The 57,192-nt window shown below is 65.1% G+C and carries 50 protein-coding genes (2 of these 50 cut by a window edge); 17 read left to right on the top strand and 33 right to left on the bottom strand.

The genetic code is table 11. The features are described from left to right. The 7 genes from AC6RV7_RS01395 to AC6RV7_RS01365 form a co-directional block, all read right to left on the bottom strand. Positions 1–383, bottom strand: partial view of an ABC transporter ATP-binding protein gene (locus AC6RV7_RS01395; protein WP_500092105.1) — the 5' portion only. The gene continues 325 nt to the left of window position 1, outside the view; 383 of the gene's 708 nt are visible here — the first part of the coding sequence; its start codon is at positions 381–383; the stop codon falls past the left edge of the window. Between the two features lie 82 nt (positions 384–465). Beyond that, a complete protein-coding gene (locus tag AC6RV7_RS01390) occupies positions 466–1,269 on the bottom strand; it encodes an ABC transporter ATP-binding protein (protein WP_500092104.1) in 804 nt (267 codons plus the stop codon). Next, on the bottom strand, positions 1,266–2,216 hold the full coding sequence (locus tag AC6RV7_RS01385) for a branched-chain amino acid ABC transporter permease (protein ID WP_500092103.1): 951 nt from the start codon (positions 2,214–2,216) through the stop codon (positions 1,266–1,268). Before AC6RV7_RS01385 ends, AC6RV7_RS01390 begins: the two co-directional genes overlap by 4 nt. 120 nt (positions 2,217–2,336) lie before the next feature. Then, positions 2,337–3,227, bottom strand: coding sequence for a branched-chain amino acid ABC transporter permease (locus tag AC6RV7_RS01380; RefSeq protein WP_500092102.1), 891 nt, complete (start codon positions 3,225–3,227; stop codon positions 2,337–2,339). 50 nt (positions 3,228–3,277) lie between these two features. Next, positions 3,278–3,628 (bottom strand): four helix bundle protein, encoded by a 351-nt coding sequence (locus AC6RV7_RS01375; RefSeq protein WP_500092101.1) that lies wholly within the window; start codon positions 3,626–3,628, stop codon positions 3,278–3,280. Positions 3,629–3,692: 64 nt separating this feature from the next. After that, on the bottom strand, positions 3,693–4,823 hold the full coding sequence (locus AC6RV7_RS01370) for an ABC transporter substrate-binding protein (protein WP_500092100.1): 1,131 nt from the start codon (positions 4,821–4,823) through the stop codon (positions 3,693–3,695). Positions 4,824–4,854: 31 nt separating this feature from the next. Beyond that, positions 4,855–5,994 (bottom strand): ABC transporter substrate-binding protein, encoded by a 1,140-nt coding sequence (locus AC6RV7_RS01365; RefSeq protein WP_500092099.1) that lies wholly within the window; start codon positions 5,992–5,994, stop codon positions 4,855–4,857. Positions 5,995–6,162: 168 nt separating this feature from the next. Between AC6RV7_RS01365 and AC6RV7_RS01360 the strand changes: the two genes are divergently transcribed. Next, positions 6,163–7,272, top strand: a complete 1,110-nt coding sequence (locus AC6RV7_RS01360; RefSeq protein ID WP_500092098.1) for an LptF/LptG family permease — start codon at positions 6,163–6,165, stop codon at positions 7,270–7,272. Between the two features lie 7 nt (positions 7,273–7,279). On the opposite strand, the gene AC6RV7_RS01355 is transcribed toward AC6RV7_RS01360, so the two are convergent. Then, positions 7,280–7,780, bottom strand: coding sequence for a hypothetical protein (locus tag AC6RV7_RS01355; protein ID WP_500092097.1), 501 nt, complete (start codon positions 7,778–7,780; stop codon positions 7,280–7,282). Positions 7,781–7,913: 133 nt separating this feature from the next. On the opposite strand from AC6RV7_RS01355, the gene AC6RV7_RS01350 reads away from it, so the two are divergent. After that, the gene (locus AC6RV7_RS01350; RefSeq protein WP_500092096.1) at positions 7,914–8,363 is read left to right on the top strand and encodes a YMGG-like glycine zipper-containing protein; all 450 of its coding nucleotides are present in this window, start codon (positions 7,914–7,916) and stop codon (positions 8,361–8,363) included. Between the two features lie 73 nt (positions 8,364–8,436). Here AC6RV7_RS01350 and thpR read toward each other — a convergent pair whose 3' ends face one another. From thpR to AC6RV7_RS01320, 6 genes are all read right to left on the bottom strand, one after another. Beyond that, positions 8,437–8,991: an RNA 2',3'-cyclic phosphodiesterase gene (thpR, locus tag AC6RV7_RS01345; protein WP_500092095.1), complete on the bottom strand. Its 555-nt coding sequence runs from the start codon at positions 8,989–8,991 to the stop codon at positions 8,437–8,439. A 49-nt stretch (positions 8,992–9,040) separates the two neighbouring features. Continuing rightward, entirely contained in the window at positions 9,041–9,658 is a 618-nt protein-coding gene (locus AC6RV7_RS01340) for a TIGR02466 family protein (RefSeq protein ID WP_500092094.1), read from the bottom strand. Between the two features lie 54 nt (positions 9,659–9,712). Continuing rightward, complete coding sequence (locus AC6RV7_RS01335; RefSeq protein WP_500092093.1) at positions 9,713–10,135, bottom strand: hypothetical protein; 423 nt, start codon at positions 10,133–10,135, stop codon at positions 9,713–9,715. Between the two features lie 74 nt (positions 10,136–10,209). Continuing rightward, a complete protein-coding gene (locus AC6RV7_RS01330; protein WP_500092092.1) occupies positions 10,210–10,635 on the bottom strand; it encodes a hypothetical protein in 426 nt (141 codons plus the stop codon). A 71-nt stretch (positions 10,636–10,706) separates the two neighbouring features. After that, the gene (locus tag AC6RV7_RS01325; protein ID WP_500092091.1) at positions 10,707–14,189 is read right to left on the bottom strand and encodes a 1,3-beta-D-glucan phosphorylase, GH149 family; all 3,483 of its coding nucleotides are present in this window, start codon (positions 14,187–14,189) and stop codon (positions 10,707–10,709) included. Between the two features lie 84 nt (positions 14,190–14,273). After that, positions 14,274–15,341, bottom strand: a complete 1,068-nt coding sequence (locus AC6RV7_RS01320; protein WP_500092090.1) for a LacI family DNA-binding transcriptional regulator — start codon at positions 15,339–15,341, stop codon at positions 14,274–14,276. A 444-nt stretch (positions 15,342–15,785) separates the two neighbouring features. On the opposite strand from AC6RV7_RS01320, the gene AC6RV7_RS01315 reads away from it, so the two are divergent. The 4 genes from AC6RV7_RS01315 (at position 15,786) to AC6RV7_RS01300 (ending at position 24,236) form a co-directional block, all read left to right on the top strand. Further along, positions 15,786–18,830 (top strand): TonB-dependent siderophore receptor, encoded by a 3,045-nt coding sequence (locus AC6RV7_RS01315; protein ID WP_500092089.1) that lies wholly within the window; start codon positions 15,786–15,788, stop codon positions 18,828–18,830. Between the two features lie 180 nt (positions 18,831–19,010). After that, positions 19,011–20,390 carry an MFS transporter gene (locus AC6RV7_RS01310; RefSeq protein ID WP_500092088.1) on the top strand — a complete coding sequence of 460 codons (1,380 nt, stop codon included), beginning with the start codon at positions 19,011–19,013 and terminating at the stop codon, positions 20,388–20,390. Positions 20,391–20,403: 13 nt separating this feature from the next. Beyond that, positions 20,404–21,249: a glycoside hydrolase family 16 protein gene (locus tag AC6RV7_RS01305; protein ID WP_500092087.1), complete on the top strand. Its 846-nt coding sequence runs from the start codon at positions 20,404–20,406 to the stop codon at positions 21,247–21,249. Between the two features lie 65 nt (positions 21,250–21,314). Then, positions 21,315–24,236 (top strand): glycosyl hydrolase family 28-related protein, encoded by a 2,922-nt coding sequence (locus AC6RV7_RS01300; protein WP_500092086.1) that lies wholly within the window; start codon positions 21,315–21,317, stop codon positions 24,234–24,236. On the opposite strand, the gene AC6RV7_RS01295 is transcribed toward AC6RV7_RS01300, so the two are convergent. From AC6RV7_RS01295 to AC6RV7_RS01255, 9 genes are all read right to left on the bottom strand, one after another. Next, on the bottom strand, positions 24,223–25,302 hold the full coding sequence (locus AC6RV7_RS01295) for a hypothetical protein (protein ID WP_500092085.1): 1,080 nt from the start codon (positions 25,300–25,302) through the stop codon (positions 24,223–24,225). The two genes, AC6RV7_RS01300 and AC6RV7_RS01295, sit on opposite strands and share 14 nt — an antisense overlap. A 58-nt stretch (positions 25,303–25,360) precedes the next feature. After that, entirely contained in the window at positions 25,361–26,509 is a 1,149-nt protein-coding gene (locus AC6RV7_RS01290) for a PepSY-associated TM helix domain-containing protein (RefSeq protein WP_500092084.1), read from the bottom strand. A 5-nt stretch (positions 26,510–26,514) separates the two neighbouring features. Continuing rightward, complete coding sequence (locus AC6RV7_RS01285; RefSeq protein WP_500092083.1) at positions 26,515–28,659, bottom strand: TonB-dependent receptor; 2,145 nt, start codon at positions 28,657–28,659, stop codon at positions 26,515–26,517. A 100-nt stretch (positions 28,660–28,759) separates the two neighbouring features. Beyond that, positions 28,760–30,001: a PepSY-associated TM helix domain-containing protein gene (locus AC6RV7_RS01280; protein WP_500092082.1), complete on the bottom strand. Its 1,242-nt coding sequence runs from the start codon at positions 29,999–30,001 to the stop codon at positions 28,760–28,762. A gap of 35 nt (positions 30,002–30,036) precedes the next feature. After that, entirely contained in the window at positions 30,037–30,486 is a 450-nt protein-coding gene (locus AC6RV7_RS01275; protein WP_500092081.1) for a hypothetical protein, read from the bottom strand. Positions 30,487–30,579: 93 nt separating this feature from the next. Further along, a complete protein-coding gene (locus AC6RV7_RS01270; RefSeq protein ID WP_500092080.1) occupies positions 30,580–31,059 on the bottom strand; it encodes a Dps family protein in 480 nt (159 codons plus the stop codon). Between the two features lie 164 nt (positions 31,060–31,223). After that, positions 31,224–31,547, bottom strand: coding sequence for a hypothetical protein (locus AC6RV7_RS01265; RefSeq protein WP_500092079.1), 324 nt, complete (start codon positions 31,545–31,547; stop codon positions 31,224–31,226). Positions 31,548–31,694: 147 nt separating this feature from the next. Beyond that, the gene (locus AC6RV7_RS01260) at positions 31,695–32,375 is read right to left on the bottom strand and encodes a Fe2+-dependent dioxygenase (protein ID WP_500092078.1); all 681 of its coding nucleotides are present in this window, start codon (positions 32,373–32,375) and stop codon (positions 31,695–31,697) included. Positions 32,376–32,516: 141 nt separating this feature from the next. Next, a complete protein-coding gene (locus tag AC6RV7_RS01255; protein ID WP_500092077.1) occupies positions 32,517–34,829 on the bottom strand; it encodes a TonB-dependent receptor in 2,313 nt (770 codons plus the stop codon). A gap of 127 nt (positions 34,830–34,956) precedes the next feature. On the opposite strand from AC6RV7_RS01255, the gene aroB reads away from it, so the two are divergent. From aroB to AC6RV7_RS01210, 9 genes are all read left to right on the top strand, one after another. Beyond that, positions 34,957–36,048 carry a 3-dehydroquinate synthase gene (aroB, locus tag AC6RV7_RS01250; protein ID WP_500092076.1) on the top strand — a complete coding sequence of 364 codons (1,092 nt, stop codon included), beginning with the start codon at positions 34,957–34,959 and terminating at the stop codon, positions 36,046–36,048. A gap of 92 nt (positions 36,049–36,140) precedes the next feature. Continuing rightward, positions 36,141–36,773 carry a hypothetical protein gene (locus tag AC6RV7_RS01245; RefSeq protein ID WP_500092075.1) on the top strand — a complete coding sequence of 211 codons (633 nt, stop codon included), beginning with the start codon at positions 36,141–36,143 and terminating at the stop codon, positions 36,771–36,773. A 2-nt stretch (positions 36,774–36,775) separates the two neighbouring features. After that, complete coding sequence (gene lpxA / locus AC6RV7_RS01240; RefSeq protein ID WP_500092074.1) at positions 36,776–37,534, top strand: acyl-ACP--UDP-N-acetylglucosamine O-acyltransferase; 759 nt, start codon at positions 36,776–36,778, stop codon at positions 37,532–37,534. A 27-nt stretch (positions 37,535–37,561) separates the two neighbouring features. Then, entirely contained in the window at positions 37,562–38,503 is a 942-nt protein-coding gene (locus tag AC6RV7_RS01235) for a PdxA family dehydrogenase (RefSeq protein WP_500092073.1), read from the top strand. 12 nt (positions 38,504–38,515) lie between these two features. Beyond that, positions 38,516–38,941: a HesB/IscA family protein gene (locus AC6RV7_RS01230; protein ID WP_500092072.1), complete on the top strand. Its 426-nt coding sequence runs from the start codon at positions 38,516–38,518 to the stop codon at positions 38,939–38,941. 112 nt (positions 38,942–39,053) lie between these two features. Then, complete coding sequence (gene infC, locus AC6RV7_RS01225; protein WP_500092071.1) at positions 39,054–39,713, top strand: translation initiation factor IF-3; 660 nt, start codon at positions 39,054–39,056, stop codon at positions 39,711–39,713. Positions 39,714–39,962: 249 nt separating this feature from the next. Next, the gene (locus AC6RV7_RS01220) at positions 39,963–40,871 is read left to right on the top strand and encodes an N-acetylmuramoyl-L-alanine amidase family protein (protein WP_500092070.1); all 909 of its coding nucleotides are present in this window, start codon (positions 39,963–39,965) and stop codon (positions 40,869–40,871) included. Positions 40,872–40,952: 81 nt separating this feature from the next. Continuing rightward, a complete protein-coding gene (locus AC6RV7_RS01215; protein ID WP_500092069.1) occupies positions 40,953–41,987 on the top strand; it encodes a phospholipase C/P1 nuclease family protein in 1,035 nt (344 codons plus the stop codon). A 103-nt stretch (positions 41,988–42,090) separates the two neighbouring features. Next, positions 42,091–43,728: a TIGR03790 family protein gene (locus tag AC6RV7_RS01210; protein WP_500092068.1), complete on the top strand. Its 1,638-nt coding sequence runs from the start codon at positions 42,091–42,093 to the stop codon at positions 43,726–43,728. A gap of 65 nt (positions 43,729–43,793) precedes the next feature. Here the strand turns inward: AC6RV7_RS01210 and AC6RV7_RS01205 are convergent, their stop codons facing one another. Then, entirely contained in the window at positions 43,794–44,450 is a 657-nt protein-coding gene (locus AC6RV7_RS01205) for a ClpP family protease (protein ID WP_500092067.1), read from the bottom strand. 65 nt (positions 44,451–44,515) lie between these two features. Then, positions 44,516–44,986: a nucleoside deaminase gene (locus AC6RV7_RS01200; protein WP_500092066.1), complete on the bottom strand. Its 471-nt coding sequence runs from the start codon at positions 44,984–44,986 to the stop codon at positions 44,516–44,518. A gap of 204 nt (positions 44,987–45,190) precedes the next feature. Between AC6RV7_RS01200 and AC6RV7_RS01195 the strand changes: the two genes are divergently transcribed. Both AC6RV7_RS01195 and AC6RV7_RS01190 read left to right on the top strand, forming a co-directional pair. Then, a complete protein-coding gene (locus tag AC6RV7_RS01195; RefSeq protein ID WP_500092065.1) occupies positions 45,191–46,555 on the top strand; it encodes a glucoamylase family protein in 1,365 nt (454 codons plus the stop codon). 74 nt (positions 46,556–46,629) lie between these two features. After that, positions 46,630–47,196 carry a hypothetical protein gene (locus tag AC6RV7_RS01190; protein WP_500092064.1) on the top strand — a complete coding sequence of 189 codons (567 nt, stop codon included), beginning with the start codon at positions 46,630–46,632 and terminating at the stop codon, positions 47,194–47,196. A gap of 70 nt (positions 47,197–47,266) precedes the next feature. On the opposite strand, the gene AC6RV7_RS01185 is transcribed toward AC6RV7_RS01190, so the two are convergent. The 8 genes from AC6RV7_RS01185 to AC6RV7_RS01150 all read right to left on the bottom strand — a co-directional run. Then, positions 47,267–47,641 carry a Dabb family protein gene (locus tag AC6RV7_RS01185; protein WP_500092063.1) on the bottom strand — a complete coding sequence of 125 codons (375 nt, stop codon included), beginning with the start codon at positions 47,639–47,641 and terminating at the stop codon, positions 47,267–47,269. 165 nt (positions 47,642–47,806) lie between these two features. Next, complete coding sequence (locus tag AC6RV7_RS01180) at positions 47,807–48,055, bottom strand: hypothetical protein (protein ID WP_500092062.1); 249 nt, start codon at positions 48,053–48,055, stop codon at positions 47,807–47,809. A 70-nt stretch (positions 48,056–48,125) separates the two neighbouring features. Beyond that, on the bottom strand, positions 48,126–48,869 hold the full coding sequence (locus AC6RV7_RS01175) for an alpha/beta hydrolase (RefSeq protein ID WP_500092061.1): 744 nt from the start codon (positions 48,867–48,869) through the stop codon (positions 48,126–48,128). Positions 48,870–49,005: 136 nt separating this feature from the next. Beyond that, positions 49,006–49,566: an iron-sulfur cluster assembly protein gene (locus AC6RV7_RS01170; RefSeq protein ID WP_500092060.1), complete on the bottom strand. Its 561-nt coding sequence runs from the start codon at positions 49,564–49,566 to the stop codon at positions 49,006–49,008. 49 nt (positions 49,567–49,615) lie between these two features. After that, on the bottom strand, positions 49,616–51,247 hold the full coding sequence (locus tag AC6RV7_RS01165) for a PEP-CTERM sorting domain-containing protein (RefSeq protein ID WP_500092059.1): 1,632 nt from the start codon (positions 51,245–51,247) through the stop codon (positions 49,616–49,618). A 308-nt stretch (positions 51,248–51,555) separates the two neighbouring features. After that, positions 51,556–52,326, bottom strand: a complete 771-nt coding sequence (locus AC6RV7_RS01160; RefSeq protein WP_500092058.1) for a LytR/AlgR family response regulator transcription factor — start codon at positions 52,324–52,326, stop codon at positions 51,556–51,558. A 36-nt stretch (positions 52,327–52,362) separates the two neighbouring features. Then, positions 52,363–53,427 (bottom strand): sensor histidine kinase, encoded by a 1,065-nt coding sequence (locus tag AC6RV7_RS01155; protein ID WP_500092057.1) that lies wholly within the window; start codon positions 53,425–53,427, stop codon positions 52,363–52,365. A gap of 92 nt (positions 53,428–53,519) precedes the next feature. Further along, a protein-coding gene (locus tag AC6RV7_RS01150) for a beta strand repeat-containing protein (protein ID WP_500092056.1) crosses the window boundary here: on the bottom strand, positions 53,520–57,192 show its 3' portion. Its footprint extends 1,715 nt past the window's final position; 3,673 of the gene's 5,388 nt are visible here — the last part of the coding sequence; the start codon falls outside the window, past its right edge; it ends in the stop codon at positions 53,520–53,522.

Raw genomic sequence — 57,192 nt, 5'->3', positions numbered from 1 at the left:
TGGCGCTCCTGCAGGCGCGGGAACACGTCGAAGACATACGCGCGATTTTTCGCGATGAGCGAGGAGTCGTGCAGCAGATACGCGCCCATCGAAAGGTTCTCGTCGACGGTGAGATTGGAAAAAATCATCCGGCCCTCGGGCACCTGGCAGAGTCCGCGGGCGACGATCTGATGCGACGGCAGCGAGGAAATCTCCTCGCCGAGAAACGAGATCCGGCCGGCGCGCGCCCGCAGGAGTCCGGAGATGGTGCGCAGCGTGGTGGTTTTGCCCGCGCCGTTGCCGCCGATGAGCGTCGCGATGGTGCCTTGCGGAATTTTAAACGAGATGCCGGCGAGCGCGACGATCGCGCCGTAGGAGACCTGAAGATCGGAAACTTGGAGCATTTCGATTTTCGATTCTCGATCTCCGATTCCGGCCGGCGCAGCGCGCGAGCGAAGAAGCGAGGAGCGGGAAAACAAAGTGACGTCAGTGATGCGCGATGGATTTGTGGTGGTCCTCGCCGAGATAGGCTTCGATCACCTTGGGGTTTGACTGAATTTCGGCCGGGGTGCCCTCGGCGATTTTTACGCCGTAATCGAGCACGGCGATGCGCTGGCAAACGCCCATGACGACTTTCATCGAGTGCTCGACCAGGAGCACCGAGAGCTTGAATTCCTTCTGGATGCGCTGGATCAGCCGCACGAGATCGGCCTTTTCGGTGGGATTCATGCCGGCGGCGGGTTCGTCCAGGAGCAGCAGCTTCGGCTGGGTGGCGAGGCAGCGGACGATCTCGAGCCGGCGCTGCTCGCCGTAAGGCAGGCTTTGCGCGGGCGCGTCGCGGAGACGACGGAGATTGAAAATCTCGAGCAGTTCCTCGGCGCGTCGCGCGATGGCTGCTTCGTCGTGGCGAAAGCGGCCGAGCCGGACGAGCGACTGCAGCGGGCTGGTGGCGCGGTGCAGGTTGCAGGCGACGCGAACGTTGTCGAAAACCGAGAGACTGCCGAAGAGCCGGATGTTTTGAAACGTGCGCGCGATGCCGCAGGCCACGATCTGGTCGACGCGCAGGCCGGCGAGATTGCGGCCGCAAAACCGCACTGCGCCGTCCGTCGGCTGATAGACGCCGGTGATCAGGTTGAAAACCGTCGTTTTGCCGGCGCCGTTGGGGCCGATGAGACCGACGAGCTCGTCCTCGCCGATGGAGAAGTCGAAACCGTTGACCGCCGTCAGACCGCCGAAGCGGATGGTGGCGCGGTCGAGCTGGAGCAACGGTGCGGCGGGGGCGGAACTCATGGCGCGGGCGATCGTTTTCCGAACGACAGCCGGAAGTTAAACAGCCCCTGCGGTCGCGCGAGCATGAGGACGATCAAAAGGAAAGAGTAGAGGACCATGCGATACTCCGCGACGGGACGCAGCACCTCGGGCAGCAGCGTCAACAGGACCGCGGCGAGCACGACGCCGAGGGTGTTGCCCATGCCGCCGAGGATTACCATTACGACGATCTCGATGCTCTTGGTAAAATCGAAACCGGTGGGCGTGATGGTCATCTTGAAGTGCCCGTAGAGCCCGCCCGCGACGCCGGCGAAAAACGCGCCGATGACAAAGGCGACGATCTTGTAACGCGTGGTGTTGAGCCCGACCGCCTCGGACGCGATCTCGTCGTCGCGGGTCGCGATGAAGCCCCGGCCGTAGGTGGAGTGCACGAGGCTCGTCACGACGAAGATCGTGACGGCCACGAACGCGAGCACCCAGAAGATCGTCGTGTAGGGAGGGATGCCATTGAGGCCGAGTGCGCCGCCGAGGCTTTCGACATTCTGAAACGCGACGCGGATGATCTCGCCGAAGCCGAGCGTGACGAGCGCGAGATAGTCGCCCTTGAGTCGCAGGGACGGCACGCCGACGAGCAGTCCCGCCAGTCCGGCGCTGAGCCCGCCGGCGAGCAGCGCGCCGAGGAACAGCAGGCCTTCGTGAAACACGGTCGGTTCGTCGCCGAGCAGCTGCGGTCCAAGAAACATGGATACTGCCGCCGCCAGATAGGCGCCGACGGACATGAAGCCGGCGTGGCCGAGCGAGAACTGGCCGGTGTAGCCGTTGACCAGGTTGAGCGAGACCGCGAGGATGACGTTGATGCCGATACCCGTCAGCACATCGAGGTGGTAAGGGTCGATGTGGTCGGAGAAATGCGAGACGCCGATGGCGACGAGCAGTCCGGCGAGAAGCGCGAGGTGGGGTTTGGGCATCGGATGAGCTGAGAGCCTAGAGCCGAGTGCCCAGAGCGACGGAAGTGGAAGGTAAGGGAAGTGGCATGGCTGCGGATGACTCGACTCTGGGCTCTGGGCTCCAGGTTCTGGGCTTGAAGATCATACCTTCTCCACCGTGAAACGCCCCAGCAGACCGGCGGGGCGGAAAAGGAGGATGATGATGAGAACGGCAAACGCGATGGCGTCCTTGTAAGTGGACCACTGGCTCCCGCCGACGTAGGTCTCGACGGTGCCGAGCAGCAGTCCGCCGAGCGCGGCGCCGGGGATGTTGCCGATGCCGCCGAGGATGGCGGCGACGAAAGCCTTGAGCCCGGGCACCACCCCCATCAGCGGATCGATCGACGGATAATTGAGCGCGTAGAGGACGCCGCCGGCGCCGGCGAGCGCGGAGCCGAGGGCGAAGGTGAACGCGATCACGACGTTGTTGTTCACGCCGACGAGTTGGGCGGCCTTCGGATTCAGTGCCACGGCGCGCATCGCGGTGCCGATCTTCGTCCGAAACACGATCAGCTGCAGTCCGATCATGAGCACGAAGGCGACGACCATCACGAGCAGCTGGTTGCTGGAGACGATCAGGGCGCCGAAACGCACATTCGTCGAGGGGAACACCTGGGGAAACGTGCGCGGCGCCGCGCCGAACAGAAGCTGGCCGGTGTATTCAAGCAGCAATGACATACCGATCGCGGTGATGAGGACGTTGAGCGTCGGTCCGCCGCGGAGCGGACGGTAGACGAGCCGTTCGATCAGCATGCCCAGGAGCGCGCAGCCGAGCATCGCGCCGAGCAGGACGAGCAGCCCGGCCCAGATCGTGTTCTCCGGCAGCCGGTGGCCGAGGAAGTAGCCGATGAACGCGCCCACCATGAACACGTCGGCATGGGCGAAATTGATGAACCGCAGGACTCCGTAGACCATCGTGTAGCCGAGCGCGATGAGAGCATAAATCGCTCCCAGCGATAGGCCGTTGATGAGCTGTTGGAGGAATTCGGTCATTGAAGAAGTCGAGAGCTGAGAGGTGAGGGTTGAGAGTTGAGAGTCGGGCATCAGCCGCTGAGTGAGCTGCGCAGCCCGCTCAGCATTCGCGAGATTTCTTCGGCGGCACGGTAGAGGGTTTGATGGCTGGTTTGATCGAGAAAGCCCAAATTGCGAGCGATGGTCGCCTGCGTGACGGTTTCGTAGAGTGAGCCCGATGCATAGCCTAGAAACTTTGCGAAGTCCGATGGAGATCTGGCCGATCCTTCTGCGATATTGGACGAAATAGAAGTGGCCGCGCGGCGGATCTGATTTGTGAGAGCGAAACGTTCCTCGGGCGGGAACGCGCGGGTGCACTCATAAACGGCGGCCGCATAGGCGACGGCTTTGTGCCAGACTTCGAGACGCTCGAAGTTAAACATCGCTCGGTTTCCGGCTCATGACTCTCAACTCTCAACCCTCAGCTCTCAACTCCTCGCCAGCCCCTCACGGTGCCACCGTTTTCAAAAACGTGAGCTTGCCGTTCTGGATCTTCAGGATGGCGGCGGGTTTTGAGGCGTCGCGGTTCTTGTCGATCGTCGTCACGCCGGTCACGCCGCTGAAATTGCGCGTCGCCGCGAGGGCGTCGCGCAGCTTGGCCGCCTTCGTGGTGCCCGCGCGCTTGAGCGCGTCGGCGAGCACATACGCGGCGTCGTAGCCGAGCGCGGCGAAGGCGTCGGGCGTCTGGCCCTCCCAGCGTTCGCGGAAGCGGCCGACGAATTTTTGCACGGCCGGATCTTCGTTCTGCGGCGAGAAGTGAGTGGAATAATAGCAGCCGTCGAGCGCGTCGCCGCCGATCTCGAGGAGCTGCGGAGCCTCCCAGCCGTCGCCGCCGAAAAACGGCACCGCGAGGCCCAGATCGCGCGCCTGCCGCACGATCAGCGCGGCCTCGGTGTAGTAGCTCGGGACGAAAACCGCCTCCGCGCCGGCGGCTTTCACGGCGGTGAGTTGCGCGCGGAAATCCTTGTCGCCTTCGGAAAAGCTTTTGTCGGCGACGATCTCGCCGCCGCCTGCGGTGAACGTTTCCCGGAAAAACTTCGCCAGGCCGACGCTGTAGGCGTTGGACACGCTCGAAAGGATCGCGACCTTCGAAACCTTCAGATCCTCGCGGGCAAACTTCGCCATGACGGTGCCTTGAAATGGATCGATGAAACAGACGCGGAAAACGTAGTTGCCGGTTTGGGTGACCTTCGGATTGGTCGCGGCCGGCGCGATCATGGGAATCTTGTAGGCCTGCGCGACCGGACCGGCCTCGAGCGAGCGGCCGGAGGCGACTTCGCCCAGGAGCGCGATGACCTTGTCGCGCGCCACGAGTTTTTTCACCGCGGTCGCGGATTCGCCCGGTTTCGTCTGGTTGTCCTCGGTGAGGAGTTGCAGCGGCCGGCCGAGCACGCCGCCCGCGGCATTGATTTCTTCGAACGCGAGCACGATGCCCTTGTGCGACGACTGGCCGAAACTCGCTTCCTTGCCGGTGAGCGACGCGTATTCGCCGACTTTGATGGGCTCGGCGGCGCGCGCGGCGGCGAGCGCGGGGCCGAGGACAACCGCGAGCGTGAGGAGGAGGCGTGGAACAATCATGGGACGGGGGATCGGGTGTGGGAGCGACGGGTCAGGGCGTGATCGTTTCGACGTAGTGGAAACGACCGTCCTTCACCGTGAGGATGACGGCGCTTTTGGAGGCGTCGCGTTTTTCATCGATGGTGATGTTGCCGGTGACGGCGGGAAACTGGCGGGTCGCCGCGAGCGCGTCGCGGATCCGCGCGCGATCGGTCGAGCCTGCGCGCCGGATGGCATCGGCGAGGACGAGGGCCGAATCGTAGCCGAGCGAAGCGTTGGAATCGGGCGAGGCGTCCTCGCCCCAGCGCTGTTTGTAGGCGGCCACGAATTCGCGGACGCGCGGCGAGGGATCGTTGGGCGAGTAGTGGGAGCACAGATACGCGCCCTCGATGGCGCGGCCGCCGAGGTCGATCAACGCCTGCGCCTCCCAGCTGTCGGCGCCGAACATCGGCACCGTGATGCCCAGATCGCGCGCCTGTTTCACCATCAGTGCGCCCTCGTTATAATAGCCGGGATTGAAGATCGCGTCGACGCCGGCGGCGCGGAGCGCGGTGAGTTGCGCTTTGAAATCGCGGTCGCCCTCCTGGTATTTCTGCTCGAGCACGATCGTGCCGCCGCCGGCGACGTAGGCTTCCTTGAAATACTTGGCGAGGCCGACGCTGTAGGCGGAGGAGACGCTGACCATCAGGCCGATGCGCTTCGCCTTCAGGCTTTGAAGCGCGAACTTCGCCATCACGGGGCCCTGAAAAGGATCGATGAAGCAAACCCGGAAAATGTAGTCCCCGACCTCGGTGACTTTCGGGTTGGTCGAGGCGGGCGTGACCATCGGCACCTTCGCGCGCTGCGCGATCGGGGCGCCCTCGAGGGAGCGGCTGGAGGCCACCTCGCCGAGGATCGCGACGACTTTGTCGCGGGTGATCAGCTTGCGGACCACGGTGCCGCTCTCGCCGGCCTTCGACTGCGTGTCCTCGGTGATCAGCTCGAGTTTCCGGCCGAGCACGCCGCCGGCGGCGTTGATCGTTTCGATCGCGAGCAGCGTGCCCCGGTGCGAAGACTGGCCGAGGCTCGCCTCTTTGCCGGTGAGCGAGGCGTATTCGCCGATCCGAATCGTTTCCTCCGCCCGCGCCGCGGCCAACGCGAGGGTGGAGGCGAGCAGGAAAGCGAAAGCGGAGCGCAAGGCGTGTGGCATCATGGAAGCGGGCCCGGGCGGGAAGGCGCGAGCCAAGGGAACGCATAGCACGTTTTCAACCAATCTGTCGGGAGAGATGCAGAATTGACGATGGAAGCGTTGCAGCGGGCGGTGCAGTGCGGAGGTTTGGGTTTTGCCTTCGGAAGCGCGGAGCGTTTGATCGCGCCACGTTTGAACACCTACGACCGACATCTGTTGCGCGAATGGCTGGAAATTCTTGCGCTCGTCGTGTGCGCCACGATCGGGCTGCTGCTCGTGCAGGTGCTCTACGACGATTTCCGCGACATGCGCGACCTCGGCGCGCGCGGATTGGATCTGTGGATGTATGTGGTGGTGACGGTGCCGAGTTACCTCGCGCTGGTGCTGCCGCTGGCGCTGCTGGTTTCGCTCATGTTCGTGCTCGGCAAGCTGCATCGCGCGAATGAATTCACGGCGCTGCGCGCCGCGGGCGTGAGTCTCGGGCGCATCACCGCGCCGGTGTGGATCGTGGGCGTGCTCGCCTGCGGGCTTTCCTGGCTGCTGAACACCCGCGTGGTGCCGTGGTCGGTCGACGAATCGGCGGCCTTGCGCGACACCCTCGCGATCCGCCAGGAGTCGGGCTTGCTGTCGCCGGACCACGTGCGCGCGGTCTACAGCGTGGCGTTCGACAATCCGGACGGACATCGGATGTGGTTTTTCAACCGCTACAGCCAGTTCACGCGCCGCGGCTACGGCGTGTCGGTGTCGCTGCTCGACGCGCAACGCCACGAGAGCACGCGGATCGTGGCCAGCGAGGCCTGGCTGGATCCCGACCAGGGTTGGGTGTTTCGCAACGGACGCGAACTGACGTTTCAGCCGGACACGCGCGAGCTGATCGCGTCGCGGCCGTTTGCCGAACGCGTGGAGCCGACGTTTCGCGAGGACCCGAAGCTGATGTTGTTGATTGACCGTCGCGCCAAGGATCTTTCGCTGCCGCAGCTCGAGCGCCTGATCGACTACTTCGCGCTGGCGTCGAATCCGAAAGCGACGCCCTACGAGGTGCGGTATTTCAGCCTCATGGCGGACACGTTCGCGCCGCTGATCGTGATCGCGATCGCGATTCCGTTCGCGGTCACGGGCGTGCGCGTGAATCCGGCGGTGGGGGTGTCGAAATCGATCGGGCTCTTTTTTCTCTACTATATTCTGTCGAACGTCGGCTCGTCGCTCGCGACCAAGGAAATCCTGTCGCCGCTCGCGGCGGCGTGGGTGCCGAACGTCGGGATGATGGCGATTGCGGCGTGGTTTTTCGCGCGCCTGCGGTGAGCGAGGTTCAGTTGGCGAGGAGGTGCGATGCGCCGCGCCGGATGCCGATCGCGGCGCACACAAACTCGATCACGGCCGGGCGGTAGCCGATGAACTCGAGCACGCGTCCGAGAAAACGCCGCTTCGTCGGTGTATCCAGATTCATGATCGCCCAGTAGGGCGAACCCGCGATCTGACGCGCCTGGTTGTGGCGGCAGCGATCGACGATCTCCTCGCGGCTGAGCCCGAGGTAGCGGCGGCCGCTCTCGAGGTTGCGAATGAATTCCGCGAAATCGGCCGGATGCCGGGCGGCGAGCCAGCTGAGAATCGCGAGATATTTGTCGGCGTCGGTGAACTTGGTCCGAAACTCCGAACTCAGGATGAACGCCGCGATCGGTTCGCTGGCGTCGGGCGATCCGGTGGGGACGTGGAGCAGCGAGGCGAGCACCTCGTCCGGGGTGCGATTGAAGCCAGTGGCAAGATCCTGCAGCGCCTCGTAGACCTCGTCACTGATCTCGATGGTCTTCATGACAAGTGAAGGTTAAACCGGTTGTGCCGGTGACGCGAGCCGTCGGGAGCCAGGGGCGAAAGATGCAGGTGGGGTGCGTCAGGCGTGGGAGATTTTCTGTAAACTTTTTCGCACCGGCGGCGTCTCAGAGCGCATGAAACCTCTCTTCATTACCCTGGCGTTGGCGACAGCGGTGGCGACGACGGCGAAGGCGGAAATCTATCGTCCGTCGGTGGTGCGGGATACGACGGTCGTCGGCGCGGTCGCCGGGGCGTTGATCGGCGGGCACAACGGCGATCGCTGGGCGCAGGGCGCGGTGATCGGCGCCGCCGCCGGTGCGGTCGTGGGCGCGATCGTCGACACTACCCGTCCGGCGCCCGTCCCGTATCAGCGCATCGAACCGGTCGCTGTCGTGCCGTATGCGCCGACGGTGGAGACCGTGGTCGTGAGTGCGCCGCCGCGCGTGGTTTACGTCAACCCGGCGCCCACCCGCGTGGTGTATGTCAGCAGCGCCCGTCCTGTCGTGGTGGCGCGTCCCGTGATCGTGATCGATGGTGGCCGGCGTTTCGATCACCGCCATTACCGTTACCATCATCATCATTGAGTCGCGCGGCCGAGCGACTCGGCTTTTGAACCCCGCTCCGGCGGGGTTTTTGCTTTTCGGCCGCCGACGCGCGTCACGCGGGCTTCGACAATTCGAAGCGCTTCACGAGCGAGTAATGTGCGCCGGCAGGGCGCAGCTCGCTTTCCATCAATTCGAACGCGTCGACGCGAAACGGGGGGCCTTCGAATTTCGCGTGGTGCCGGAGCCATTGCGCGACCGGCACGCGCGCGTCCTCGCCGCAGCGGGCGAGCGTGATGTGCGGATGGAAGGTGCGTAGGTCGAAATCGATTCCCGCGGCGAGCAGCGCGTCGTCGAGGCGTTGACGAAGTTGATGCAGACGCGGGTGACCGTTGCCCGTGCCCACCCAGAGCACGCGCGGATGACCTTTGACTGGAAAAGCGCCAACGCCTTCCGTCGGCAGGAGAAACGGCTCCACACGAATCGCGGCGAGCCGATCGCAAATTTCGTCCACGCGTGCGTCGTCCACATTGCCGAGAAAACGCATTGTGACGTGCCATTGTTCGTCGGGCAGCCAGCGGACATCCGGCAGGCGCGTCACCAGCTTCGCGAACTCGGCCCGCACGGAAGCGGGAACGGGAAGAGACACGAACAGACGGCGAGTCGGCATCGGACGGAGCGGGTGCGCGTCACCTTCGGCGGCCGCGCGGGTTCGCAACTCAGCTCCAGTTGAAATTGAAGCTGACGCTGATGCGTTCCTCGTCGAGGCGGTTGGCGGCGACCTCGTGGCGGAGCCAGCTTTCGAACAAAATCACGTTGCCCGCTTCGGCCGGATAGGTGACGTGCGGGCGGTGGGCGGGACGGGCGGAGGCGCGCTTCGGCGGCGCGGCCATGAATTTGCTGAGGCGCGGATCTTCGAATTTCAAACCGGGGCACCCTTTCGGCGTGACGACGTAATACGTGCCGCTGATGAACGACAGCGGGTGCAGGTGCAGCGAGTGCGCGGCCGTGGGCGGCATGATGTTCACCCAGAAATCGGTCATGTGCACGTTTCGTCCGCGCAGGTCCAGGTCGAGGGCGCGGGCGAAGGCGAGCACGTGGCGCGTGATCTTTTTCTCGAGCTCGGCGAAGGTGCTGGAGAAGCGATGCAGTTGGTTGAGCGAGGCGTAGCTCGTGTAGCCGCCGGGATAGTTTGTCGCCGACCAGCGGCGACCGGCGCTGTCGAACTCACGCAACTGGCGGCACTCGGCGGCGAGTTCGGCGTTCAGCGTTTTGGTTCCTGAGCGTTGGAGCGGCTCGCAGTAGATCAGAGTCGGGAAAAAGGAGCGGATCGGCATGGGCAGATCACATCGGCTCCCAAAAAAACTGCAATCCGTCAGCGATTGACGTCCTCAGCGGTGCGAGGGCGATTCTCGCGTGGAGTTTTCCTCCACCCAGGCGCGCACCGACGGACTGTAGAATGCCACGGCTTGCCAGATCGAGTAAACCAGACCGAAGCCAACGGTCAGCAGCATGAACACGATCCGCGTGGTACCGAGCGGTTCCGACCGTTGGGGCAGCAACCAGTCGAAGGCCGCGACGCCGATCGCCAGCGTGGCCAGAAAACAGAAGACATTCCACACGAGTCCGGAGCGGCGGGCGCAGTCGCACCGGAGGATGATTGCGGCGCCGATCACGACCATGACCGCGTCCCAGAGGAGCGGGAGAAACAGGGCGGTGGCGTTGGGCTTCGGGTCGAGTTGCGCGAGGAGCGTCGTGCCAGCGATGACAAAACCAGCGCCGCCGATGAGCGCGCAAAGAGGCAGCTTTTTCATTCGGGGTAACCTGCGGGGTGAAGTTAACGTGTGTCGATTGCCGCCGGTGTCGAGAGCGGATCGCCAATCTGCAACTATTTGCCGCCGGTTTGTAACAACGAGTCGAACAAACGATGCACCACGGTCGGCAGCGGCTGCGCGCGCGGAGACGGTTGCCGGTAACTGCCGCCGGCAAAAACCAGATTCCGGTGCGGACTGCGGATCACGACGTCGAGCTGGATCAAGTAGGACTTAAAATCCCACGCCCATTCGTCCTGATACGTCACGAGCGCGTCGATGCCGTCAGGCATCATCGTCAGCGGCCCCGCGGACGCCTCGAAACCCCGCGCCTGCAGCTCCGCGACAATCGCGTCGTCGACGCGATGATTGTCCGAGAGCCGGTGCTCGACGTAAAAGCGCCTGAGCTTGGAAAGATCGACGTGCGGATTCCGTTCGGAATGCACCGACGAACAGCCGGCCAACAATCCGCAGAGGGCGAGCAGGATCACGAAGAGCTTCATGCGTGGGCGGTCACAGAGCGCCAAGTGGCCCCGATTGGCAATCTCTGTCGGGCTTCCCCGGACGGCGGACTTCACGGCGGCGCGCAAGGACGCGTCAGTGGTCGGAACTCGCGGCCGAGTTCGACGTCGATCCGTCGCACCTGCCCCGAACGCCGGAAGATCTCTGCGCTCAAGGCGCGATCGAGCCGCGACCCGGCGATGGTTCGAACGCCGCCATCGGCAAACACCAGTTGCAGCCGGGGATCGGCGGTGGTGAGCCGATAAATCACAGGCGTCGCACCCACGGTGAACCCCAGCGCATCGATCGGCAGAGCGATCGCGTGCTCGTGTCCGTCCTCGTCGATCACGCGAAACGAGATGGGCTCGCGGGTAAACTCCTCCGCCAGCAGATGCGTTGGCTCGAACTGCAGACCGCCCTCGGTCACCGTGACACCGAGTTCGCCGAAACGCGTCAGGATTTCCTCCTTCACCTGTCCCGTCATGCCCGGCTGCTGCGCGCCCGCGTGCGCCGGCGTGTGCGAGTAGGGGTCGGTGGGAAACGTGCCGTAACGCTCGGGCGTTTTGTTGAAACCGAGGCCGCCCCGAATCTCGTAATACCACGCGGTCAACTCCGCCGCCGCCGGGTCGCATTGCGCGTGTGCGCGCGCAAGATTTTCCTGCACGGCGACGAGCAGCTTCGCGACCATGTGCCAGTAGATGCAGCCCAGGCCCTCGTAGCCGAACATCGAGCCGCTGCGGCCGGTGTAGGCATGATGGTGGAAAACCCGTTCGTAGATCTCGTGCAGCGCCGCCGCATGGTCGCGGACGAAGTCGGCGAGACGCTTGTCGGTCGCGAGCGTTTCAAGCCGGTTCTGCAGGGCGGTGTGGTTGACCAGGTCCGGATGAAAACGCGCGGCGCCGTGCGGATCGCGCTGCACCAGCCGCGTGTCGTCGCTGGCGAGTAGTGCGCGCAGCGCGGCCGAACGCTCCACGAGCGCTTCCGGAATGCGGGCGCGATCGAGAAAGTCGGGCAGCGCGCGATCCGGCTGCAATAAATAGCTGTGCTGGTCCGCTCGATACAACGAACTCGCCCGCAAGGCGCGCAGCAGCGCGACGGCTTCCTCCGGCGACAACAGGCCCGAGCTGAGCACGGCGACCTGGCCTTCGAGCATCGGTTGGAGGCGCAGAAGCTCGAGTGCGGACGCGGGCGCGTCGACGAATCGCAGCAGGTTGTAGGAATGATACAGGCCGTCATCGCGACGGTTGCCGCGAATCGTGTGGTCCACGAATTCCAGCGCCGTGTCCACGAGCCGCCGCACCTGCGCCGGCGCGATTTGGGCGCGCGGGAGCGCGCCCTCGCGATAGACCGCGGCGCGATACTCGCTGCCGGCGGCACCGAGGGCGTCGACGACGCGGCGGCGGTTATCGTTGGAAAGTTCGGGCGTCGCGAGCAGCGGACGATATTCGTCGAGCGTGCGGGCCACCGCCCTCGCGAGATCGACGAGCGCCGACGAAATCTCGACGGGGTCGTCGCCGAGCGCGGGCAGGAGCCGGTCGCGGACGTGCGCGAGAAAACGCCGAAGATAACCGAGCGTGACGACCGACACCCCGTAGCCGACGAGCGCGTTGTTGGCGTCGTTCCATTCGGGGCGTTGCGTGTTCATCCAGATGCCGCCGCCCGGGATGAAGTTCGTCAACCGGGCAAGCAGCAGGACCAGCAGTTTCTCGGTGAGATTGACGTGGAGGATGCGTCCAGCGGCATCGGCCCGCAGTCGCGCGTCGGTGCCGAACGTGGCCGCGCGAGCGACGATCCGGCGGTGCTTCGCGGCGTCGAACTCGATGGTGACCCGCGGATCCGCGCGAATGGTATCGTAGGGCGCGATCCGATACGGGACGTCGGCGTAGCTGAACAGCGAACGTCGCAACCAGCCGGCGAGGAAGCCGGGATGAAAGCGATCCGACCATTCAAGGAGCTTGAGCAGGTAGATCGCCTGGTGATCGCCCCAGTAACCGATCGAAGCCCAAGGCAGATCCGGCTCGGGGACCTCCCAGTCGATGCCGTCACGAGAAACTCGATACGGATTATAGCCGTCGACGGTCGAGGCGTTCAGGAACTTCGCGATCACGCTTTCGAGCGCGGCCGGAAAACTCAGGCACAACGCCTCCCAGTTCTGGAAAATGTCGCGCCAGTTGCCCTCATAGTGGAGCCGGCGGCCGCCATCGGGCGTGCGGACGTGGATGTTGAAGCGGTTCCACGGGCGGCTCGGATCGCCGTGGCGACGACTGAAGGTGAGCGGAAGGTATTCGTAGCCGAGGCGCAGGAGATCGGGGTTGCTGAAAGCGGCAAGCCGGTCGAGCAGTCCCGGCCAGTCGAGGACGGCGGGAAGCTCGGCCGCGAAATCGACCAGCGCGGCATGGCGGGTGCGGACGAACGCGGTGAAGTCGGCGACATCGATCGCAGCGCCGGGGGCGAAAACGCCGCCGCGGAGAAGATTGAACAAAGTGTTCGCGAAATGGTGGGCGGTGGTGGTTTCCGCCGCACCGGCCTGGAGTCCGTCGGCGGAGGCGACGAGCGTGCGCAGCGCATGGGTGGACGCGGCAAGCGCGGCCGCAATTTTGGCCGGCGCCTCCGGTTGGGCGAGTTGTTGGGCCCGCTGAAGAATGTCGGCTTGCGAGAGCCCGGTGTCGGCGACCAACAGCCAGGAAAGGCGTTCGCCGGGGGCGAGCTCGCGTCGCGCAGCGAGCGCATAGGTGCCGCGCAACCCGCGCCGGCGGACCTCGCGCTGGAGCGGAGCGGAGGCGTCGCGGTGAAAGGCGTCGAGTTGAGTCTCCGCCAGCAGCACGGTCGCGTCCGGTAATCCGTGCGACCAGACGAGGCTGGCGCGCAACGATTCGAGGGGCGTCGCGCGATCGGTGATGCCGGCGGACAGCGCGTAAATGGCGAGCGTGGTGTCGCCGAGGAGTTCGGCGGTTTTATAGGCGTCGACGAGGCAGCTGCTGTCGTTTTGTAGCTGGCGATCAACGCCGGCGGGCAGCAGGTTGCGAAGGCCGTCGACGAGGCGGAGCGATTGCGGCGCGGCGCGGAGGTTCTCCAGTTCGCAGCGGCGAATGAAGCCGAACGGCTCGGCGGTCGCCCAGCCGTAGCGGAAGGCGAGACCGAGGTCGTGGTTGATTTCCTCGAACCACAGCCGGTCGCCCTCGACGCTTTTATAAAGGTGACGCGAGATCGCGTGATGTCGCGGCGTATGGGCGGCGAAGGGTTCCCAGCAGGATTCGCCGGTGGGCGTCGGCGCGCGGATGAACGTGAACGGACCGGTCGACGCGGGCGCGTCGTAGATCAGGTCGACGGTGCGATAAGGGAAGAGCGCGCCCTCGGGGTTGACGCGGCCGGCCGTGATGCCGCCGTTGCTGGCGACGAACAGCCAGAGATCGGACGCGCTGACGACGTTCATGAAAAACGGCGGCAGGCGATCGCAGTGCGCGATCCGATAATAGCGACCGTCGAAGGCATCGACGAAGCCGCTCGCGAGCGGCGGTTCGCTCAGGGGAGACGGGGCGAAAGCGGAGGAATTCATGCAGGAGGAGGCCACCGAAGCGGCTCCGCCCGGCGGGGTAGGCGATCGGTCGCGTCGGGTTGGGCGGACGCGCGAGACCCGGGGTCAAATCAAGGACGGAAGGCGCGGGGGCGCGATGGTCTCGCCCTCGATCAAGCGGGCTTCGACGAGGATTTTTCGGCGGGGAGATTGGGGATCCATCATCCGGCTGAAGAGCCGGGCCACGGCGGAGCTGCCGATGTCGGAATGCGGCACCAGCATCGAAGTGACGCGGCGGGTGTTGGGCGGCGGCTCGAGTCCGTCGAACCCAGTGATCGAGCAATCCTCCGGCACGCGCAGCCCGCGTTCGTGCAAGCCCTGCATCAGGTGGTAGGCTTGGTGGTCCGCGGCGCAGACCCAGGCGGTGACCTGGTCGCGACGCAGGATGGAGGCGACGCGGTCGGGAATGTCAGGACCGAATTCCGACAGGTGTTCCGACGAGCGGCTGAGGTTGAGCACCCACTCGGGACGGAACTCGAGGCCGTGATGAAACAGCGCCTCGACGTAGCCGCCGAAGCGACGCATCGACCAGTGTCCACCGACTGGATACCGCCAGGTGAGGAAGCCGATGCGGCGATGGCCGGCGTCCTTCAAGCGCGTGACGAGCGTGAGGATCGCGGCGGAGTCATCGGTGTCGATGATGTCGATCGACGAGTCGGTGTAGCTCTCGAGGACGGCGACGGTGGAGATCTTGCGGGAGATCAGCGCGACGGCTTCCTCGGGAAACGGATAAATGAGAATCGTGCCGCGCCAGTCGCCGGCGCGGATGTGCCGAAAGACGCGCTGGCGTTTCGAATGCGGATCGAGCGCGGCGGGTTTTTCGAAGCACACGTCGACGGACAGGTGCTCGATCTCGGCGCGTTCGCGGATGCCTTGAAGAATGAACGGGAAGGTCGCGAGCGCGACGTTTTCGGCCGGCACGCCGATGAGCACGCCGATGGTGGCGGGGCGGCTGGGGCGCTTGCGCCGCGCGCCGCGGGCGGGGCCGACGTAGTAGCCCATCTCGGCCGCGAGCTTCTGCACCTTCTCCCGCGTGTCAGCGCTGATCGCCGGATGATTGGCCAGGCTGCGCGAAACCGTGGTGCGCGAGATCTTCAGCTTTTCGGCGAGCAGTTGCTGGTTGATTGGGCGCATCTCTGAAAGCTGGGGCGAAGCAGGGTGGAAGGCGGGGAGGGGTGCCCGCCTTGAACGCGCATCGTGGGTGCACCACGCCGGTTTTCAAGCCTGAAAAATAGTGTGCACATCTATGAATAAAAATCGGCAGATGTGCATGATCTCAGCGGTGAGTTTCCCGGAGAGGGTTTGAAATATCCATAGGTAAAATACGATCTTTCGTTAAATCTGGGCCGCGGCATAGCGCCGGAAAATATCTGTGCACAATCAAGTTGACAATCGTGTGGAATAGCGGCTTTTCTCGCCGCGTTCGCTGCTTGCTTTGGAGCTTATTACCCCGCCCCTCGAACCCTCGAATGTGCTTCTTTCTGAACTCGTCGGATGTCATGCCGTGCGATTTCGAAGGATTCGGATTCTGAGCGTTTTCAGGGTGGGTTGGCCAAAACACCTGTAACCCCTCAAACCATGAACACCCCCTCCGTCCCGAATTTTCGGGACCGTTTGTTGCCCGCGTTTCTCGTCTGTGGGCTGGCGGTCGGTCCGCTCGTTCGCGCGCAAACCGCCCCGGCGTCCGGCGCCGATATCGACGATCAGACGGTTGTGCTGTCGCCGTTCACCGTCAGCACCGATAAAGATAACGGCTACGGCGCGACCAACGCCATCTCCGGCTCGCGCGTGAATACCGCGATCAAAGATATCCCGCTGCCGATCCAGGTTATCACGAATGATTTCATCAACGACATCGGCGCGACCGACCTCCGCCGATCGCTGGCCTACATGTCCGGCATCGGTCTGCAGTCGCAAAACGATCTGGAGAATAACGGCAGCACCTTTGGCGGCGCCTACGGTCCAGGCGGAGTGAACAATCCCGAGGGTGTCACCTCCAACATCAACGGCGTTCAGCTGAAGATCCGGGGCTTCATCACCAACAACGTCCTGCGCGACGGCTTTCTTCGGGGCAGCCCGAGCGACGTGGTGAACATCGAGCGCATCGAAGTCGTGCAGGGGCCGAATGCGCTGCTTTATGGCACAGGCAACTTCGGCGGCGTCGTGAATTACATCACCAAGCGTCCGCGCGATCGCGCGCAAGGCTCCATGAGCGTCGCCTACGGTTCGCACAATCTGATCCGCGGCACGATCGACGTCACAGGCCCCCTCGTCGAAACGCTCAGCTACCGCGTGGTCGGCGCCGCGCAGGAAAACGATACGCATATCGATCATCAAAGTGCGTCGAATTACTATATTTCTCCGTCGCTGCTCTGGCGGCCCACCAAAACGACGGAGATCCTGGTCCAGACCGAATTCAGTAAATCGTCGCAAAACGGTTTCGGTTTCCGCGCGCTCCGCGCCGCCCAGGGCACCGGCGCGACGCCGATCAACAACGATCAGCTCGAGGCGACCGGCTTCTACTGGCCTCCGGGAGCGGACAAGCGCACGTGGAATCTCGGCGGCGCCGACACCTATAACGACCAGCAACAATGGAATCTCGAGATCGTCGGCACGCAGCAACTGCTCCACGAAAGCGATTTTCTTCCGCAGGCCGATTTGCTCATCGGCTACAACCGCACCGGCTATTACGTGCAGACCCGCGACGCCAACGGCGGCATCCAGCAAGTTTCGCCCGGCACCCCCGGCTTTCATCTTTCGCAGACCATCGTCCTCACCTCGGTGGACAACGGTCTCGCCGGCGGCGTGACGCCGTCCAACGGCAATCTCCAATACGGCACGTTCGACAACGAGGTGGTCCGCTACGCCTGGAACAAGCGCGACGTCGAAACCTATCGCGATCAGGTTCGCGCCGAGCTCAATCTGCAGAAATCACTGTTCGCGGGACGCTGGTTCCAGCTGCAGGACCAGATGCTTCTCGGTTACTCGGAATTGTATAACGAGATTCAGCGCAACGAATGGGAAACCGTGCCGGATCTGTATAGCTACAAACGGCCGCTCGACCTGGATCCCATTCGTTTTGCCACGCAGGGCGACGGCACGCCCGCGCCCGGCCTGTTCCAGGATGTGCGCGACAACATCAACCGCGGCTGGAACCGCGCGTATTATCTCAACAACTACCTGAAGTTCGGAAAATTCTGGGGCCTGGAAGACCGCATCATCCTGATGACCGGCATCCGCCGCGACACGAGCGACAACTGGGCGACCGGCACGACGATCACCGGCCCGTATGCGACTCCGCCGAGCGTGGCGACGACGACGACGCGCACGGCACGGCAGACCAGGGTCGACTCCAAACAGCTCGGCGTGATGGTCCGCCTCACGAAATCGTTATCGGCCTTCGCGCTGAAGGCGGATGGATTTCAACCCAACTTCGGCGAACTCCGTGAATCCCTCACGGGAGCGCCGGTCGGCGCCGACACGGCCGAGAGCAAGGAATACGGCATCAAGTTCGATTTCCTCGGCGGGAAGATCTCGGGCACGATCAGCAACTACAAGATCACGAAGAAAGCGTGGCTGGCGCAGGGCTTTTCGACGCCGGCTCCGCTAGGGGCACCGCGTTTCGATCCGTCGAAACCGATCATCTACAATCTCGGCGACGCGAACGGCACCGGTTTCTACAATCCCTTCCCGGGGCAGTTCACGCCCAACGGCCAAACCTACGCGCCCAATGCCGCGCAACAGGCGGCCTGGATCGCCGCGGCCAATGCCGGCGCCATCACGCTGACCTCGCCGATCAACGGCCAGCGCGCGACCCCTTCGAGCATTTATCTCAATGCCAGCACGCCCGAGGGCGCCGCGTGGATGGACGCGTTCTTCGAGAACGCGCGCAGCTCCGGCTGGGCGGGCTGGGCCTATTACGGCAACGACATCAACGACCCGGGCATCAACAACGCCACCCTCGACGACGGCGCGTTTCAAAATGCCGGCACGCCGAACGCCATCCCCTCGACCTCGGAGTCGAAGGGCTGGGACGGTTCGATTCTCTTCACGCCCAACGACCAGTGGCAGTTCGTGTTCTCCGGCTCGTTCGGCACCAAGGTCCGGCTCGTCGACAAGGGCAAGTGGATCAAGTATCCCTATCCCCAAGACCGCTGGGCGACCTGGTATTTCCCCAACGGCGGCTTCGGCTTGAAGGGCCAGACTCTCGACGAGGCCTACACGGATCCGGCTGACACCTCGACGCGCACGAATTCGGGCGTCTTCCCTGGCGACGACACCCCGGAGAATCGCTTCTCGATCTTCGCCAACTACAAGTTCAAGGATGCGTTGAAGGGCTGGATCGTCGGCGCGGGCGGCGACTGGCAGTCGAGGCGCGCGTATTTCTCCGGTGTCACGCACGGCTCCGGCCAGGTGCAGACGGACGTGAACGGCGAGTTGATCGTCCTCTATACGCCCGAGCAGTGGACGCTCAACGCGTTCGTGCGCAAGGAATGGAGCCGCGGACGCTACCACCATTCGGTGCAGCTCAATGTCGACAACGTCATCAACGACCGCGACCTCTACGGCCAGATCTACATGGCGCCCATCTCCGGGCGTCTCACGTATCAAGTCGGATTCTGATCCTGTTTCGTCGCTTGCGCCTCGCGCCGTGCGCGTGCGAGGCGCAATGTGGCGGCAGGCCTCCGCTCCTGTCTGGCTCGAAACGAACCGCAACTCGCGACGAGCATCGCTACCAGATGGAGTGGCCTGTTGCTTCGTCGATTGACCTGACCCTCTCGTTGCCGCTTCCGTTTTCTCACCGTGGACACCCCTTCCCGCGAGCGCCTCTCCTTCAAAGAAAAATTCGCCTACGGCCTGGGCGACACGGCTTCGAATTTCTACTTCCAGACGTTCAATCTGTTTCTGGTTTATTATTACACCGACATCTTCGGCCTGGACGCGACCGCCGTCGGCACGTTGATGCTGGTGACGCCGATCGCGATCGCCGCGCTGAATCCCGTCATCGGCGCGCTCGCCGATCGCACGAACAGCCGCTGGGGCAAGTTCCGGCCGTATCTGCTCTGGGGTGCGATTCCTTACGGGGTGCTGGGTTTCCTGATGTTCGCGAATCCCGACTTCGGACCGCAGGGGAAACTGCTCTACGCCTACATCACCTACACGCTCGTGCTGATCAATTACGCGGCGATCAACACACCATACTCCGCGCTGATGGGCGTCATGTCGCCGTCGTCGGAAGACCGCACGTCGCTCTCGACCTATCGCTTCGCGTGCGCATTCACCGGCGCGCTGCTCATCGGCTGGCTCGTGCCGTGGTTGAAGGACGTGTTCTCCGGACCGAGCGGGAATCCCGCAGTCGGCTTCCGCAATACCATGGCCGTGTTCGCTGTCGTCTCGGTGGCGATGTTTTTTTATACCTTCGCGAAGACGCGCGAGCGCGTCGCTCCGCCGGCCGCGCAAAAATCTTCCTTCGGCCGCGACGTCCGCGATCTCGGCGGCAACGTCCCGTGGCTGATCCTGTTCTTCGTCGCGTTTCTCAATCTCACCAACGTCGGCCTGCGCAGCGGCTCCGGCATCTACTATTTCAAATACTGCGTGGGCAACGAGGCCGCGCTCGGCACGTTCAACCTCGTCGGCTTCCTCTGCTTCATCGCCGGCGCGCTTTCGACCAAGCTGTTTCTGAAATTCTTTCCACGCCGCGAGCTGATGATCGCGCTGACGTGCATCAACGCGATCGCGATGGCGGCGTTTTACTTCGTGAACCCGCAGTCGATGGTGACGCTTTACGTGCTCAACGTGATCGGCCAGTTCGCCGCCGGGCCGACGCCCGCGATCGTCTGGTCGCTGTATGCCGACACCGCCGATTACGGCGAGTGGAAGTTCAACCGGCGCGCGACGGGCTTGGTGTTTTCCGCCACGGTCTTCGCGCAAAAAGTCGGACTCGCGATCGGCTCGGCCATGCTCGGCTGGCTGCTCAGCTACTTCGGCTTCGTGGCCAACGCGGCGCAATCCCCGCGCGCGCTGCACGGCATCACCGTGCTGTTCAGTCTGCTCCCGGCATTGTTCGGCGGACTCAGCGGCTTGGCGATTTTCCTCTACAAACTCGACGAACCCACCGTGAAGCAGATCGAGCGCGATCTTGCCGAGCGCAAGCTCCAGGAACCCGCGCCCGCCGGCGCATAAACGGAGTTTCTGTATGCAACTTTCCAAACTTTCTTCGCTCTTTCTCGTCCTCGCCCCGCTGGCGTCCTCAGCCCTGGCCGCACCCGAAACCTCCGTTGCCACCGCCGGCTGGAAACTCGTGTGGTCCGACGAGTTCGATCGCGACGGTCTGCCCGATCCGAAGAAATGGACCTACGACGTCGGCGGCGAGGGCTGGGGGAATCGCGAGCTGCAGTTCTACACGGCGGCTCGCGCCGAAAACGCGCGCATCGCAAACGGTGTTCTGATCATCGAGGCGCGCAAAGAGGCGTGGGAGAAAAACGAATACACCTCCGCGCGATTGGTGACGAAGGGCCGCGGCGACTGGACCTACGGGCGGTTCGAGATTCGCGCGAAGTTGCCCGCCGGCCTCGGCACCTGGCCCGCGATCTGGATGTTGCCCACCGTGTGGAATCTCGGTGACGGCGGCTGGCCCGACAATGGCGAGATCGATATCATGGAGCACGTCGGCTACGATCCGGGCGTCATTCACGCTTCGACCCACACGCAAAAGCACCAATGGCAGAAGGAGACCCAGCGCACCGCGACGATCCAGGTGCCCGATGCGACGAAGGTCTTTCACACCTACGCGATCGAATGGGAGGCTGACGAAATCCGGGGCTTTGTCGATGGCCGGCAGTATTTCACCTCGCGCAAGGACGGCGGTGACTGGACGACGTGGCCGTTCTATAAAGATTTTTATCTGATCCTGAACCTGGCTGTTGGCGGCGCGTGGGGTGGCGCGAAGGGGGTCGATCCGGAGGCGTTTCCGCAGCGGATGGAGATGGATTTCGTGCGGGTTTATCAGCGGTCTGCTTCGAAGGCGACGAAAGCGCCATGAAGCCGCGCGCAGCGTCACGGCTGCGCACGTGGGTCTGCGCAGGTTTGCTTTCCCTCGCTCCGGCGATGATCGCCTCGGTTTCGTTTTATTCGCTGCGTCCTGACGATCCGGCGGCGGTGGACGTCGCTCAAAAAGAGTTTGCTGCGCATCGCGACGGCGTCGGCGACGACACCGCGGCGCTGCAGGCCGCGATCGATCGCGTGCAGGAGACGACACGGCGCGGGATCGTGCTCATCCCCGAAGGCCGCTACCGCGTCAGTCGCACGCTTCACGTGTGGAGCGGCATCCGTCTGATCGGCTACGGCGCGACGCGGCCGGTCCTCGTCCTCGGCGCGAATACGCCCGGTTATCAGGAAGGCGCGGGCAAGTATCTCGTGCATTTCACGAGCGATCGGCCGGACGCGGGGCAGCCGATCCGCGACGCGAATCCGGGCACGTTCTACTCGGCGATGAGCAACATCGACATCGAGATTCAGCCCGGCAACCCGGCGGCGGTCGGCGTGCGCTCGCATTTCGCGCAGCACGGCTACCTTGCGCACATGGATTTTCACATCGGCGAAGGCCGCGCGGGTGTGGAGGAAGTGGGCAACGAATCCGAGGACCTGCGTTTCTTCGGCGGCGAGTTCGGCATCACGATGCACAAGCCGTCGCCGAGTTGGCCGTTTTTGCTAATCGACGCGAAATTCAGCGGGCAGCGTCGCGCCGCGATCGAAACCGAGGAGGGCGGCCTCACGCTCGTGCGCGTCGAAATGAAGGACGTGCCCACGGCGATTCTCGTGCGACCCGAGCGCGCGGAGGAGCTGTGGATGAAGGATTGCCGTCTGGAAAACATCCGCGGGCCGGCGTTAGTGATCAGCGACGAGAAAAGCGCGCGCACGCAAATCAATCTCGAGAACGTGGCGTGCCGCGACGTGCCCGTACTCGCGCAGTTTCGAGAGAGCGGCGCCGAGATCGCCGGACGCGGTCCGCAGTATGTCGTGACGTCGTTCTCGCACGGGCTGCACCTCGACGATCCCGCGGCGGTGCCGGCGATGCGCACGACGTTCGACGCGGTTGAGGTGAATCGTTGGCCCGAGCCGCCGCCGTCGGACATCCCCGCGCTGCCGCCGATGAGCACGTGGGTGAATCTGCGCGCACTTGGCGCGAAAGGGGACGGCGTGGCGGACGACACCGCGGTGCTGAAGGCAGCGATCGCGCAGCATCGGACGATTTATCTGCCGACCGGACGCTATCGTGTGAGCGAGACGATTTCGCTGCGGCCCGACACCGTGTTGATCGGGCTCAGTCCCATCGCGACGCAGATCGCGATCGACGATTTCACGCCCGCGTTTCAAGGCGTGAATGGCCCGACCGAACCGCCGGCATCGTTGCGGAATCGTTATCCGATTCCGCCGTTTGCCGGTCGCGGTTCGCCCGTGTCACTCATGGAAACGCCGCGGGGCGGCACGAACATTCTCACCGGCATCGCCCTCGACACGAACGGCGTCAACAACCGCGCCGTCGCGCTGAAATGGCGTGCAGGCGAGCGCTCGCTCGTGAACGACGTGCGCTTTCTCGGTGGTCACGGCACCTACGGTCCCGACGGCCAATGGCTCCCGATCTACAACAGCAATCGCACGGCCGATCCTGACGACCGCCGTCGCTGGGATTCGCAATTCTGGAGCCTGTGGGTGACGGACGGCGGCGGCGGCACGTTCAAAGGCATCTGGACGCCGAGCCCCTATGCGGCGGCGGGGCTCTACGTTTCCAACACGAGCACGCCTGGTCGCGTGTATGCGTTGTCGAGCGAGCATCACGTGCGCAGCGAGGTGAAGCTGAAGAACGTCTCGAACTGGGAAATCTACGCGCTGCAAACCGAGGAGGAACGCGGCGAGAGTCCGCGCGCGCTTCCGCTGGAGATCGATGGCTGCAGCGATCTGACGATCGCGAACTTTTTCATTTACCGCGTGGATATGCCGGTGTCGTTCGAGACCGGTATCCGCGTTTCGAATTCACGCGACCTGCGTTTTCGCGGGCTGCACGTTTACAGCCCGGGGAAGCTGTCGTTCGACCACACGCTGGTGGACACGACGAGCGGCGCGAAGGTGCGCTCGCGCGAGATTGCGCGTCTCGATCTGCCGGGCGGGGCGGCGCCTCGCGCAGCGACCCCGGACAGCAGGATCACGCCACTCGCAACGGGCTTCACCAACATCGATGGCATGGCGGAAGGTCCGGACGGAAGCGTGTATTTCGTCGATCAAGCGGTGCATCGGATTTTCCGCTGGTCACCGGAGTCCGGCGTGGCGCTCGTCACGGATTCGATTCCGGAGCCGGTGGCGGTCGCGGTGGAGGCGAGCGGGTCGCTGCTCGTCGTCGCGCGTCACGGCAATGTCTACACGTTGCCGGTGAACGGCGACGAAGCCCGCATCGGCGTGCTGGCGCCGCAGCCGGCGGAGACGTCGACCAACGCGCGCGCCTGGCTGCCGGTGAATCGCTGGCGCGACGGTCACGATTGGCTCGCCGTGACGACGCGGCGCGAACCGCTGCACTACGTTTCGCCCGACGGCTCGATCTTCATTCCGGCGCCGGAGGCGTTTTCGCTCCTGCCGACGCCCGGCGGCCCGTGGCGTTTCGGGACAGTCGATCTGGCGCGCGCGTATGCGCTGGCGCCGGCCAAACCGGGCGAGCCGTTTTACGTGGCGGACGAGTTTGGCCAGAAGACCTGGCGTTTCGCGGTCGAGCCCGATGGCACGCTCACGCAGCCGGAGTTGTTCGCTGAAGAAGGCGAGGCCGGCGTGGCGGTCGATGCCGCGGGCAACGTTTACGTCTGCGCCGGACACGTCTTCGTTTATGACGCCAACGGCCGTCAGATCGATCGGATTGAAGTTCCGGAGCGGCCGAGTGCGCTCGCGTTTGGCGGCGCGGAGCGGCGGACGTTGCTGATCGCGGCGCGCAGTTCGCTTTACGGGGTGCCAGCGAAAGCGGCCGGGCGGGTTAGGCCTCGGTAGCGGAACTCGGCGCAAAGCGCGCGCGCAGCTCGGCCACGCGCTGTTCAGCGGCGCGGACATCGCGGAAGCGCTGAAGCAGCTGCGCGGTTTCCGGTGTATCCAGAAAAACCGTGCGGCGGGCCTCGAGATCCTGCCGCACGAGTCCGAGCGACTCCTGCGCGATGAGATAAAAAGCCTCGTCGGTCATCGCGCCCTCGGATTGCTCGGGATCGATGTGCTCGAGCAGAAATTCGGCGAGGAAATCCGGCAGGTGAACGCGGTAGAGCTGGGCGCCGAAATGAAACAGGCGCGCGGCGAGAGCGCGGAAATGCGGGACCCCGTGGCTTTGCCAGCGGCGCGCGAGCGCGAGTCCGTCGTCGACGACATCGCTCGCTTCGTCGGCGAGGATCTCGGTGTTGCGGACAAAGCCGTGCGTCGGCGCGAGCAGCCGGCCGATCGCTTCGCAGAGTGCGCGGCGGGCTTTGAGCCCGATGTCGGCGATAACCGGGTCCTCCGCTTCGGTCGGCGCGGCGATACGGCCGCTCTCGCGCGCGGCGTCCGCCGCGGGCTCGTTTTCCTGAAGCGCGAGCAGGGCGTTGGCCTGGTTCATCCAGGCCGCGGCGAGATTGATCCGATACGAACGATGTGCCTCGAGCGGCAGCGTGCTCAGAATCGAAACGGCTTCGCGCTGGGAGCGCACCGCCTCGGTCATCGCGGCCGGCTCGGCTTGCAGGTAAAGCGCGTGTCCGCGGTTCATCCACGCGGCGCCGAGGCTGTTGCGAAAATCGGGGTGTTCGTCGAGCGGGAGCGTGCGGAAAAACGCGATCGCCTCGTCATAGGAACGAAGCGCCTCGGGTCGGGCGGCGGGCGTGTTCTGTCGCTGGCAGGCGTTGCCGCGGTTCATCGCGGCGACAGCGAGCTCGTGCCGGACGCGCGTGTCCGCCAACGGCAACGTGCGCAAGGCGGCGATCGCCTGCTCGTAGCAGCGCACGGCCGCGGTGAGCGCGTCGGGCGAGACCTGCGCTTCGAGCGATTGGCCATCGCGGAGCAGCTGGGCAGCGAGGGAAAACGTTTCTTCGGGAGACATCCAACGTGGGAGCGTGCACGGCGCCGCGGAATGTCGAGGCGCGATTTACGCGGGGAAATCAGCGTCGCCCTGACGCGGCGGTCGAGCGTTGGCCTATAGCGCCGGCCCGGCGGCGGATCCACCAGATCGCTGCGCCAGACAAAGTCAGCAATCCGGGTGTGAGACCGCCGACGAAATAGGTCCATTTTACCCAGGCCGCGCCGTGGAGTCCGAAGTGCAGCGGGGCGAGCATCGAGTTGAATTGATCGCGGACAGACGCGTCGGTGGCCGCGCGCACGGCACGAAGCGCCCCCGTGGCGGCGTCGAAGTCGACGCGGCTGAATTTCTGCCAGACGGGAGCGTTGCGGTGCAGCAACAGCACGCTGACGACGCCGCCGGCTTGCGGCGGCATTTGCGCGCGCACGATCTCGGCGTCCGGAAACCGCTCACGCGCCGTGGCGAGCATCGGTTCGAGCGGTACGAGTTGGGCGAGCGAAAACGGTGTCGCGGGCGGAGCGACGCTCGGCGCGCGCAGAATCGCGAGGCAGTAGAGCGCGCCGGTGACGCCGAGCACGACGGGAAAATAGAGGGCGAAAATGCCGATCCATTTGTGCAGATCGGCCAGTGCGACCCGCCAGCCGAGGTGGAGACGGAACGGATGTCGCCAAAGCTGCGTGAGACGATCGCGATGAATATAGATCCCCGTGAGCGCCAGGAGCGCGAGTGCGACGCCGCCGAGCCCGGCGACGAAGGTGCCGGCGCGGCCCGCGTGGAGGTGCATGTGCAGGCCGAGCAGCCACGAAGTGAGCAACGATCTTTCCGGACCTGACCACAGCACGCGGCCGGTCGCCGGCTCGAGAAACGCGACCCAGCGCACGGGCGCGTCCGCCGCACGAAAAACAAGCCGGTGCGTGGCGTCGGGCGTGAGCGCCGGCAGCACGCGAAACAGCCGATAACCGTCGGGTGCGAGCGGCGCGGTCGCGCGCGCCAGATCGGCGAGCGCCGGCGCGTCGGTGCCGGCCGGGCGCTTGTTCACGTGCAGGTCCGGCTCGAACCAGCGCTCGAGCTCGTGGTGCACCACGAGCAGCGAGCCGGTGGCGCTGAGGAGAATCAGCAACGCGCCGGCGGCGAGGCCGAGCCAGCGATGCACCCGCCAGACGAGCAGCCACGTATGCCAGCGGCGGATACGCCGGGCCGGGGCGGGCGGGAGCTGGAGCGCGGGGCGCACGCGGTTCAGAATTCGAAACGGTAGCGCACGCTCAGCGAGCGGCCGCGGCCGGCGTAGTAGTTGGCGTTGGTGGCGGCGCTGCCCGTGAAGGTGGCGGAGAAATACGTGATGTAGTTTCGGTCGAGCAGATTCTCGACGCCGACGCTGACGATCTGGCGGTCGGTCACGCGGTAGTTGGCGAGCAGATCGACGAGCGTGTAGCCGGAGAAGTCGCCGGCGGAAACGCCGTCCGGATCGCTGCGCGGGAGGAACGTGAGCGATTGCAGGCGCGTGTCGAAGCGGCGCGTCCACGGCTTGTCCCAGTAAAGCGCGACCTTCGAGGCGGTGATGTTGAGGGCGGGCAGGCGGCGATCGAGCTGGCCGTTGCCGTCGCGGTCGCTCTTGCCCTCGAGCACCGCGACATAGCCGCCGAAGGTGCCGAGGCGGGCGGGGAGGCGGATTTCGCCGTTGAGCTCGGTGCCGTAGGTGGCGCTCTTTTCGCGGACGACATCGTAGACGCCGGAAGCGTTGGCGACCAGTCGCGCGCCGAGTTCGGCGGTGGAGAGAAACGCGTTCCAGCCGAGGCGCCAGCCGTGGCCGTGAAAGCGGACGCCGAGTTCCCAGTTGTCGGTCACGACCGGATCGAGATTGATGAAGTCATCGACGTCGAGCCCCGGCGTGCCGATGGCGCGGAGGATGCGGCCGATGTCGGCCATGCCGTAGCCCTGCGCGTAGCTGCCGTAGAGCATCGCGGCGCGGTTCAGCTGCCACGTGGCGCCGAGATTGAACAACGCTTCCTCGAACTTGGGATTGCCGCCACGGACGAGGACGCCGCCGTAGGATTCGAGCGTGTGAAAGTCGTCGACCTGCAGTTGCGCGATCTCGTAGCGCACGCCCCCGGAGAGCGTGAGCGGGCCGAACGGTTTCTCGAACTGCGCGTAGGGCGACCAGCCCTCGTAAGTCGTGTAGGGCACCCACTCGCGTTTCGTGAAGACGAGCGTCTGCGCGGTTTCGTCGGAGAGATAATCGAAGCCCGTGACGACGCCGAGATTGCCGGCCTCGGGAAACGTGCGCACCCACGTCGTGCGAAGGCCGTGCTTGCTGGCCTCGACCTGCGATTGGTCGAACGTCGGCACGCCGTTGAGCCGGAAAAGCGCGAGCGTGGAGGCGGTGTTGGAGCCGCCGTAGATCGCGTTGAAATCCTGGTGAAAGAGATTCAACGAAAGCTCGCCGCCGAACAGATCGCGATCGGTGAACGTAAGCGTGGCGGTCGTGACCTGGTTTTCGGCGGGCGCGCCCATCGAGGTGCCGCGAACGGAGGACGTCGGCAGACCGGCGGCGCGATTGCCCGCGACGGCGACCCAGCGGAGATTTTGCGCGAGGTCGAAATGGTTGATCATCAGTTCGACGCTGTGGCGGGAGTTGAAGTCGTAGCCGCCCTTGAAGAAGAGCCCGTAGGCGTCGCTGTCGAGGGTATCGCCCTGCGTGTTGTCGACGCCGAGCGGCCGGCCCTCGCCGTCGTAGGCGAACGGGCGGCGCTCCCAGGTGCCGCCGGCGACGACGGAGGCAGCGCCGCGGCGGACGGCGGTGAGCGCGGCGACCTTGCCGCCGTAGCCGTCGGATTTGAAGCGGGTGGACGTCACGCCGATGGCCTCGAGCAGCGAGCTCACGCCGTCGCTTGCCGGGGCGCCGCGCGTGACGAAATTGATGAGCCCGCCGGTGGCGCCCATGCCTTGCGCCGCGGAGGAGCCGTGCACGGCCTCGATCTTGCCGAGGAAGAACGGATCGATCGTGAGACTCTCGCGGCTGCCGGCGCGGAGCGGATTGGACTGCGGCACGCCGTCGACAAGATAGAGCGGATTGCGGCCGCGAAACGATTCGCCGTAGCTGGTGAGCTTCTGGCGCGACGGCGAGAAGCCGGGGACGGACACCGCGAGCACCTGATTCAGGTCGCTGGAGATCGCGAGCTGGCGATCGAGAACTTCGGGCGTGACGACGCTCGTCGTGACCGGCAGCGAGCTGGCGAGTTTTTCCGTGCGCGTGGCGGCGCTGACCGTGACGGCGTCGAGACGGTAAATCTCGTCGCCGTCGACGTCGGTCGAAGGCGCGGTTTGCGCAAGGAGCGAGCCGGCGGCGAACGCGAGCGCGGCGGAAACGAAGGGCTTGTTCATGAAAGGAAAACGGAGCTTGGGATTCAGTCTCAAGCGAATAGTCAAAAAGGGGGCATGCATGCGTGAGTGGGGGGCGCGGGCGGCGGGGAGGCGCGGGGCGTCAGGTCTGTGCGCGCGCGACCGGCTTTTTGCCGAAGAAGCGGCGCCAGCTCAGCGCGAAGCCGGTGTAAACGAGGAAGCAGCCGCCGAGGCAGGCGAGGCCGGCGATCAGCTGGCCAATCCACCCGAGCGCTTCGCCGGTGTGGAGGAAGCGCGTCCACGTGCGGACCTGCCGTCCGGTGGTTTGATCGGCGAAGGTTTCCTGGCGGAGGATTTCGCCGCTGAACGGGTTCAGGACCACGGTGGTCGTGGCGGTGCGCGGCCAGGCGTCGGGGAGTTTCACCGAAAAATTCGCGGGAGACGGAGTCGCGGCGCGATCGGCACGCGGGCCGCGCGCGGGGTTCTCGGCGGACGCTGGTGCGGCGGGCGAACGGGACGGCGTCGCGCCGCGAGCGGGCGAGGCGAGACGGAGCGTAATCTGTTCCCAAGCGGGAAACGCCTTTTGCACGGCGGCGAATTGAGCGGCGAGTGGGAGCGGGCGGGCGTCGACGGCGGGTTTCGGCAGATCGATCGCGGGCGAGGCGCTGCCGGGCGGGCCGGCCTGAACGGGTGGCGCTTCACCGACGAGGCGGTAGACGAGGGCGTTGCCCCAGCGGAAGGAAATCGGGACAGCGGTGAGCGTGAGCACGATGAGGATCGGCGCGCTCCACAGGCCGATGGCGTTGTGCCAGTTGAAATCGCGGGCCTTGCCGGTGAGGCGGCCGTTGAAAACGGCGATGGCGCGAACGCTCCGCCACGACCAGGAGCGCGGTAGCCAGAGATAAAGGCCGGTCACGGCGAGGGCGCAGAAGGCGAGGTTGCAGACGCCGTCGATGAGTTTGCCGAGCGGCCGCTGATCGCCGCTGAAGGCCAGCACGCGATGCCAGTTTTCCATCGTGTGCAGGAAATCGTGCATCGCGGTCGACGCCGGCTGGCGCGGCTCGCCCGTGTAGGGATTGACGAAGATGGCCTGGTCGCGACCGAAGGAAACGGTCACCGCCTGGTGCGGATCGGCGGACAACGTGATCGCAGAGGGGCGCGCGTCGGGCTGCACGGCGCGGACGCGCGCGAGAATGTCGTCGAGGGAAAGTTGAGCCGCGTCAGGCGACGGCGGCGTGACTTGGCGCGCGTCGCGCTCGGACCAGGCGACCAGCTGTTTTTCGAAAGCCAGGGTGACGCCGGTGAAACACATCACTCCGATCGCGATCCCGGCGATGACGCCGGCGGCGAGGTGCGTCCAAAACAGGAGTTTCCGAAAACGCATGAGCGGGAGCGAGCGGCCGGATACGCGCGACGAGATCAACGGGGCGGTTCGGCGACGGCGAAACGAACCCGGGCGGCGAATTCGGCGATGCCGTGGCCGCCGGCGCTCGCGATGCATTGTTCGCGGAGAGCGGGCAGACTGGCGGCCGGGGCGAGCTGAAGAGCGACCGCTTTCGCCGGCCGCGAACGATCGAGTTGCACGTGAGCGACGTAGTGGGCGTCGAGCCAGCGCCGCAGCCGGTAACAAGCCAGGTAATGCGATTCCTCGACCGTGGCGCGGAGCCGGAAAAACAACGCGAGGACGATCGCGGGCTCGGCCTTCCCGGCGAGCGCGAGGCGCAGGTCCAGCGCGGCATCGAGTCCGGCAGCGTCGCGATTTTCACTCAGCGCGGCGAGCAACTGATCGACCACGAAAACCCCGTGGTTGAGCGGACAATCTGCCGCGATCGCGGCGGGAGGGGAAAAGCTCGTGGTCAGAGCAGGCATGTTGATAGGAGTGAAACTCAATCTCAATAGAAGGGCCAAGAAAAAGCGCCGGTGTTGACCGGCGCAAGCGAAAGTTGGAGGCGAGGTGGGATTTTACGCCGACTTCAAGTAGCTCTTCAGCATCCAGAGCGTTTTCTTATGCCACTTTACGCGATCGATCGCGAGGTCCTGGGTTTCCAGGTCATCGGCCTCGCCGGAGACGTCGCGCAGGCGTTCGGCATCCGCCAGAGCCTTCTCGTGAGCGACGACCAAACCGGCGACGAAGTCCTTCGCGGGCTGCAGGCCAGTCTTGAACTCCTCCAAGCCGGCGGTTTTGGCGAGGGTGGCGAGTCCGCCCGGCGCATAGGCGTCGAGGGAGCGGATGTGTTCGGCGAGGTCGTCGACCGCGTGGAAGAGATGCTCGTATTGCTCTTCAAAGGCCTTGTGGAGCGAGAAAAACCCGGGGCCTTCGACATTCCAATGCGCGTGATGTGTGAGCGCCATGAGCGCGTAAGAATCCGCGAGCAGCAAGCTAAGCGCGGAGACGACAGGGGAGGTGCCCGTTTTGGGATGAGCGGCGGTGGTCGCGTTCATGCGGCCAATGGTGAAAGAAGCGGGGCCAAACGCAAACGGGCGGGACGCGAGCGGGCAGAATCAGTAGGAGAACTGAACCAAATGATGCGCCGCGGGTTGCCGGAAACCACGGCCTGCGTTGTGAGGTAAACGTGGATACGCAGGACCGTTGCCGCTACTCGCGCTCAGGCTGAGCGCCGGCGCTTCGCGGCTTCGTCGGATGCGAACGCGTTTTCGCCGTGGACCAGCACGGAAACGCGCGCACCGGGACACGACACGGCGAGTCGGCACGCGAGGCACCAGATCCGGTGCTGGCTCGATGCGAGCGCGACCGGCAGGTGCAGCGTGAGGACGGGCTCGCGCACGTCCGTCACGGCGACGCGCAGCGTCTCGACCGCGAGCGGCTGGTGGAGCTCGCGGGCGCAGAGCGTCGCAACTTCGGCGAGCGCGGCGGCGTCGGCAACGCCGGGCGTGACGATCTCGCAGCGGATGGCGGAGGAAGCGTTCATGGCTGGCCGGAAACGTTGCGCCCGGCGGTCAGAGCGAGAGCGCGAGGTGGAAGAGGACGAGGAGCGCGACGGCGGCGAACACGCCGGTCAGGAACCGGGCGGTCGAAAGACGATGAGCATGAGGAGGAGCGTGCATCCGAAAAGTGGTTACATCTCCGCCCAGAGGCGGAGCAGGTTGTGGTAAACGCCGGTGAGCTGGACGACCGACGGGTGATCGGGTTTTTCCGCGCCGAGGCGCTGGATCGCGACGTCCATGTCGAAGAGCATCGAGCGTTGGGTGTCGGCGCGAATCATCGACTGGAGCCAGAAGAACGAACAAAGCCGCGTGCCGCGGGTGACGGGCGTGACCTGGTGGAGGCTGGTCGACGGATAAAGGATCATGTGGCCGGCGGGCAGTTTCACGGATTTGGCGCCGTAGGTGTCCTCGATGATCAGCTCCCCGCCGTCGTATTCCCCGGGTTCGGCGAAGAAGAGCGTGCACGAAAGGTCGGTGCGGATGCGATGACCGGTGCCGGGAACGATCCGGATCGAACCATCGACGTGCGTGCCGAAGGTCTGGCCGCCGGAGTAGCGGTTGAACATCGGCGGCAGGATGTGCAGCGGCAGTGCGGCCGACATGAACAGCGGATTCGCGCTCAGCGCCTGCAGGATCACGCTGCCGATCTGACGCGCGGTGGGATCGTCGACGGCGAGTTGTTGATTGTCTTTCACGCGTGCGCCCTGGTGGCCGGCGGTGGCCTTGCCGTCGATCCACGCGGCCTGTTCGAGGAGGCGACGCGCGTCGGCGACTTGGGCGGACGTGAGGACGTTCGGAATGGCGAGGAGCATGGGCTAAGGAGCTTAGAGCTGAGAGCTGAGAGCCTAGAGTTGAGAGTTGAGAGATGAGAGGTGAGAGGTGAGAGGTGAGAGCGGGAGGAAGGTTACTGGGTGGTTCGGCTCTGGGCTCTGGGCTCCCGGCTCCAGGCTAAATCAAAAGCGCAGGTCGGCGCTGAGGAGGAAGCTGCGCGGGTCGCCGAAGTAGACGCGGTTGGAATTGTTGTTCACGGCGCGCGCGTAGTGCTCGTCGGCGAGATTCGTGACGTTGAGCCGGACGCTGAAGGTCGGCGTGATCTCGTAGGCCAGGACGGCGTTGACGATCCAGTGGGCGGGCAGACGCGCGTTGTTGGTGTTGTTGAGCGAAACGCGCGACGAGCCGGTGTATTGCGTGCCGCCGCCGAGGGTGAGGCCGAAGGGCAGGCGGTAGGTCGTCCAGAGATTGCCGGAGAATTCGGGCGTCCAGTTGAGTTCGGAGCCGTTCTGGACGGCGTTGGCGTCGTTGCGGTTCTCGCTGTCGAGCCACGAGAAGCCGCCGAAGAGTATCCAGTTCGCGGTGACGCGACCGGAGAGACCGGCTTCGAAACCCTGCACGGTCTGGTCGCCGTAGAGCGTCGGCACGCCGTTCGTGTCGGTCGCGACGCTGATGTTGGTGCGCTCGCTGCGGAACAGCGCGAAGGAGGCGGTGAGCCGCCGGTTGAACAGCTCCCACTTGGTGCCGAGTTCGGTGTTGTAGGATTTCTGCGGGCGGGCGTTGGGCGAATTCTGGCCGGTGGTGCCGGGCGTGCCGTTGTTGCGGGAGCCGTTGTCGTTCGAGAGATTGCTGGTGCCGGGCGGCTGCGCGGCGACACCCCAGGAAACGTAGAAGCTTCCGGTGCGGGCGGGTTTGAAGACGAGGCCGAGCTTGCCGGTGAGGAGCGTGTCGTTGGCGGCGAAGGGTGCGACGGCGCCGGTGGTGAGATCCAGCACGTCGTAGATGGCCCGGTAATGCTCGAGGCGCGCGCCGCCGGTCGCCTGCCAGCGATCGCCGAAGCGCGCGGTGTCGAAAAAGTAGAGCGCCGCAGTGTCGATGCGGATGTCGTCAATAAATCGATACACGGGCGCGAAACCGGTGAGCGCGCGCGCGGGTTCGGGATTATACGGGTCGACGCCCACGACGAGCGTGGGCGCGGTCGGCTCGCCGGCGGTGGTGACGTTGACGGTTTTGCTCAGTTCGCCGGTCGTGCCGAGGCCGGTCCAGTCGCGCAGGGTGCGGCCGTTTTCGCGCAGGAACTCGAAGCCGCCGGCGAAGGAGTGGTCGATCTTGCCGGTGGAGAACTGCGCGGCGAGATTGGTCTGGTTGACGAGCGTTTCGATTTCGCGGGCGAAAGCCTGGCGATTGGTGGTGACGAACTCGGTGACGGCGCCGGTATTCATGTCGGGCCGGAGATCGAGCGCGCCGAGGACGGTGTAGATGGCCTGGCGGTCGGTGTTGCTGTAGCGCGAGAAATTACTCAACCGCATCGTCGGCGTGAGGTCGTGCTCGAGGCGGAGGCTGACGACGTCGATCGTGACGTCATCATGGTCGGAGAGGAGGCCGTAGAAACGCGAGCGGTCCACGGGGCGTGACGGACGCGCGGCGGTCGCGGTGCCGTCGATGGAGCCACCGAGGCCGCCGAATTCCGGGCGATCGCGTTGTTCGTCGTGCTGGTAGGTGACGGTGACGCGGGTGGCCGGCGCGAGTTGGAATTGGAAGGACGGCGCGAGACCCCAGGTCTTTTTCTCGGCGTAATCGCGGCCGGCGACGCCGCCGTCCTGCCAGAGCGCGTTGAGACGAAAGGCCGCGCCGGGAAGGGTGGAGTCGAGCGCTTGATTGTGATCGACGGTGATGCGGCGGCGCTCGATCGAAGCGTAGCCGTCGAAGCCGTAGCTGCCGGTGACGCTGGTGAAATTTTCCGTTCGCGGCGTCTTGGTCACGAGGTTGAGATAACCGCTGGCGGCGCCGCGACCGTTATCGCCGGCGGGGCCTTTGACGACCTCGACCTGATCGAGGTTGTAGACATCGCGGCCGTAGTTGCCGTTGTCGCGCACGCCATCGATGAAGATATTTCCCGAGACGTCGAAGCCGCGCATTACGAAACTGTTCGAGCCGGAAACGTGGCCGCCTTCGCCGGCGAGGAAGGTGATGCCCGGTGTGTTGCCGAGGACGTCGGCGAGATTCGCGGCGCCCTGCTGGTTGAAGACCTCCTTGGGAATCACGGAAATCGTTTGGGGCGTGTCGACGAGCGGCGCGGTGAACTTTGGCGAGGAGACTTCGCGGATCCGCGCGGATTGAATTTCGAGCGCGGGCAGCAATGTGCTCTCGGTCTCGGCGGAAGGCTCCGAGGTTTGGGCCGTCGACGCGCCGCTGGCGAGGACAGCGGCTGTGAAGGCCGTGACTTGGCGAGACAGGGAGCTGGCGGTGGAAGCGCTTTCCGGGAAGGAGGGCATAGTGTATGAGAACGGGTCTCAGTATTGAAATCGCGGGTTTCGCGTCAATTTGTTTTTGAGACGAGAACTCAGTCTCAAGAAAGGAGCGCGGTTGACCTTGCTGACTGCCAATGCGTTAGTGCGCGCCATGGTCGCTCGTCTCACCGTTAATCTCAGCGAACGAAGCTACGATATCTACTTTGCGGAAACGTTGGTTGCGGAGGTGCAAAGCGCCGTGAAACGTCTCCAAGCAGAGCGCCGGCGAATTTTTGTCCTGACGGATGCAAACGTTGCGGCGCAGCAGGGGGACCGGTTGAACACCATGTTCGGTGAAAGCGGGGCTGCGATCGAAACGGTTACGCCCGGCGAAGGCGCGAAAGCGGTGGCCGTGTTCGGGCGCGTGCTCGAAGCGATGGCTCGGCATCAACTCGACCGTCGAGGCGTGCTCTTCGCGGTGGGCGGCGGAGTGATCGGCGATCTCGGCGGGTTTGCGGCGGCGAGTTATCTGCGCGGGATCGATTACGTGCAGGTGCCGACGACGCTGCTGGCGATGGTGGACAGCTCGGTGGGAGGAAAAACGGGCCTCAATCTGGAGGCGGGCAAGAATCTCGCGGGGGCGTTTCATCAGCCGCGCGGTGTGTTCATTGCGACGGAGCTGCTGGCGACGCTGCCGCCGCGGGAGTTCGCGGCCGGGATGGCGGAGGTCATCAAGTATGGATTGCTGGGCGACGCGGAGCTGTTCGCGCGACTCGAAAAAGATCCGCTTACTCTCGCCAGCGTGGATCTGCCGGAGGTGATCCGGCGGTGTTGCGCGTTGAAGGCACGGATCGTCGAAGCCGACGAGCGCGAACTCGCGAAAGAGGGCGGCCGCGCGCTGTTGAATCTGGGGCACACGTTCGGTCACGCGATCGAGCAGGTCGCCGGCTATGGCCATTACCTGCATGGCGAGGCGGTCGCGATCGGGCTGTGCGCGGCGGCGCGTTTGTCGCAAAAAATTGGTTACATCGACACGGCGGACGTCGCGCGCGTCGATCGCGTGGTCACGGCGCACGGCCTGCCGGTCCGGCTGGCGGAGCCGCTGCCGCTCGCGCCGCTGCTGGCGGCGATGGCACGCGACAAGAAAGTGCGTGCGGGAGCACTGCGTTTCGTGGTGATGAAACGTCTCGGCGAGGCGATCACCGCGGGTGATATTCCGGCGGCGCTCGCGGAGGAGAGTTTCCGCGAAGTCGGGGCGGCGTGAGTCGGTGCGCCGTGCGGAAAGCGGGGGCGTTCACGAGGAGAAAATTGAGTTTTTCCGTGTCTTCGCGGCGCTCGGTGGATTAAGTTTCCTGCATGTCGGCCATCGACGAAGGCATCGTTCGCGAGTATTTCGAACAGAACGGATTTCTCGTCCGTCAGGTTCGGAAATACCAGGTCACCGCGCGGCGAAAGAGCGGCGACGAGGAGATCGACCTGATCGTTTACAATCCGTCGTGGGAGCGTGGCTCGCGGAAGCCGGACTTTTTTCTGTTTTCCACCGAGCTGCCGTTCATCCAGCGCGCGGTCGTATCCGTGAAACCATGGCACACGAACGTGTTTTCGCCGGGCATCCTGAAGAGCAGCCCGGAGATTTTTCGTTTTCTCGAGGAGAACGTGTTGAAGGAGGCGACGCGGCTGTTTCCCGCGAATTCCGGTGACGAGGCGGACAGCGGGCTGACGAAGATCCTCGTGCTGCCGAGCCTGCCGACGGCGGAGCCGTTTCGCTCGCAGAGCGTGGAGCTGCTGAAGCACAGCGGCGTCGACGCGATCATCTCGTTTCGCGCGATGCTGCTCGATCTCCTGGACAAGATTGAGGTCAACCAGAACTACACGAAGAGCGACACGTTGCAGGTCATGCGCATCCTGAAAAATTACGATCTGCTGAAAGACGCGCAGCTCGACATGTTCCCCGACCGACCCGCGGCCCTGCGCCGCCCCCGCCTCTGATCATGGCCACGACCCTTCATCCCACCGCGATTGTCGAACCCGGCGCGCAACTCGGCGCCGACTGCGAGATCATGGCGCACGCGATCGTGACGAAGCACTGCATCCTCGGCGACCGCGTCGTCGTGCATCCGTTCGCGGTGGTTGGCGGCGATCCGCAGTATCTCAAGTTTCAGCGCGACACGGTTTCCGGCGTTAAGATCGGTGCGGGCACCGTGATTCGCGAGCACGTGACGGTGAACCGCTCGATCTGCGCCGGCGGTTTCACGACCGTGGGCGACAACTGCTTTCTGATGGCGGCGTGCCACGTCGCGCACGACTGCGAGGTGGGCAATAACGTCGTCGTCGCCAATGCTGCGCTGCTCGCCGGCCACGTCGTGGTGGGCGACAACAGTTTTCTCGGCGGCGGCTGTGCGATCCACCAGTTCTGCCGGATCGGCGAGGGCGTGATGGTGGGCGGAAACGCTTCGATCACGCGGGACGTCGCGCACTACACGATGCTGGCGGAACGCGACGAGGTGGTGGGCTTCAACGCCGTCGGATTGCGCCGGCGCGGGGTGAGCCGGCCGGCAATCGCGGAACTGAAGCAAGCGTTTCACGCGGTATTCTTCACGCCGGGCAACATCCGCCAGGTGGCGGCCGACGCCCTCGCGTCCGGAATTTACGGCACGGTCGAGGCGCGGCATTTCCTGGAGTTTTTTTCCGAGGGAAAACGGAGCTTCGCCCGCGCGCGCCGGGCCGGCCCCGACGAGGCGGAGGGGTGAGTGTATTCGTTTTCTGAACACGCGATCATGAACAGACTGGCGTTGACCTGCGGAGACCCGGCCGGCATCGGACCGGAGGTGATTGCGGCCTGGCTCGCGGCGCATCCGGAGGAGGCGAAAACGGTCGCGGTGATCGGGCCGGCGCGCTGGCTCGAGACGCTCGGGCCGGACGTGGAAAAGATCGCCGTGGGCGGCGGCGCCTTCGCGGCAATACCGGGACGGCCATCCGACCCCGGCGCGGAACTCGCGTGGGCGGCGCTCGAGCGCGCGGCGGCGGGCTGCGCGAGCGGCGAGTTTGCGGGCACGGTGACGGGGCCGGTGAGCAAGGAATGGCTGGCGCGCGTCGGCTATCCGTTTCCCGGTCAGACTGAGTTCTTTGCAGCCCGGTGGGGCGGAGAGCCGGTGATGGGATTTTGCGGCGGCAAACTCCGCGTCGTGCTCGCGACGTGGCATGTGCCGTTGCACGAGGTGCCGCGGCTGCTCGGGCCGAACCTGCTGCGGCGCACGATCGCGGCGGCCGACCAGCTCGCGCGCGTGGAACTGGACGAGGGGCGGGAGATCCCGCCCGACAGTTCGCGGATCGGCGTGTGTGGGCTCAATCCGCATGCGGGCGAAGGCGGGTTGTTGGGCTACGAGGAGCGCGACTTGCTGGATCCGGCGCTCGATCATCTGCGCGCGGAGTTTCCCGGTGTCTCGAAGTGCCTGCCGGGCGACACGGTTTTCGGGCGGGCGTTGCGCGGGGAGTTCGACGTGGTGGTCGCGATGTATCACGACCAGGGCCTCGCGCCGTTGAAGACGATCGAGTTCGACGAAGCGGTGAACGTCACCCTTGGCCTCCCGCACGTGCGCACGAGCCCGGATCATGGGACGGCGTTTGGCATCGCGGGGAAAGGCGTCGCACGGCCGACGAGCTTCGCGAACGCGGTCCGTGTGGCGCGGCGCTTGATAAACCGGCGCGAAGCGCGATAGTTCGCGCGGTTCATGTCTGACGCTGCGACTCTCCCGAATCCTTCACCCGCGCTTCCCGCCGCTCCGGCGCCGGCTCCGTCCGCGTGGCCGGAAGGTGTCCGGGAAGGCAACGAGAACCTCGTCAAGCTCACGGCCGCAGCGGGGACCAAGGTGGCGGCGCTGATTGCGCGTGAAAAGCAGGGCAGTTTTCTCCGCATCGCGATCAGCGGCGGCGGCTGCAATGGGCTGAGTTACAAAATGAAGTTCGTGCCGGAGCCGAAACGCGGTGACATCGTCGTGACAACGAGTGGCATCACCGTGGTGGTCGACAGCAAGAGTGCGCTGTATCTCAAAGGCACGCATCTGGACTACTCCGCGGCGATGGTGTCGGGCGGGTTCAAGTTCTCGAACCCGAATGCGAAAGCCAGTTGCTCCTGCGGCGAAAGCTTTAGTGTATGAGAGGCTGCCCGAGTCCCGCATCGGGGGCGCGTCGGCTAAATAGATGTTGTCAACCCAGCGTATCCGGGCGAGAACCCGCCCGACTTAGTCACTGATCACCTAACCCTTATTGATGGCCAATTCGTTTCCCTCCGGGGGCGGCAACCGCCCCGGCTCTTACCAGCGTCGCAACAACGACCCTTTCGCGGCGATCCGCCGCAATCATCGTATCAAGGTCCCGCAAGTGCGCGTGATCTCTCCCGAGGGCAAGCAGCTGGGAGTTCTCGACACGCCGAAGGCCATCAACCTCGCGCTTGAAAACGGCCTCGATCTGGTCGAGGTCGCGCCCAACGCCACGCCGCCCGTGTGCCGAATCATGGATTTCGGCAAATACGTCTACGAGGAGCAGAAGAAGCACACGCACGCGAAGGCGACCGCGAGCAAGATCAAGGAGATCGAGTTCAGCGCGCGCATCGCCGAAAACGATTTCTACACGAAGCTGCGCCACGCCGAGGAATTTCTCGATCACGGCAACAAGGTGAAGCTGCGGCTGAAATTCCGCGGTCGCGAGATGGCGCACACCGACATCGGTTTCACCGTCATGAAGCGCGCGGTGAGCGAGCTGGGCGGCATGGGCCATCCCGATGCCGAGCCGAAGCTCATCGGTCGCAACATCCACGTGATGCTGACGCCCCTTCCGGCCAACAAGCGCAAGCTGAAGTTCCATCTCGAAGGCGAGGTCGGCGAGGGCGAGGCGGCCGAGTCGACGACCGATCAGAACGGAGAGGATTGATTCAGCGGCGCCATGGATCCGGTGGCGCCGCGAGCCCTCGCCATTATGGCGTTGGGCCTCTTGACAGCCCTGCATTTACTCGCGGCTGAGGCCCCGCGTTCCGCGCCGACGAGGCCCGGTGCCGCTTCCTCCGCTCCTGCGCAGAAACCAGTAGCCACGGCGCCGGCCAATCGCGCTCCGGCGAAAACAAGTTCGGCGCCGAGGCCGGCGCCGCGCGCGCCGAAACGCGAGGACATCGCGCTGGACGAGGTGGCCAAAAAACTCGGGCTCAAATTCACTGCGGCGGCGGACGGCAAGCGCGTGGTTCTGGCCGATGCCCATCGGCGCGTGGAGCTGGACGTCGACAGCCGCGAGACGCGGATGAACGGACTGCGCGTGTTTCTCGGCGACGCGGTGCGCGCGCGTGGCGGCCGATTCTATGTCGATCGCATCGACTACCAGACTTGCCTCGTGCCGATGCTGCGGCCGGCGGCGATTTCGCCGCGTCCGCCGCGTCCGCGGATCGTGGCGATCGACGCCGGACACGGCGGCGTCGATAACGGGATGGAAAATGCGGCCCTCGGACTAAAGGAAAAGGAACTCACGCTCGACGTGGCCCGGCGTTTGCAACGACTGCTCGAGCAGGAGGGCCTTCGCGTCGTGCTGACGCGCAAGGACGATCGCGCGCTGCATCCGGAGAAGATCAAGGATTTCGCGATGCGGGCCGAGGTGGCGAATTCTGCGGGCGCGGACCTGCTCGTGAGCATTCATTTCAATTCGCTTTTCCCCGACACCCGCACGGGCGGCACGGAAGTTTACACGTTCACGCGCGCGAATCAGCGCTCGGATCGCTCGTGGGGTTTCGGCCAGGATGACGACACGGAGACGAGCGACTCGCCGGTGAATCGCCATGACGCGGCCAGCGGCCTGCTGGCGCACCAGATCCATCGCGAATTGATCGCGGAGTTAAAAACGGCAGATCGCGGATTGAAGACGATGCACAGCGCGATGCTCCGGCGGCTCACCTGTCCCGCCGTGCTGGTAGAGTCGGCGTTTTTGTCGAATGCCGCGGAAGCCCGGCTGGTGGCCACGCCGGAATATCGGCAACGGATTGCGCAGGCGATTGCGGATGGAATTTTCGCATATGGCAGCACGCTGAAGGCGCTGGGCGCGAACTGAACTGCCCGACAGCCGCGAGCGCGCCGACGGGGGGATCTTTGCGTTGGCTTTGGGGGTCGCAGCTGTCAGCTCTTTCTTCCTGTGAAATCCCGCTTTTTCTTCGCGTTCCTGCCATGGGTGGCCGTCGCCACCTCGTCCCTCGCGTGGGACTACGCCGGCCATCGGGCCGTCAACCAGATCGCGCTCGCGGCGCTGCCCGACGATTTTCCCGCGTTTGTGCGGCAGGCGGACGCAGCGGAGCGCATCGCGTTTCTCGCGGGCGAGCCGGACCGGTGGCGAAATGTTCCCGACCTGCCGATCCGCCACGCCAACGGTCTCGATCACTACTGCGACCTCGAGTTCATCCCCGAAGCCGGACTCGAGGTGACCTCGCTCTCTTCGCTGCGCTACGAATTCGCGATGGCGTTTGCCGCCGGTCGGGCGGCGCATCCGGAGAACTTCGCGCCGATCGATCCGGCGAAAAACGCGGATCGCACGCGCGAATGGCCGGGCTTCGCGCCTTGGGCGATCACCGAGGCCTACGGCAAGCTGCGTTCGGCGTTTTCGTATTTGAGGGTTTACCAGGAACTCGGCACGCCGGACGAAATCGCGAATGCCCAAGCGAACGCGATCTACGTCATGGGCGTGATGGGACACTTTGTGGGCGATCTCGCCCAGCCGCTGCACACGACGAAGCATCACAACGGCTGGGTCGGGGAAAATCCGCACGGCTACACGGAAACCGGAGGCATTCACGCGTGGATCGACGGCGGTTTTTTCGCGAAAGTCGGTTTGCCGGTCGAGGCGCTCGCGGCGCGGGCGCAACCCGCTGCGCCGGTTTCCACGTCGGCGCGGTCCGATCGACGCGATCCGGTGTTCGCGGCGGTGATCGATTATTTTGTCGCGCAGCATGCGGAGGTGGAGCGCCTGTATCAGCTGGAGAAGGACGGCAAGTTCAAGGCCGACGATGACGGCGGCTGGCGCGACGGGGCGGAATTCCTGCAGGGGCAGTTGCTGCGCGGCGGTCAGATGCTCGCGGCGCTCTGGCTGACGGCGTGGCGCGATACCGTGCCGGATGTGTATCTGCGCGCGAGTCTGCTCCGTCGGCAGGGAATCGACACTCCGGTGGCGAAATAGCTCGATTTGACCGCTCGGGGCGGATGTGCCCGCTGTGGTCTGCCGCGCCGGACCACGTCTGACCTTGCGCCGGCGCGGGCGATGTCGTCGGCTCGCGCTCGGCATGAGGTCCCGGATTTTCGGCGCGTTTCTCTTTCTTGTTTGCGGTGGGTTGTGGGCGGCGGATGACCTTGCGCAGCGGGTCGTGCTGCTGGCCAACAGCGACGACCGCGATTCCGTGCGCATCGCCGAACACTATGCCGCGGCGCGCGGCGTGCCCCGGGAGAACATTGTCGCGCTGCCGATGGCGCGGGGCGAAACGGTTTCTTGGGCCGACTTCATCCGCACGATCTGGGAACCGTTGGAGCAGCGCCTGGTGGCGGCGGGGTGGATCGATGCGATTCCGATGCACCTGGTCGACGCGGCCGGACGCACGAAATACGCCGTCTCGGGCAACCGCATCTCGTATCTGGTGGTGTGTCGCGGGGTGCCCTTGCGGGTGTTGCACGACGCGGCGCTGTATGTGCCGAACGCTCCGCTGACCGATCGCAGTATTTTCCGGACAAACGCCGGCGCGGTCGATTCGGAGTTGAGCCTGCTGGCGCGGCCTAATTACCCGATCAATGCGTTCGTTTCGAATCCGTTGTATCGCGACGACCGGCCGATGCCGCTCGAGCGGGAGCAGGTGGTGAAGGTGTCGCGGCTGGACGGACCGACTCCGGAAGATGCGATGGCCCTGGTCGACCACGCGATCGAGGCGGAGAAAACCGGACTGTTGGGACGGGCGTATGTCGACATCGGCGGCATCGATCGCACCGGCGATCAATGGTTCGAGTCGGTAGTGAAACAATTGGAAGCGCTGGGTTTCGACACGCAGGTGGATCGCGCGCGTTCGACCTTCCCGGTGGGCGTGCGCTTTGACGCGCCGGTGCTTTATTTCGGCTGGTATGCGGGCAAGCCGGTCGGGCCGTTCACGCTGCCGGATTTTCGTTTTCCGCCCGGCGCGATCGCGCTGCACATTCACAGTTACTCGGCGGCAACCGTGCGATCGAAGAACGACAACTGGGTGGGGCCGCTGGTGGCGCGCGGGGTGACGGCGACGGTGGGAAACGTGTTCGAGCCGTATTTGCAGCTCACGCATCGTCCGGACCTGCTCCTGCGCGCGCTCGCGCGCGGCGACACCTGGGGCGACGCGGTCTATTACTCGCTGCAGGTGCTGAGCTGGCAGACGATGGCGATCGGCGATCCGCTGTATCGACCGTTTGCGGTGGAGTTTTCGCAGCAGTGGGAGCGCCGCGCAGAACTGCCGCTGCGGCTCGGCGGCTATGTCACGGTGCGCATGATGAAGGAACTGGAGGAGGCGGGGCGCGACGACGAAGCGCTCGCGCTGGCGAGGCAGGCGCAGCGCGAGCGGCCGAGCGTGATCGTGGGACTGGCCCTGGCCGAACGCTTGCAGGCGGCGGGACAGGTGAAGGAGGCGGCGACGGCGCTGGGATTCGTGACGTTTCTTGAAAACTACCCGGCGGACGAGTGGACGTTGATGCATCAGGCGGCGCAGGTGCTCGTGCAATGCGAGGATGCTCCGGCGGCGCTGAAGGTTTACCGGAATCTGTTGGGCACGCGGTCCCTGCCAGCGGAGTTGAAACGCTCCTGGCTGGCGGACGCACTGGAGACCGCGATGGCGGCGGGCGATCGCGTGCAGGCCGACGCTTGGCGAAAAGAGTTCTCGGAACTTCCGGACGCGGCGAACGCGGGGAAATAAAAAAGGCGGGTCGCGAGACCCGCCTCGAAGAGCTGCCGATCGTTCGGCCGTGATGCCGGACGACGTCAGACTTTGTCGACGATGCGGTCGGCGAGACCGTAGGCGATCGCTTCCTGGGCGTTGAGGTAGAAATCGCGATCGGTGTCCTGGTTGATGCGTTCGAGCGGCTGGCCGGAAGCGTCGGCGAGGATCTGGTTAAGTTCCTGGCGGAGCTTTTCCATTTCCTTCGCCTGGATGTTGATGTCCGAGGCGGGGCCGACCATGCGTCCGGAAATGAGCGGCTGATGGATGAGCACGCGCGCGTGCGGGTAAAGCAGGCGCCGGCCCTTCGGCGCGCCGGACAGCAGGATGGAGCCCATGGACGCGGCCATGCCAGTGACGATCACGGTGATCGGCGACGTGATGAGTTTCATCGTGTCGTAAACCGCCATGCCTGCCGTGATCGAGCCGCCGGGCGAGTTGATGTAAAAGGTGATCTCCTTGCCGGGCGCGACGGCCTCGAGGTAGAGCAGCTTTTCGGTGAGGTCCTTGGCCGACTCGTCGGTCACCGCGCCCCAGAGGAAGATCTTACGCTGTTCGAGAAACTTCTTTTGGACAATGAGTCCGACGGGGGCCACGCCCTTCTTTCCCGGCGTGGGTTCCTGCTCATCGTCATCGTCATCATCGTCGTCGAAGCGCGGGACAGGGGCGGAAAGGCTCGGCTGAAGGTTGTCGAAATGCATACGATCCCGAACGTGTGCGGGCGATTCCAGGTTGGCAAGTGCTCAAGGACGTTCGTCAAGCCGGCTCAGTAGCGGACTTTGTCGGACTTTCCGGTCCATTCGCGGAACGTCGCGAGCGCCTCGTCGCGCAGCAACGGATGCATGCGCACCGTGCGCTCGGCGATGGGCAGTGCCAGCTCGCGGTAAATCGTGTCGTCGTCGAAGCCGATCTCCGCGGCGTCGGCGCGCGTATTCGCAAAGAACACCCGCGGGATGCGGGCCCAGTAGATGGCGGCGAGGCACATCGGACACGGCTCGCAGCTGGTGTAGAGCTCGCAGTCGTCGAGCCGGAAAGTTTGCAGGGAGTCGCAGGCGTCGCGAATGGCGACGATCTCCGCGTGCGCGGTGGGATCGTTCGTGGCGGTGACGCGGTTGTGTCCGCGCGCCACGATCCGGCCCTGGCGGACGATGACGCAGCCGAAGGGACCGCCGGCGTTGTTCCGCAACCCGTGCTGTGCCATCCGGATCGCTTCCCGCATGTGATCTTCGGGAGTCATGTAGGGCTGGAAGCATGACAGCGCCTCGCGGGAAATGCGAGCGTGACGGCGGCCCGCCTTCGACCGCGGCAAATGCGGAAAGGTTGAGAAAATTTTTGTGAAATCCGCGATTTAGGGGATTGTCCGTTACGTTTTCGGTCGAAAGTTCCGTTTGCGTCGCTTCAAACCAGTGGCGGCGCGCGTGAGGCGTTCCGAGTTGTCACCATGTTCCCGAAATTTCGCCGCATCACTACGCTCCTCGCCGCGGGTATCGGGTCGATCATGTCAGCAGAAATGAGCCGGGCGCAGAATCTGCAGGATTTTCTTCACGAGCCGCCGGTGCAGCGCGTCGTGGCCGGTTCGCCGGACGAATTGCTGCTGGACGAAATTCAGCGGCGGGCGGTGTTGTATCTCGTCGAGCAAACGGATCCGTCGACGGGGCTCACGCGCGACCGGGCGCCGGCTGATGGCGGCGAGAGCCTGATTCCGGCGAGCATTGCAACCTCGGGCTTTGCGCTCACGGGGTGGTGCATCGCCGATGCGCGGGGCTGGATGAAAACGGAGGAAGCGCGGGCGCGGGTGCTGAAAACGCTGCAGTTCGTCGCCGACCATGTCGCGCACGAGCACGGTTGGTTTTATCATTTCATCGATGCGCGGAACGGGCAGCGGGCGTGGCTGAGCGAAGCGTCGACGATCGACACCGCGCTTTTTCTCAGCGGCGCGTTGATGGCCCGCGAATACTTCGACGACGCGGAGGTGCGGCGCTGGGTTGACCGGATTTATGCGCGGATCGACTGGCGCTGGGCGCTGAACGGCGGCACGACGCTGACCCACGGATGGAAGCCGGAGACGGGATTCATCCCGTGGCGCTGGGACAGCTATTCGGAGTTGCTCGGTATGTATCTGCTCGGCATCGGTGCGCCGGCGAACGCGTTGCCCGCGGAGTCGTGGTATGCGTGGAAGCGCGAGCCGGTCGTGCACTACGGCGGGCGCACGTATCTCGATTGCGGACCGTTGTTCACGCATCAGTTTTCGCATGCTTGGTTCGATTTTCGCGGCCAGCGCGATGCGCACACGGATTTTTGGAAAAACTCGGTGGACGCGACCCTCGGGCAGCGCGAGTGGTCGGCGGCGCAGGCGGCGCGTTTCCCGCGCTGGTCCAAGGACCTTTGGGGACTGACGGCTTCGGACAGCGCGCGCGGCTACATCGCGTGGGGCGGCCCGGGCGGCGATGGCGGCAAGTTCGCCGACGGCACGGTCGTCCCATGTGCGCCGGGCGGGTCGCTGCCGTTTGCGCCGGAAGAATGCCTCGCGACGCTGCATCGGATGCGCGAAGTGGGCGGAGAAGGAGTTTGGAAACGCTATGGTTTCGTCGATGCCTTCAATCCGCAGAACGGGTGGACGGCTTCCGATGTGATCGGAATCGATTTGGGCATCATGCTGCTGATGGCGGAGAATCTCCGCTCGGAGCTGGTGTGGCGTGTGTTCATGAAAGCGCCGGAAGTGCGGCTGGGCATGTGGCTCGCGGGCTTCCGCAGCGACGCTCCCCGCCATCCGGTGGCGACAGTCAAGGTGGCTTCGGCACGTTAAGGCGGCCGCGGGTGAACGGGCCGAATTTCGGTCCGATTCCCCTTACTTTTTGCGCGCGGCGGCCGATGGGGGGAATGGCCTTTTACCCTTCGCCCCTTTTGGCCATGAAAGCACTCATACTGACTCTGCTGGGTTTTGCCGCGCTTTCGGCGGGCGCCGCGTTCGGCGCGGACGTCAAATTGCGCGTGGAGGGCAGCCAGGAGCTGCGCCTCGTGATTGTGGACAGCATCCGGGCCAGCGCCGGTCGCGACACCCTGCACCGGGCGTTTGCGGACGGGCTCGCCGAAGCGATCAACCGCAGCGGGGGCGCGCCGATTGCGGTGGGGACGAAGCGCAGCCACGCCGATCAGGCGGCGTTCAGTTTAAACCAGGGCGTATGCGATGCGGTGCTGGTGATCGGCAAGGACGTGCCGCGTCCGCTCATCATCGCGGGCACCCGGCGTCTGGTGGCCACGCTCACCACCAACCGCGGGGAGAAAAAGGCGTATTTGATTTTTAGCGACGCGGACCCGGGTTTGACGCGCGTGCTCTCGGACGCGTTTACCCCCGCGATCACCGACCATCGGTTTCTCGACGCGATGGACGGCGGCTTCGATCAGGTGGATGCGGACCACGCGGGCACGAAGCTGGCCGCGCGTTGAGGGCGACGGATTTTCAAAAACAAAAAGGCCGCCCGGGCGGGCGGCCTTGCGGTGACTCAGCGGAATTAACTCAGTTCGAAATATCGAACGTGGTGCTCGAGTCGCGGATCGGGGTGTAAACCTTGTACCATTCCTTCTGCGCGTCGCTGCCGGAGTATTCCTTGAGGGCGGCTTCGCTGGCGAATTCCATCACGATGGCGTTGGCTTTGCCGCCCTGCGCCTTGATCGTGCGAGTCCAGACGCGGGTGATGCCCTTGAACTTGGAGGGGAGGGCCTGCACGCCGTCGAGCGCGGCCTGCACCTGCTCCGGCGTGGTGCCGGCTTTCCACGAAACCGTCACGACGTGGATCACGGATTTGGGCGCAGACTCGGCCGCTTGGGCGAGACTGACACTGCCGAGAAACAGGCAGCCGGCAGTGAGGAGGGAGGCGATGAGTTTTTTCATGGATGCGGATTGGGGGAGGTTATCTGGCAGGCAGGACCGGCATGGTCCACGCCCGCTGCATGGACGCATCCGACTAAAAATGGATGCGCCGAAACGGAAATCATGCAGTCGCCGCGGCGGGCCGCAAGAACGCTGAGCGAACGGCTTGCGCCCGCCGGTCGCGCGTCAACGTTCGGAGACCACCTCGGTGGCCGTGATTTCGATTGCCTCCGGTTTGGCGGCAAACGGCGGCGTGGGGCGCCGGGAAAAAGCGCGCGGTGCGGCGGCGGACGGCGGGGGAGATTTCAACCGAAACAGCCGCCGTGCGAGCATGACGGAGAGACTCGCCACCGTGATCGCGGCGGCGACAAACAGACCGCCGACGATTGCGATCACCGAGAGGAGAACCGTGAGAAGGGTTTTGGTTGCGCGCACGAGGAGAAAGACTCGCGGGAAGAAGGAAAGTTGCGGCGCGGCGAAAGATGCCGGGTAGCGGCGGAAAGTTTCAGCGCGGTTCTTCGAACAAGATCCGCAGCCCCTCGGAAAACGCGAGCGGCAGGACGTTGTAGTGATCGTGATCGGCAAACCGTCGCGTCGAGATTGTGAGTCCGGCAAATGGCGTGGTCGCAAGCTGCTGTTCGAGCAAGGTCAGATCGCCGGTCATCGACGCGGTGTCCTCCGCGCCGACGCTCAGAAAAAGCCGGCCGGACAATTGCGACTGTCGCGAACGAAGCTGCTGGATTTGTCCAAGGATGGCGCGTTCGGCCCACCAGATCGAAGGCGCGCTCGCGAGATGGTGCGTGAAGAACGGCTGCGGTTGAAACTGCGCGTGGAGCACGAGGAGCGAGCCGAGCGAATGGCCGGCGATGCCGCGGAGGTGAGGATCCAAGGGATAGCGCCGGGCGAGTTCCGTCCACAGCGTGGTCGTGAGGAATTCCAGAAACGCATCGCCGCCGCCGCTGGACGGTTCGTCCGCATGCGGCACCGGTGTGTAATCGCGGCCGCGCCGGTTTCCGGGTTTCGTGTAACTGGCACCGTAGCCCACGCCGACGAGCCACAGCGGGCGCACGGTGCCGGCCGCGCGGAGTTCGCGGTAGGCGGCGGTGGCGAACTTGAACTGATCGTCTCCATCCATGAACAACACCGCCGGCCGCGGCGCCGATGCTTTAGCGGTCGCGTCGGAGGTATCGACATAGATCGCGTAATCGGTGGAGGTCTCGGGCGAGCGAAGATGAAACGTGGGCGTCACGGGCCGACACGAGACGCGAACCGGGCGCGGGCGCAAGTCATGCGGCCGGGCCGGCGAAGGCTGCGTATTCCGATATTACCAAGGAAAAAGGCCGGTCGCGTGACCGGCCTCGAGACGGGAGGGGAACGGTGCCCGGCTAGATCAGCCCGAGCTTCATTTTCCCCTCTTCGGAAATCATCGCCTGATTCCACGGCGGATCCCAGGTGATGCGGACGTCGGCGTCGCTGACGCCGGGAACGAGGAGAATCTTGGATTTGGCGTCCTCGGCGATCGCGGGACCCATGCCGCAGCCGGGCGCGGTGAGCGTCATTTGCACGTTGACCTTGTAGCTCGGCTGGTCGCCGGGCGAGGGCGCGGCGACGGCTTCGACGTCCATCGAATAAACGAGGCCGAGGTCGACAATGTTGACCGGGATTTCCGGATCGAAGACCTGGCGAAGTTGACCCCAGATGGCCTCGGGATCGGGAGCGCCGTCGGCGAGGGTGGCGGCCTTGACGGTATTGTCGACGACGGCCTCGCCGAGGGCGTCGCCATCCTTGCCGTCGATGCGGAAAAGACCGCGATCGGTCTGGACCGTGTAACTGCCGCCGAGCGTCTGGTGAATGATGACGGGCGTGCCGGCGGTGAGGGGGGCCTTGTCGCCTGACGGAATCTGGGTGGCGAGGACGTCGCGGGAGAGAGTGCGATCGCGGTTCATGCGTCCCAGTGAAACGCGGACGCAGGCAGGTGCAACCGCGGAAGCGGTCTTAACAGGAGCGGCGTTTTCGCCAGGCGGAAAAGCCGAGAGCGATCAGGCCGAAGAGCGCGGCGTAGGTCGAAGGTTCGGGAATCGCGGTGGAGGTGGCGTTCAACACCAGGGTGTTTCCCGCGAAAGCGAGGCTGTAATCGAATCCATCGATAGTGGTGCCGAAGGTGAAATCGGTGAGGTCGAAATCGTAGAGTGCGATATTGCCCGCGGAGAAATCGAACAGGGTGTAGGTGCCCGCGGTGAAACCACCGGAGTCGAAGAAGTTCAACGTGATGCCGTCGTTTCCGCTCGGGCCGGAGATCCAGCCGGCGTTGACGCGGATGAGATCGCTGACCGTGCCGAGATCGAAGTCGATCGTCGTATCGGTGGCGAAGATGAGGGCGTAGCCGAACGTCAGGGTGCCCGCGGCGCCGGACGCGCTGCCGGGCTCGAGTCGCGCGCCGGTATGGATAAACGCGGCGCGGTCGATCGTTCCGCTGCCTCCAAGCGAGGCGCCCGCGTTGACGTCGATCATCGACGTGTTCGTGAGGGAGCCGTTGACGAAGAGCTTGCCGCCGTCGATTTCGGTGTAGCCGGAGTAAGTGTTCGCGCCGGAAAGGACGACGGTGCCGGCGCCGGTCTTGTAGAGCCAGCCTTCCCCTGAGATCGCGCCGGACCCGCCGGCGGCATTGCTTCTGAAGTTGAGGCCGCTGCCCTTCTCCAGGATCACGTTGGCATTGCCGAGGGAGCTCGAGTCGAGAAATGAGAACTGCTGGCCTCCTTTCACGGTGAAGGTGGCGGAGCCGCCAGTGGAGGAGTCCCGGAAATTCGTGTAGCCGCGCACCGTGAAGATGGCGTTGCCGCCGGTCGCGTTGCCGGAGAAATCCAGCCGGGTGGTGTCGATGGTGGCGTTGCCAGCGGTGGCGTTGCCGGTGAAGGTGATTTGGGCGGGAGCGATTTGGGGCAGCGTCGCGGGCGCATAGCTGGCGAGGATCTGCGCCGAACCGGCGGAGCTGTTGCCCGAGAAAACGAGCGAGCCGTCAGCGCTGACCTTGATGTCGGCATTGGCGGCGGTGGAGGTGCTTTTGAAGGTCACGTTGCCGCCGGTTTCCTGGATCGTGATCTTTGCGTTCGCTGCGGTGGCCGTGTTGTCGAAAGTGAGCACTCCGGCGCTCAACACACTGAGCTGGGCGGTGCCGGCCGACGACGCATCCAGGAAGTCGATTTTGCCGAGCTTGGTTGAGTTGCCCTTCGCGCTGATGATGACGTTGGCGGCGTGCGCCGAGTTGGTGAAGGCCAGACGGGCGCGGCCGGTATCGTTGGCTTTGACGTCGAAGGTCTGGGCGGAGGAGCTGTCGTTGACAATACCGGTGCCGGCGAGGATCAGGTTCGAACCGCCCTTCTGGGAGAAGGTGTAAGCGGGGGCGTCCTCGGTGAAATGGATGTAGTCGACGGTGAGGGTGCCGACGATGTTGACGGCCGGCTGCGCGGTGGAGCCGAACGTGGCGACGGCGGTTTCTGAGTTCGGAACGCCATCTGACCAGTTGTCGCTGGTCTCCCAATTTTTGTTGGTCGTGGCTTGCCAGGTGGATTGCGCGCCGGCTGAGAGGGTGGAGAGAAGGGCGGGCAGGAGCGCGAAGCGGAGAAACATGTTGTGAAGGTGCGTCGTGTGGGTGGGCGTGACGCGACGGTCCGTGCGGAGGCGCGGAGACCTGGTGGAGGCAGGCGTCAGTCCGACAGTGCGGCGCGGCGCGCTTCGGCATAAGCGGCTTTCAACGAACCGGGCGGAATTTTCGACGAAATGGACGCGAACGTCCGCGAACGCTCTGATCGGTGCGACGTTCGGGGCTGTCAGTGCAAGAAGCGCGGCGACGAAGCAATCCTGCTCCATCCCGCTGGATCGCCACGGTGCGCTTCACGCACTTCGCGATGACAAAGGAGTGACCTCTTTGGGCCGCTCTATGGCGGAAGCGCGGCGCGGAGGCGGGCGAGGGCGACGCGGGCGAGCGGGAGCGGCGGGGAGTTGAGTGCGTCGAGCGTGAGCACGCCGCTGTCGCGGGACCGGACGTCGAGCCCGGCGATGCGGTCGAGGTTGACGAGCAGCGAGCGTTCGAGCCGGAGGAAGGGCGGCGCGGGAAGCAACGCTTCCCATGCGGCCATGCGCTTCAGGACGAGCATGGGACGTTCGGCGGCGAGATGCACCCGCGTGTAGCTGCCTTCGGCGACGAGGGCGGCGATGTCGCTTACGCGCACTCGGCGAATCCGGCCGGCGTCGCGCAAGACGAGCGCCTGATCGAGGTGCGCAGGCTCGGTGGGGTTCGTGGGCGACGTGGCGAGAGGGCGGCCTTGGCGCACATGTTGAAGGGCGAGTGTGAGACGTTCGGGAGCGACGGGCTTCAGCAGGTAGTCGGCCGCGCTGGCGGCGAAGGCGCGCACCGCGAACTCGTCGTGCGCGGTGACGAAGATGATGGCCGGCGCGGGATCCAGCAGTGGCAAGAGATCGAAACCCGTCGCCGGCGGCATCTGCACGTCGAGAAAAATGACGTCAGGCTGGAGCTGGGCCGCGAGGGTGGCGGCTTCAGGGACAGAGGCCGCCTCGCCGACGACGGTTACTGAGATGTGTTCGGCGAGCAGCTGGCGGAGGTGTTTGCGGACCAGGCGTTCGTCGTCGACGAGCAGGGCACGGAGTTGAGAAGGGGTTGAGCGCGAGGCTTCGGGATTCGAAAGCATGGGCGCGGCAGGATCAGCGGACAAAACGGAATGAAGTCACGCGAGAACCGCGGCGGCGTTTTGAGCGACGGGAAGATCCACGGTGACGCGGACGCGTTGCGCATCGTGATCGATCGCGAGGGTGGCTTGGTCTTGATGCAGCAGCGCAAGACGGCGGCGCAGGTTGGCGAGACCGATCTGGGTGGAATCCGACGGAGTCGGTCGCGGTTCGATCCATCGTCCGGTGTTTTCCACGACGATCGTGAGGCGGTCCTCGCGCAGGGTGGCGGCGATGTCGATCCGCAGCGGTGGGGACGAGGTGCGCATGCCGTATTTCACGGCGTTCTCGACGAGCGGGAGCAGAACGGCGGTCGGCACGAGGGCGTGGCGAGCGGCGTCGTCGATTTTCAACGTGTGGATCAGGCGCTCCTCAAAACGCGCCTGTTCGACGCGGAGGTAGCCGCTGATGGCGTCGACCTCTTCGCCAAATTGGGCGTGGTGGTGGCGTTGCAGCAGGGAGGAACGAAGATAAGCGGCGAGCGAACTGGTGATGGCGCGGACGGCGCGAGGATTCTCGTCGCACTCGGCGAGGATGGAGGTGAGCGCGTTGTAGAGGAAGTGAGGGTTGACCTGTGCGCGCAGGGTGGCGAGTTCGGCCTCGCGGGCGGCGGTTTCGGCTTGGGCGAGCCGAAGCTCGCGCTCGCGCGATTCGAGCTCCTGGCGGAGCAGGAAATACAGCGCGGTCCAGGCGAGATAGAGCGTGAACCGAACGGGCAGGGCGCCGCGTTCAGCCAAGGCGGGCGCGGCCGGAAGATCGGCGAGCCGGCGGACGAGTTCGATCAATCCGGCGTCGGCCGCCGTCGCGACCAGGCAGGCGATCGCGATGGTGGGCAGATGCGGGAGGAGCTTGAACGTCGCGACCGGCCAGCGGCGATAAAGCCGCCAAAGCAGGAGGGTCAGGGCGAAGGAGAGAACCTGCCGGCCGAATCCGGCCAGGACGATGCTGCCCAGGTCGTCGAACGCGATCGACGCGAAGGCAGTGGAGATGGGGACCACCAGCAGCCAGCTGCCGATCTGTAATTGCCAGAAAAGACGGCGACGAGAGCCGGCGGGGAAATTCACCCCGCGAGGTTTGGAGAATTAGAAATCCAAGACCACTGCAAAGGGGGCGCGGGTTCGGGCATGAGGTCGGGCGTGCCACCGCGGCAACGATGTTAACCGCAGCGACGCTTCTGCCAGGCCGCGAAAGCGAAGGCGAACAGGCCAAAGAGCGCGGCGTAGGTGGAGGGTTCCGGGATGGCGCTGGCGGTGGCGGTCAACAGGAGAGTGTTTTCCGCGAAACCGAGGCTGTAGTCGAAACCAGCGATGGTCGTGCCGAAGACGAAGTCGGTGAGATCGAAGTCCGCGAGCACGACACCGCCGGTGGCGAAGTCGAACAAGGTGTAAGTGCCCGCGGCGAAGCCACCGGAATCGAACATGTTCAACGTGACACCGCCGGTTCCGCTCGGGCCGGTGAGGGTGCCGCCGGTCAGACGGATGAGATCGCTAACCGCGCCGAGCTCGAAGTCGACGATCGATCCTGCGGCGAACGTGAGGCCGTCGGAGAAAGTGACGGTGCCGGGAGAATTGCCGGGGGCGAGGTGCGCGCCACCGAGCAGGGTGGTGGCGCCGCCGATCGTGCCGTTGCCCGCGAGGGTGGCGCCGGAGGCGACGGTGAGAACGGTGCCGGCGAGCGAGCCATTCACGCGCAGCGCGCCGGCGTCGACGAGGGTATCGCCGGTATAGGTGTTGGCGCCGGAGAGAGTGAGCGTGCCGGTGCCGATTTTGGTGAAGCCGCCGGTGCCGGAGAGAATGCCAAAGAGTGTGAGATGGCCGGAGCCGCCGAGTTGAGCCGAGCCGGTGGCGAGCGTGACGCCGCCGGCGTAGCTGGCGGCGGCCGCGGAGCTGTTGACAAGCGCGGAGGACGCGCCGCTTTTCAGCACGAGGGCGTTGGCGCGGACGGTGGTCTGGCCATTGAGGTCGAGCGTGCCGGTCCGGATTTCGACGTTCTCCGTGGCGGCGGCGAGCGCGGTGGAGGAAAGCAGCTTCACGGTCGGATCACCCGCGTAGCCGATGATGACCTGATTGTGATCGGGAGTGTAGACGCGATCGTTCGAGCCGCCGAGATAGACGGTGCTGCCTGAGGACGCGTTGATCCAGAGACGCGCGCTGCTGCCGGAGCCGGTGAAGGTAGCGTCGAGGGTGGCGTTGCCGCTGACGAAGACCGGGCCGTCGGTGGCGAGTGTGCCGTTGGCGATCGTGCCGGCGTGGACGTTGATTTCGGCGCCGGGGGAGAGCGTCTGGGTCGTGCCGCCGAGGTCGAGCGTGCCCTGGGTGGCGTTGTTTTCGTGGCCGAGGTCGAGCCCGGAGCCGCCGAGCTGGCCGGACTGCGTGAGCGCGAGCGTGCCTTCGTTGATGTAGGTGTCCGTGTAACCGTAGAAGCCGGAACCCGTGTCGGTCAGCGTGAGCGTGCCGGCGCCGGTTTTGACAAGCGCCGTGCCATAGAGGAACGCGTTGGAGAGGGTGACGTTCTGCCCGTCGGTGGCGAAGCGCAGGCCGCCCCAGTCGGCGTCGGCATAACCGCCATCGGTGTAGTAGCCGCCGGAGACAGTCGTGTCTCCAGGGCCGGAGAATTTCAACGTGCCGATTTCGAAGTTGAACTCGGTCAAGACGCCGGCGCTGACGTTGCTGAAAATGAAGCTGGTGGCGTTGGCGAGCGCGAGCGTGCCGTCGGAGAGCCAAACGCTGCGGTAAAGATCGGGGTTGGCGAAGAAACTGTCGTTCGTCAGCGCGAGCATGCCCGCGCCGATTTTGTAGAGGCTTGTGCCGCTCAGCGTGCCGGAGAGCGCGAGGTCGCCGGCGCCGCCGAGCTGGGCGGCGTAGCCGGAAAGCGCGACGGCGCCGGCGTAACTGGCGGCGTGGGCGGAATCGTTGTTCACCAGCTGCGAACTGGAGTCTTGCAGCGTGATGGAGTTGGCGCGGACGTCGGTCTGGCCATTGAGGTCGAGCACGCCTCTGAAAACCTGGACGTTCTCGGTGGCGGCAGCGAGGGCGTTGGCGCTGCCGAGCTTCACCGTGCCGAAGAGGTCGTAGTCGATGATGACCTGATTGTGGTCGGCGGTGTAGATGGCGTCGTTGGTGCCGTTGAGCGTGACGGTGCCGACGGCATTGCCGCCGATCCAGAGGCGACCTGTGGCGGAGGTGCCGGTGAAGGTGTTGGCGTAGGTGCCGCTCTGAAGATACGTGTCGCCGGTCGTGACGGTCGTGCCGGCGGTGATGTTGCCGACGAGACGGTTGGAGGCGCTGCCGAGCGAGGAGAACGTCCCGGTGTTGCCGCCGAGATCGAGCGTGGCGCCACCGGTGAGGTGCAGCGTGCCGGTGGTGCTGAGCGGACCGCCAGCCGCCGCGAGCGCGAGCGTGCCGCCTGAAATGGTCGTGTTGCCGGTGTAGGCGCTGGCGGCGGCGAGCGTGAGCGTGCCGGAACCCGCTTTGGTGAAGGAGCCGGTGCCGGAGAGGGCGGACTCGAACGTGATGTTATTGCCGTTGGTGTCGAAGACCGCGCCGAGGGAACCGAAGGCGGCGAGGCGCGAGGAGATGTCGGAGGTATTGCCGGAGGCCCAGCGGAGGCCGCCGCCGTTGAGGGTAATCGAGCCGGAGCCGAAGTTGTCAGCCGAAGCGAACGCGATCTGACCCGCGTTGATCGTGGTGCCTCCGGAGAACGTGTTGGTGCCCGAGAGGGTGAGGGTGCCGGTGCCGGCTTTGGTGAGCGAACCGCTGCCGGAGAGCACGCCGGAGTAGGTGGAGCTGGCGTTGTTGCCGCCGACGATGAGGGCGACGCTGGCGGCGGAGGTGTTGCTCAGGGCCAGGTTCTGCGTGCCGGCGAGGCTGCCAAAGGTGGCGTTCGTGAGCGAACCGAAGCCGAGCGAGCCGCCAGAGTAGTTGAATGTGCTGTTCTGGAGTGCGAGGGAATGGGCGAGCGTGAGTGTTCCGCTCTGGAGCGTGGTGGCGCCGGTGTAGGTGTTCGCACCGGCGAGAACGACGGCGCCGGTCGGATTGGTGCCGTCGACGAAGGTGATGCCGTAGTTGCCGGAAATGACGCCGCTGAGCGTCGAGGTAGCGGCGGCGGCGGTGTCGGGATTGGCCGAGGTGAGCGTGAGATTTTTGGTAAGCGAGATCGTGCCGGCGAGATTCGTGAGGCGACCAAGGGTGAAGTCGCCGGCGAGCACGACGTTGTTGGTAAACGTGCGGGCGGAAGCGTGCGCGCGGAGATTTCCGCCGTGGAGGGTGAGCGTGCCGGCGCCGATGGCGTCGTCGCTGCCGAGAGCGAGCGTGCCGGCGTAGAGTGTCGTGCCGCCCGAGTAGGTGTTGGTTCCCAAGAGGGTGAGGGTGCCGGTGCCGGTCTTGGTGAGCGCTCCGGCGCCGGAGACGGCGGAGGCGAAGACGACGTTGTTGCCGTTGGTGTCGAAGGTGCCGCCACCGGTGCCGAGGGCAGTGAGGCGGGAGGAAACGTCGGCCGTGTTGCCAGAGGCCCAGCGCAGGCCGCCGCCGTCGAGCGTGATCGAGCCGGAGCCGAGTCCGGTGGAACCGAAGGCGATGAGGCCGCCGAAGACGGTCGTGGTGCCGGCGTAGGTGTTGGCGCCGGTGAGCGTGAGTGTGCCGTTCCCTCGCTTCACGACGGCGCCGGAGCCGCTGATCACGCCTGAGAAGGTGAAATCGTTGGAACGATTGAAAGCGAGCGTGGCGTCGTTGGTGACATTGCCCGTGATCGAGCCCGTGGTGCCGCCATCACCGAGCTGAAGCGTGCCGGCCGAGAGAGTGGTGCCGCCCGAGTAAGTGTTGACGCCCGTG

The sequence above is a fragment of the Opitutus sp. sgz309028 genome, assembly GCF_059821195.1.
Note: the sequence above shows the minus strand (reverse complement) of the source record. Positions and strands in the feature narration are given on the sequence as shown.

What these genes read in the sequence shown, in the direction of transcription:
- AC6RV7_RS01265 (WP_500092079.1), bottom strand. Translation starts at nt 31,547, where the DNA reads ATGAACGCTTCCTCCGCCATCCGCTGCGAGATCGTCACGCCCGGCGTT.
- thpR (WP_500092095.1), bottom strand. Translation starts at nt 8,991, where the DNA reads ATGCCGACTCGCCGTCTGTTCGTGTCTCTTCCCGTTCCCGCTTCCGTG.
- AC6RV7_RS01295 (WP_500092085.1), bottom strand. Translation starts at nt 25,302, where the DNA reads ATGTCTCCCGAAGAAACGTTTTCCCTCGCTGCCCAGCTGCTCCGCGAT.
- AC6RV7_RS01170 (WP_500092060.1), bottom strand. Translation starts at nt 49,566, where the DNA reads ATGAACCGCGATCGCACTCTCTCCCGCGACGTCCTCGCCACCCAGATT.
- AC6RV7_RS01320 (WP_500092090.1), bottom strand. Translation starts at nt 15,341, where the DNA reads ATGCGCCCAATCAACCAGCAACTGCTCGCCGAAAAGCTGAAGATCTCG.
- aroB (WP_500092076.1), top strand. Translation starts at nt 34,957, where the DNA reads ATGGTCGCTCGTCTCACCGTTAATCTCAGCGAACGAAGCTACGATATC.
- AC6RV7_RS01230 (WP_500092072.1), top strand. Translation starts at nt 38,516, where the DNA reads ATGTCTGACGCTGCGACTCTCCCGAATCCTTCACCCGCGCTTCCCGCC.
- AC6RV7_RS01255 (WP_500092077.1), bottom strand. Translation starts at nt 34,829, where the DNA reads ATGCCCTCCTTCCCGGAAAGCGCTTCCACCGCCAGCTCCCTGTCTCGC.
- AC6RV7_RS01325 (WP_500092091.1), bottom strand. Translation starts at nt 14,189, where the DNA reads ATGAATTCCTCCGCTTTCGCCCCGTCTCCCCTGAGCGAACCGCCGCTC.
- AC6RV7_RS01285 (WP_500092083.1), bottom strand. Translation starts at nt 28,659, where the DNA reads ATGAACAAGCCCTTCGTTTCCGCCGCGCTCGCGTTCGCCGCCGGCTCG.
- AC6RV7_RS01300 (WP_500092086.1), top strand. Translation starts at nt 21,315, where the DNA reads ATGATCGCCTCGGTTTCGTTTTATTCGCTGCGTCCTGACGATCCGGCG.
- AC6RV7_RS01330 (WP_500092092.1), bottom strand. Translation starts at nt 10,635, where the DNA reads ATGAAGCTCTTCGTGATCCTGCTCGCCCTCTGCGGATTGTTGGCCGGC.
- AC6RV7_RS01200 (WP_500092066.1), bottom strand. Translation starts at nt 44,986, where the DNA reads ATGACTCCCGAAGATCACATGCGGGAAGCGATCCGGATGGCACAGCAC.
- AC6RV7_RS01355 (WP_500092097.1), bottom strand. Translation starts at nt 7,780, where the DNA reads ATGAAGACCATCGAGATCAGTGACGAGGTCTACGAGGCGCTGCAGGAT.
- AC6RV7_RS01340 (WP_500092094.1), bottom strand. Translation starts at nt 9,658, where the DNA reads ATGCCGATCCGCTCCTTTTTCCCGACTCTGATCTACTGCGAGCCGCTC.
- AC6RV7_RS01280 (WP_500092082.1), bottom strand. Translation starts at nt 30,001, where the DNA reads ATGCGTTTTCGGAAACTCCTGTTTTGGACGCACCTCGCCGCCGGCGTC.
- infC (WP_500092071.1), top strand. Translation starts at nt 39,054, where the DNA reads ATGGCCAATTCGTTTCCCTCCGGGGGCGGCAACCGCCCCGGCTCTTAC.
- AC6RV7_RS01270 (WP_500092080.1), bottom strand. Translation starts at nt 31,059, where the DNA reads ATGAACGCGACCACCGCCGCTCATCCCAAAACGGGCACCTCCCCTGTC.
- AC6RV7_RS01380 (WP_500092102.1), bottom strand. Translation starts at nt 3,227, where the DNA reads ATGACCGAATTCCTCCAACAGCTCATCAACGGCCTATCGCTGGGAGCG.
- AC6RV7_RS01185 (WP_500092063.1), bottom strand. Translation starts at nt 47,641, where the DNA reads ATGAAAAAACTCATCGCCTCCCTCCTCACTGCCGGCTGCCTGTTTCTC.
- AC6RV7_RS01235 (WP_500092073.1), top strand. Translation starts at nt 37,562, where the DNA reads ATGAACAGACTGGCGTTGACCTGCGGAGACCCGGCCGGCATCGGACCG.
- AC6RV7_RS01385 (WP_500092103.1), bottom strand. Translation starts at nt 2,216, where the DNA reads ATGCCCAAACCCCACCTCGCGCTTCTCGCCGGACTGCTCGTCGCCATC.
- lpxA (WP_500092074.1), top strand. Translation starts at nt 36,776, where the DNA reads ATGGCCACGACCCTTCATCCCACCGCGATTGTCGAACCCGGCGCGCAA.
- AC6RV7_RS01160 (WP_500092058.1), bottom strand. Translation starts at nt 52,326, where the DNA reads ATGCTTTCGAATCCCGAAGCCTCGCGCTCAACCCCTTCTCAACTCCGT.
- AC6RV7_RS01275 (WP_500092081.1), bottom strand. Translation starts at nt 30,486, where the DNA reads ATGCCTGCTCTGACCACGAGCTTTTCCCCTCCCGCCGCGATCGCGGCA.
- AC6RV7_RS01305 (WP_500092087.1), top strand. Translation starts at nt 20,404, where the DNA reads ATGCAACTTTCCAAACTTTCTTCGCTCTTTCTCGTCCTCGCCCCGCTG.
- AC6RV7_RS01190 (WP_500092064.1), top strand. Translation starts at nt 46,630, where the DNA reads ATGGCCTTTTACCCTTCGCCCCTTTTGGCCATGAAAGCACTCATACTG.
- AC6RV7_RS01350 (WP_500092096.1), top strand. Translation starts at nt 7,914, where the DNA reads ATGAAACCTCTCTTCATTACCCTGGCGTTGGCGACAGCGGTGGCGACG.
- AC6RV7_RS01165 (WP_500092059.1), bottom strand. Translation starts at nt 51,247, where the DNA reads ATGTTTCTCCGCTTCGCGCTCCTGCCCGCCCTTCTCTCCACCCTCTCA.
- AC6RV7_RS01375 (WP_500092101.1), bottom strand. Translation starts at nt 3,628, where the DNA reads ATGTTTAACTTCGAGCGTCTCGAAGTCTGGCACAAAGCCGTCGCCTAT.
- AC6RV7_RS01390 (WP_500092104.1), bottom strand. Translation starts at nt 1,269, where the DNA reads ATGAGTTCCGCCCCCGCCGCACCGTTGCTCCAGCTCGACCGCGCCACC.
- AC6RV7_RS01335 (WP_500092093.1), bottom strand. Translation starts at nt 10,135, where the DNA reads ATGAAAAAGCTGCCTCTTTGCGCGCTCATCGGCGGCGCTGGTTTTGTC.
- AC6RV7_RS01195 (WP_500092065.1), top strand. Translation starts at nt 45,191, where the DNA reads ATGTTCCCGAAATTTCGCCGCATCACTACGCTCCTCGCCGCGGGTATC.
- AC6RV7_RS01370 (WP_500092100.1), bottom strand. Translation starts at nt 4,823, where the DNA reads ATGATTGTTCCACGCCTCCTCCTCACGCTCGCGGTTGTCCTCGGCCCC.
- AC6RV7_RS01260 (WP_500092078.1), bottom strand. Translation starts at nt 32,375, where the DNA reads ATGCTCCTCGCCATTCCGAACGTCCTCACGTCCGCCCAAGTCGCCGAC.
- AC6RV7_RS01315 (WP_500092089.1), top strand. Translation starts at nt 15,786, where the DNA reads ATGAACACCCCCTCCGTCCCGAATTTTCGGGACCGTTTGTTGCCCGCG.
- AC6RV7_RS01245 (WP_500092075.1), top strand. Translation starts at nt 36,141, where the DNA reads ATGTCGGCCATCGACGAAGGCATCGTTCGCGAGTATTTCGAACAGAAC.
- AC6RV7_RS01365 (WP_500092099.1), bottom strand. Translation starts at nt 5,994, where the DNA reads ATGATGCCACACGCCTTGCGCTCCGCTTTCGCTTTCCTGCTCGCCTCC.
- AC6RV7_RS01205 (WP_500092067.1), bottom strand. Translation starts at nt 44,450, where the DNA reads ATGCATTTCGACAACCTTCAGCCGAGCCTTTCCGCCCCTGTCCCGCGC.
- AC6RV7_RS01210 (WP_500092068.1), top strand. Translation starts at nt 42,091, where the DNA reads ATGAGGTCCCGGATTTTCGGCGCGTTTCTCTTTCTTGTTTGCGGTGGG.